This is a genomic window from Campylobacter concisus (assembly GCF_002913225.1).
Lineage (GTDB): Bacteria > Campylobacterota > Campylobacteria > Campylobacterales > Campylobacteraceae > Campylobacter_A > Campylobacter_A concisus_J.
This window is the reverse complement of the sequence record NZ_PPAW01000011.1, coordinates 57,672-111,633: the sequence shown is the minus strand read 5'-3', so window position 1 is coordinate 111,633 and position 53,962 is coordinate 57,672. Positions and strand designations below refer to the sequence as shown.

The following is a 53,962-nucleotide window of genomic DNA, read 5'->3' as shown; positions in this document are numbered from 1 at the left end:
AGCTATTTGGGGCATTTGGTGGATCATCGATGCATTTTTGGTTGGCGCTTATGTCGAGAAAAATTTACAAAAGGCCGAGCTAAAAGAGAGAGTAAAACTAAAAGATAAAGAAGAGGACTTAAAAAGGCTTTACGAGCTTTTTGAGAGTGGTGCGATCAGCAAGGCTGAATTTGAAGCTAGAAAAGAGATACTTTTTAGATAAGGAGACGTTATGGCAGAATATTATCTTTACTTAAAATACCTCCACTATTTGTTTTTCATCTCGTGGATGGCAGTGCTGTTTTATCAGCCAAGGCTCTACGTTTATCACGTAGAAAACATGGACAAACCAGACTTTGTAAAAGTGGTCGAAGTGATGGAGTATAAGATGTATCACTATATCGGCTGGGTCGCACTAATCGGCTCATTTGTCACTGGTATATTGATACTTATCGCGATGCCTGATCTTATAAAAACTGGTCACATCCACGTCAAAATTTTAGTTGTCATCTTAATGGCCATCTATCACCTAGACCTTGGACGCTACATGAAGCAGCTCAAAGAGAAACGCTGTAACAAAAGTGGCATCTTCTTTAGAGCTTACAACGAAGTGCCAACTATCGCGATGCTCATCATCATCTGGGTCATGATAGTAAATCCATTTTAAAGGAATTTGATGAAGAAATTTTTAGCATTTATCGCTTTGCCAGCGCTCTTGCTCGCGGCTACTCAGTATTTTGAGCCGATGCAGATAAAATTTGACAACAGACTCTACTCGCTAGCAGGCTCAGCCAAGCCTGTGCCAAATTTATTCACGCAGGAGTACTTGCTCCCTGGTGAGAAACTAGATAGTTTTAGCTACATGCTCTCGCTAAATACCCTTAAATTTGACGCTACGCCAGAGCAAGCAGTCGAGCAAAAGATAAATGATCTAAAAGAGCTAAAGGCAAAAGGGCTAAAAGTAGCTTATAAAAAGGGCTCGCTAGCAAATGAAATTTATCTTGATATCACGATATTTTCAAATTTAAATGGCACTCCAACAGCCGAGCACTCGATATATCGCTACACCAAACAGGGCGGAAATTTAGTCCTTTTTACCATCCAAAGGCGTGCTTATAAAAAAGAGGGCATTCAAAGATTTGCTACAAATTTTACGATCGAGTCGCAAGACTTTAGCAAAAAGGCCCTAGCCACACCTTTCCCACAAATCATCAGCAAATAAAGAAATTTGAGTGTAAATTTAGCCTTTGCACTCAAATTTTAAAACCAGACTTAACAAATTTATCTAAAAATAAAACGAATAGTTATATGATAAGAAAAACTCAAAAAGGATAGCCTATGATACATAAAATTCTTATCGCAAATCGTGGTGAGATCGCAGTTAGGATAGTCAGAGCTTGTAGGGATTTACACATCCAAAGCGTAGGAATTTACACAGCGCCAGACAGCGAGTGCTTGCATGTAAGGATCGCTGATGAGGCCTATCAAGTGGGCGAAGATCCGATCAAAGGCTATCTTGACGCCAAAGCTATCGTAAAGCTTGCTAAAGAGTGTGGGGCTGACGCGATACACCCAGGATACGGCTTTTTAAGCGAAAACTACGAATTTGCAAAGGCAGTTGAGGACGCTGGGCTCATCTTCATCGGTCCAAAGGCTGAAGTCATCAAAAAAATGGGCGATAAAAACATCGCTAGATATCTAATGAAGAAAAACGGCATACCGATAGTGCCAGGTACCGAAAAGCTAAATGATGAGAGCATGGATGCCATAAAAGAGCACGCTAGACGCATCGGCTACCCAGTCATCTTAAAAGCAAGTGGTGGTGGTGGTGGCCGTGGCATTAGAGAGGTTTGGCAAGAAGAAGATATGCAAGATGCCTTTGAGTCGTGCACCAGAGAGGCAAAAGCATACTTTAACAACGACGAAGTTTTTATGGAGAAGCTTGTCGTCAATCCTCGCCACATCGAGTTTCAAATTTTAGGCGATAACTACGGCAACATCATCCACCTTTGCGAGCGTGACTGCTCTATCCAAAGGCGCCACCAAAAGATCATCGAGATTGCACCTTGCCCTTCGATTAGTGAAAATTTAAGAAAGATCATGGGCGTGACTGCGGTCGCTGCTGCAAAGGCTGTGGGCTACTCAAACGTAGGAACGATCGAGTTTTTGCTAGATGACTACAACAACTTTTACTTCATGGAGATGAATACTCGTATCCAAGTGGAGCACGGCATCACCGAAGAGATCACAGGACATGATCTTGTCGTTAGGCAGATAAGGATCGCTGCGGGCGAGATATTAGAGATCGAGCAAAGCGACATCAAGCCGCGCGGCTACGCGATAGAGGCTAGGATCACGGCTGAGAATGTCTGGGAGAATTTCATCCCAGCGCCAGGCACGATCGAGGGCTACTACCCAGCTCTTGGCCCATCTGTACGCGTCGATAGCCACGTCTATAAAGACTACACCATACCGCCATTTTACGACTCACTTATCGCAAAATTGATCGTCAAGGCGACTGACTACGATCTCGCGGTAAATAAGCTTGAAAGAGCACTTGAAGAATTTACTATCGAGGGCGTGCGAACGATCATCCCATTTTTGCTAACGATCAGCAAAAGCAAGGAGTTTAGAAGAGGATTTTTCGATACTAGCTACGTCGAGAAAAACTTAAAAACTATCCTTGAAAACACCTACGATGATATGAACAAAGAGCCAAATGACGACCTAGAAGAGGTCATCGTAGAGGCGATAAAAAGATATAAGAAGAAGAGATAAAATTTATCTCATTGCGGCTTTGGCGATAAATTTCGCCAAGGCTAAATTTCCGCGCAAACTGCGTAAATTTTAGCTCCGTCATTTGCCACAGCGTAGAGCCTGCCACCGCTTACTAGCATGATCTGATCTGCGCTAAGGCTAAATTTCTCAAACTCTATCTCTTTTAATAGCAAGCCATCTTTAGCGCTTATCAAAACTGGCTTATTTTTGCGGTTTGCGAGTAAAATTTGATCCTTGACCCAAACAAAATGCTCCGTGCCGCTGGTTTTAAACTTAAACACCACTTCGCCACTTTTTGCATCCACGGCATATAGATCTCCGCCCTTGCCAGCGGTGCCAAAGTAAAGCACCCCATCATTCAGGCAAACTGGCGTGTAGAGATATGCGCCAATCTTTAGCCGCCAGATGGTCTTGCCTATCCTTGCGCCCTGCTCTTTACGTGGCACACTCGCGTTTAAATTTTCATCTTTTGCTTCGCTTTTGAACTCTGCGCTGTCCAAAATTTCTTTGCACTCCATCATAAATGGCGAACTCATTCGCACGCAAAAGCTATCAAATTCATACGTTTTAGCGTCGTTATATATCTCTTTTACAGGCTCATTAGCAACGCCGAGCTCGCTCATCAGCCCGTTATCTATCTTTATAAGCTTTGCTGGGGAGTTTATGTAGCCCTTGTAGTATCTAGTATTTAGCACGAAGTAGCCATTTTCTTGGTAGCAAAGTGCGTCGCTGGCTATGAAAATTTCGCTTTGTTTATAGGTAAGCGTTGATCTTTTATGCTCGCTAAAGTCGCGTGAAAATGTATCTAGTAGCACGTAGTTTGGCGTTAGCTTTTGAGCTATCTCTAGCTCGCTAGGCACCCCAAAAGCAAAATGCACAAATGCAATGCGCTCACCCATCTCATAAATGCCAGTTACACCGTGCCCGCGAAACTCCACGCCAGGCATATCAAGAGGATATGATCTAACCACGCTAGCTCCTTAAATTTATGGCGATTATAACCCAAATTTCAAAGCACACTAGGCTAAATTTGATAAAATTTGCCAAAATTTATCAAATTTAAGGACCGATATGTTTTTAAAATTAGATGAGATCGCTAGGAAGCTAGATCAAATTTTCTTGCCGCTAGAGCAAGAGGGTATGAGCGGCATGAGGCTTTTGCCGCAAAAGGATGCTTCGGCGTTTATGCAAGCGCAAAAGAGCCTTGGCGTAAATTTTCCAGCTAAATTTACAAAGCTTTTAAGCAAATTTGACCTTGGCAATTTTGAAATTTGCAATGTCAGTTTTGGCAGTAGAGGCGACTACGCGAGCGAGCTAGTGCGCCTAAACAGCGTAGATGAGTTTGGTGGAAAATGGTGGCAGGGTGAAGCTCGCCCAGCAAATTTGATAGTTTTTGCCGTGGGTGATCCTTGGATATTTTTGCTTGATTGCACGAGTGGTGCGGTCTATGCGTGGCTACTTGGAGATGAGGAGCTTTGCAGCAGGCGCGTTGCGAGCGACTTTGAAAAATTTTTTATAGCACTGGCTAGCATAGGCATAGCAAGGCTAAATGATGAGCCTTTGCCACCAACCGAGCAAATTCTAAAATTTGTCCAAGCAGACGACGCGGCACTTGATTTTTGGCAAGAGATGGCGCAAATTTAGTAAATTTAGGCTCCACTCAGCCTAAATTCTCTTTTATAAATTTATCCCAACAAATGATGCAAAAACCACTTTTTATAAATTTAGTTTCGATATGTAACACTCATTGCCCAAAATAAAAATATTAAAATATCTTTAAATAAAAATTTTTTCTAGCCGAGTTAATATTTAACTACAAAAAAAGGAAAAAGGAGCAAAAATGAGCGAGTACATCGAACAAACGATGGAGTGGATAAAGAAGACCAACCCAGGTCAAGGCGTCTTTGTCCAAGCTGCGACTGAGGTTTTAAACAGCCTAGAGCCGCTTATCAAAAGAGAGAGCAAGTACCAAAAACACGCGATCCTAGAGCGCATCGTCATCCCTGAGCGCACGGTGATCTTTCGCGTGACATACACAGGCGATGATGGCAGACCAAAGGTAAATAACGGCTACCGCGTGCAGTTTAACTCGGCCGTTGGCCCATACAAGGGCGGTCTAAGGCTCCACCCAAGCGTCGATCTTGGCGTGCTAAAATTTCTTGGATTTGAGCAAATTTTCAAAAACTCGCTCACTGGCGTAAATATCGGCGGCGCAAAAGGCGGTAGCACCTTTGATCCAAAGGGCAAGAGCGAGGGCGAGATAATGCGCTTTTGCCAAGCATTTATGAGTGAGCTTTACCGCCATATCGGCAACACCGTGGATGTGCCAGCAGGTGACATCGGCGTGGGCGCTAGAGAGATCGGCTATATGTTTGGTCAGTATAAAAAGCTAACTGGCAGATTTGATGGCATCCTAACTGGCAAGGGGCTAAACTGGGGCGGCAGTCTAGCGCGCACAGAGGCTACTGGATACGGACTAGTATATTTCACTCAAAACATGCTAAAAAAAGCTGGACTTGACTTGGAGGGCAAAAAATGCAGCGTCAGCGGTAGCGGAAACGTCGCCATCTACACGGTCGAAAAGCTCTATCAAGCAGGCGCACTGCCTATCACCGTCTCTGACTCAAACGGATATGTCTATGACGCTGAGGGCATCGATCTAGCGGTGCTTAAAGAGCTAAAAGAAGTAAAACGCGCTCGCCTTAGTGAATACACCAAATTTAGACCAAACGCAAAATATGTAAGCGTGAGCGAGTATAAAGAGGGCAGAAACGGCGTCTGGGACGTACCATGCGACGGGGCCTTCCCATGTGCGACACAAAACGAGCTTCACCTAGCTGACATAAAAGTGCTTTACGCAAATGGCTGCCGCTTCGTGGCTGAGGGCGCGAACATGCCAAGCACGCTTGATGCGATAAATTTCATGCTTGCGCAAAAAGACTTTCACTTTGCTCCAGCAAAAGCAGCAAACGCTGGTGGCGTGGGCACGAGCGGACTTGAGATGATGCAAAATGCCGGCATGACCTCATGGAGCTTCGAGGAGGTCGATCGCAGACTTCATGGCATCATGAATCACATCTTTGAACTAAGCTACGAAACAAGTAAAGAGTTTGGCGATGAGGGCAACTTGGTGCTTGGCTCAAATATCGCTGGCTTTAGAAAAGTGGCTGATGCGATGATAGATCAAGGATATGTGTAGGCCAATTTGGCTCTGTAAATTTACGTCCAAGCTAAATTTGGACGTAAATCAATATGAGGCTGGCTTGTTTTAGCTAAAAGAGAGTTTGGTTTTCGCACGGCAAATTTTACTAGTAAGCTATCAAATTTACGCTAGTTTGAAGTATTTTATGCGGTATTCGTTTTGACAAAATTTTGCTGGCGTGGCGGATGTGGACCTGAAGCTTGGTTAAATTTCACTAGGGCAGCGAGCATACCACTTTTTTAGAGCTTTTTATAGAAATTTTGCTAAAAGAGCCGACATGACGGCAAATGGTGGAGTGGCGAGGTTTGAGCAGTAAAATTGAAATTTTTTGCCGTTGATGTTTTTTGCTTGATTGCACAAGTAGTGCGTTCTATGCATGGCTACTTGAGAATGAAGGGCTTTGCAGCAGGTGTGTCGCAAACGAGAAATTTTCATAGCGCTTGCAACTTCGACATAGTAAAGCTAAATGATGAAATCCTACCAGAAAGCGAGCAAAACTTAAGATTTCTCAAGCAGATAAAAAGCACTTTTTGCAAGAAACGGCTTATGAAATTTAGGCTCGCTCCGTACTAAAATCTCTTTTATAAATTTAAACTATAAACAAGCGAATTTCTTACAAAATTTAGTCTAAAATACTCGCACACGCACCATAAATTTATAAACTCACAATATGGTTATCAAATTCACTCCAACAAGGTAGCTTTACCTTGTCAAATTTCAGCAAAGCACTCACGTAAGAGGCAGTAAAAAAGGTGGGATAAATTTTGGTAAGCGAAAATTGAAATTTACTGCATTTAACCCATAAATAAGCAAATTTCTCATCAAATTTAGTCACAACATAAAAAGTATTATTAAAACAATATTTCTCTTGCCAAATTTAGCCTCAAATACTCATGCAAGCATATAAAAAACGAAATTTAAAACCCACAAGAAGTTTTTATGCAAAGCACTTTTGTGAGTGACAGCAAGATAATCAAATTTGGATAAGAAAATTTAAATTTTGCTAAATTTAAGCTACAAATAATCAAGTTTCTTGCCAAATTTAGCCTGCGATTAGACAAAATTTGATTTCAAACACCCACGCAAACACTAAAAATTTACAAACTCGCAAGCCACATAAACCGCAAACGCCCTTGCGTAAATTTAGCAAATATAAAAATGATAGATTTTTTGAGAAATAGTTATTTGTGAGTTTTTGTATTAAAAATTTAATGAAAAAGAGCAAGCCCTAGCCTGCTCTTTGTGAGAATTTAACCCTTTTTTGGAGTTACAAGCATATTTACATAACGACCTTCTATTATAGGCTCTTTGTCGCGGTCAGCTTCATCTTTGATCATCTCCCATACCTTCTCAAGCATGGCTACGCCAGCCTCTGGGGTGCTCATCTCGCGACCCTTTAAAAATACACGAAATTTAACGTGTTTGCCATCTTGCAAAAACTCGCTTGCGTGTTTAACCTTGTAGTTTATATCGTTTTGGGCGATCTTGACAGAGAGTTTTATCTCTTTTATCTCGATGGTTTTTTGCTTTTTCTTGGCCTCTTTTTGCTTTTTCTCTTGCTGATAGCGGAATTTACCGTAGTCCATTATCTTGCAAACTGGCGGCTTCGCGTCTGGCGCTATAAGCACTAGATCAAGCCCAAGCTTATTTGAGATCTCTAAAGCCTCATCTCTTGAGATGACACCGTATGCCGTGCCATCATCCCCTACACATCTTACCTCTCTCGCCCTTATGTCCTCATTGAGCAATACTTCATTTTCCTTACTCAAAAATGTACCTCACTAAGTTTCTCCTTCGTTAAATTTATAAATTCCGCCAAGCTCATATCGCTCTGCGTCCTAGCCTGTCTGTCGCGCAACGCAACGCTCTTGTTTGCTACTTCGTTGTCTCCTAGCACGACTATCATAGGCACCCTTTGTTTTTCTGCCGTTCTTATTCTCTTATTTAAACTCTCATTTTTACTTGCGATCTCGCTATCGACGTTGATCTTTCTTAGCTCGCGTGAAATTTCTTTTGCGTAGTCTAAATGCGCGTCGCTAATAGGCACGATGACGACTTGCGTAGGAGCTATGAAAAATGGTAGCTCACCAGCAGTGTGCTCAAGTAAAATTCCTATAAATCTCTCAAAACTGCCAAGCAAGGCTCTGTGAAGCATTACAGGACGCTGTCTTTCGTTATTTGCGTCGATGTAGCCTAGATCAAAGCGCTCTGGCAAGTTAAAATCAACTTGGATCGTGCCACACTGCCACTTTCGTTTTAGCGCGTCGGTGATTTTGATGTCGATCTTTGGACCGTAGAATGCGCCGCCACCCTCGTCGATGCCGTATTTAAAGCCATTTTCATCAAGAGCTTCTTTTAATGCTTTTGTAGCTGTATCCCAAATTTCATCGCCACCGATCGCTTTGGCTGGCTTGGTTGATATCTCCATCTCATAATGAAAGCCAAAATTTTCCATTATCGTGCCAGCAAATTTTAAAATTTCTAAGATATTTTCTTTGATCTGGCTTGGCATACAAAAGATATGTGAGTCATCTTGCGCAAATTCGCGGACTCTGAAAAGTCCGTGAAGCACGCCACTTTTCTCATGGCGGTGTACGACGCCGTATTCAAAAAATTTAAGCGGTAAGTCGCGGTAAGAGCGGATGTCACTTTGATAGACTTTGATGTGACCAACGCAGTTCATCGGCTTGATGCCATACTCTGTCTCATCGATCGTTGTAAAGTACATATTTTCTTTGTAATTTGCGTAGTGGCCGCTTCTTCTCCACACGTCAGCCTTTAAAAGCTCAGGACCTCGCACTGGCTCATAGCCACGGTCGCGGTGGGCTTTGTATAGAAGTTGCTCTAGTTTTGATCTTAAGCGTCCGCCATTTGGTAGCCAGATAGGCAAACCGCCACCCACTTCTTCATCAAATGTAAATAGCTTCATCTCGACGCCAAGCTTTCTATGATCGCGCTTTTTAGCCTCTTCGATGATGCGGATGTGCTCTTTTAGACTCTCTTTGTCTGCGTAAGCTGTGCCGTAAATTCTAGTTAGCATCTCACGGCTCTCATCACCGCCAAGATATGCCCCAGCCACGCGTGTAAGCTTGAAGAATTTTAAAAATTTAGTATTTGGCACATGTGGTCCGCGGCAAAGGTCTTCAAAATCGCCTTGTGCATAGCTGCTCACTTCGCCATCTGGAATTCTTTTTAAAACCTCTTGTTTTAGATCGTCGTTTTTAAATTTCTCACTCATATTAGCTTTAGTTGAGCAGGTTTTAACTATGTCAAATTTCTTCTCAGCAAGCTCTTTCATCTTATCTTCGATCGCTGCTAGATCGCTCTCGCCTAGCTTCGTGCCCTCATCATCAACTCTAAAATCATAATAAAATCCATCTTCTACGTTTGGTCCGACAAAGAATTTCGCCTTTGGATAGAGTGACTTGATAGCTTGTGCCATGAGGTGTGCACAGGAGTGTCTGATAACGTGTAGTGCCTCTTTTGAGTTGTCAAAATAGATAGGCTCAGCACTACTCTCACGCCCTGCGATACTTTGAGTATCGACTATTTCGCCATTTAGTTTGTATGCGATGATATCGCTCATTGTTTTTCCTTATATCAAATTGTCTTTTTTACGATAAAAGAACAATTAAGGATTTTATCGAAATGGGCTTTAAGCTAAACTTAATAATTGCTAAGCAAATTTTTATAAATTCTTTTTAAATTTAATGAAATTTGAGCCAAAATTTTTGGATTTTAAAATATATTTTTTTATATATAAATATAAATATCCCTAAAATATGCATATTTTTATCAATATAATTTATTATACTTTAAGATTATCCTTGATAATATTTGCCATTGAAATGAATTTAGCAATTTCTCGTCTTTGCATTACTTAAATTCATTTTTCTCCCGACAAATTTAGTGCTAGGAAGTGGTTAGCCTAGCACTTTTTCTTTTGCAAATTTAACAAATACCGGCTTTACTATCCTGGCGTAGTCTTTTGCGTTTAAGATGAGCGATCTATCAAGAAGCCCCGCATTAAAGGCGATCTCCTCGTTTCGCTCTAGCAAACTCTCATCCACGACAAGGTGCAAATTTTTATGAAAGCTAAATGGCGGAACCGAGCCAAAAACGCAATCAGCAAGCGCTGTAACCTCCTCTGGACTAGCAAGGCTTGCTCTTTTACCGTCAAATTTTTGCGTAAGCGCGTCAAGATCAGCCTGCTCGTCAGCTGGCAAGACCGCGAGCAAGTAAATTTTACCAGCCTTCATCGCTGGCTTTTCGTCATCTAGCAAGTAGCCATCTAGCACATTTTCATCTTTAAAAATTTCTCTAAATTTAGCTTCATCAACGCCCTTTATAGAGCATACCAGCGCCTTTGCGCCCTGACTCATCTTCGTGCCCCTTATCTTCGCAACCTCCTCTGAAGTCCTCGCGCTCTCATGCTCTATCACTCTAAATTTAGCCCCATTTTTACTAAGAAGCTCATGGATTTTATTAAAAATTTGCTCTGACACAGCTCTTTCCTTTGGATAAATTTAGTTAAAATTATACCGCTAAAACCAAAAAAGGGCAGGAAAATGCAGATAAATTTAGATGACGTAAAGATCGAGCCAAGCTGGAAAGAGGTGCTAAAAGATGAGTTTTTGAGCGAAAATTTCGCACGCATCAAAGAGAATTTCTTAAAAGCAAAGAGCGCTGGCGTCGTCTATCCACCAAGCGGGCTTATATTTAACGCATTTAATTTAACGCCATTTCACGCCGTAAAGGTCGTCATCCTAGGCCAAGACCCATATCACGGCGCAAATCAAGCCATGGGGCTAAGCTTTTCAGTGCCTAGTGGTGTGAGAGTGCCGCCAAGTCTTGTGAATATCTATAAAGAAATTTACGCCGATCTTGGCATAAAAGAGCCAAATAGCGGCGATCTTACAAAGTGGGCAAAGCAAGGCGTGTTGCTTTTAAACTCGACTTTAAGCGTAAGTGCTGGGCTTGCAAATTCTCACGCTAGCTTTGGCTGGCAGGGCTTTACAGACGCCGTCATAAGAAAGATAAGTGAAAATTTACAAAACGTAGTTTTTATGCTCTGGGGCAACCCAGCAAAGGCAAAAGCACCACTAATAGATGCCAGCAAGCACCTCATCTTAGAAGCAGCCCATCCAAGTCCGCTAGCTCGTGGGGCGTTTTTTGGTTGCAGACACTTTTCAAAGGCAAATATCTACCTAGCAAACCACGGCAAAACGCCCATAGAGTGGGACCTAAACGCTCAAATTTGAGCTATTTTTTAAGCTCACTAAGAAGTTTATTTACCTTTTCTAGCTCGCTTTTGCAAAATTTCTCATCGTTATTTTGCATTATCATCGCCTCTTGGCCGCTTTGTCTTTGCTTAAACTCATCAAATTTAAGCTCAAAAAGCCTTAGCGCCTTCTCATCACCTGCAAGCTTCTTGCTCTCTTTGGCGTAAAGCTCGTCAAGATAGAGCCTACTTTGTTTGACATACTCCTTGCAAACCTCGCTTGCACCAAATAAATTTACGCCCAGAAAAAGGGCAAAAATGGCAATTTTTTTCATATTTTTCCTTGAAATTTTTGCGTTATACTAGCCTTTAAGCACTTAAATTTTAAAATATTTTGCAAAAAAAGGATGAAAAATGAGGCGAAAAGATAGAGAGCTTAGTCGTGAAGAGGCGCTTGAGATCATCGATAACTGCGAATACGGCGTGATCTCATGCGTGGATGATGAGGGAGAAATTTTTAGCGTGCCGATCTCGCCTGTTAGAGTTGGTGAGAGCATTTTTATCCACGGAGCTACCGCTGGCTGTAAGGCAAAACTGCTTCAAAATGGGCGAAAAGTGGAGTTTGTCTGCGTGAGCTTTAACAAAGTCCCACACCTAAATGATAGCGAGCTAGAGGCGATAAAGGACGACGGCAAGGCGCTTGGCGGCAAGGTCTTTACGACTGAGTATAAAAGCGCCATCGCAAAAACAAGAGCCTACGAAGTGAAAGATGAAGCCAAAAGATATAAAATTTTAAAAATTCTCAGCCAAAAATACACCGCCTACGCAATGAGCACTTTTGACGTGGCGGCCGAGTATGGGCTAAAGATCATGAAAATTTATGAGCTAAAGATAGAGAGTCTTAGCGCAAAAGCCAAAATTTTACCAAAAGCGGCAAAGGAGTAAATTTGAGCTCACTTGCACTGATGTTTAGACCAAAAAACTTGGATGAAATTTGCGGTCAAAAGGCGGTTAAAGCAGCCTTTTTAAAATTTATAGCCACAAGCAAGATACCGCACTCCATATTTTATGGTCCAGCAGGCTGTGGCAAGACGAGCTTTGCAAGGGCAGTGGCAAGCGGGGCAAACTACGACTTTTACGAGTTTGACGGCGGAAATTTAAAGATAGATGACTTTCGCAAAATTTTAAAAAACTACGAAAACGCCCTAAACAAGCCACTCTTTTTCATAGACGAGATCCACAGGCTTAGCAAAACCCAGCAAGAAGCGCTACTCATCCCCATGGAAAACTACAAAGCCCTAGTCATCGGCGCTAGCACGGAAAATCCCTTTTTCACGCTAAGCTCAGGCATAAGAAGCCGCTCGATGCTCTTTGAGTTTAGACCGCTTAGCAGTGGCGATTTTGAGGAGCTTCTTGGCAAGATAAGAGAGCAAATTTCATTTAGCATTGACGAGGAGGCAAAGGAGTATCTCTTTAAAAGTAGCGGCGGTGACGCAAGAGCTATGCTAAATTTACTCGAATTTGCCGTTACACTTGATGAAAATGTGAGCTTAGAAAATTTAAAAACACTTCGCCAAAACGCCCTAAAAGAAGGGGCAAAAGAGGACGACACGCACTACGAGCTAGCAAGTGCTTTTATAAAAAGCCTGCGTGGAAGCGACGAAAACGCCGTCATTTACTACCTTGCAAGGCTCATAGACTCAGGCGAGAGCGCGGACTTCATCGCAAGACGCATGGCGATATTTGCCAGCGAAGACATCGGCAACGCAAACCCAAATGCGCTAAATTTAGCCGCCAGCACGCTAAGCATCGTAAAAGAGATAGGCTTCCCAGAGGCTAGGATCATACTGGCTCAGTGCGCCGTCTATCTAACCAGCTCACCAAAGTCAAATTCTAGCTACAACGCGATAAATGCCGCCCTAAGATACGTGCAAAGCGAAGAAATTTTAAAGATCCCGCCATATCTAAAAAATCACACAAAAGAGAGCAAAGACTACCTTTATCCGCATGATTTTGGCGGCTGGGTCGAGCAAAAATACCTAGAAAAACCGCTCGTTTTTTACAAAAGCAAGGGCATAGGCTTTGAAAAAACGCTAAATGAGTGGCTAGAAAAGATAAGGTCAAAGGGCTAAATTTAGGCTTTACTCTTTTTGAAATTTTAAAAGGTAAGCGCATGAACGAGCAAAATTTAGAATATATCGCAAATTTAAAGATAAAAGATGTGCCGTGGGAGAGGCTAAGCTGTAGTTACGGCACGGCGGAGCTTTTTGTGCAAATTTTAAACACACTTGCAAAGGCTGTAAAAAAGAGCAAATTTGATGAAAATGAGCTTGGCGAGCTACTTGATGAAATCTTTGGTGAGTGTGAATATCAAGAGACATTTTGGCACGCAACGCCATTTGCGCTAGTCTTTTTAGTGCGAATTTATAAAAGTGCGCTAGACGAAAAAGGCGAGGCAGCTAAATTTATCTCACGTAAGCTTGAAGTCTTTTTTAAATTTATGCTTGAAATTTGCGAGAAAGTAGAGCAGATGGAGCATGCAAAGCCGCTTGCAAAGATGAAGCAAATGCTAGAGCCAAAGTATCTTGATATCATCGAACAAGATGAACTAAACTATGACGATAGGCTATTTTACAGCTTTTACTACTATTCAAGCATGGTTTTGCAGGGCGCTTTTGTAAAAATTTAGCTTGGCCATGATTTTTTAGTAGTTAATTTAAATTTTATATTTTTTCAAATATACTTCTCAAATACAAATCAATCACGAGAGTTAAAAAATGCCTACAAATTTTGCTGAAATTTTAAATAACTGCGTTGAAAGTATAAATTCATTTCTTTGGGGTCCATACTTCCTTATCGCCCTACTTTGCGGCACTGGACTATTTTTCACCATTAGACTTGGCTTTGTTCAAATTTTTAAATTTAAGATGGGTTTAGGCGAACTTTTTGGGAATTTCTCGCTTCACGGCGAGGCTGCTGGCAAGGCTGGTATGAGCTCATTTCAAGCAGTCGCAACGGCGATCGCAGCGCAAGTTGGCACTGGCAACCTAGTAGGTGCGACGACTGCGCTTATCATGGGCGGTCCTGGAGCCATATTTTGGATGTGGTGCGCAGCCTTTTTAGGCATGGCTACAAATTTTGCTGAAATTTGCCTCGCTCAAATTTACCGCACTAAAGACGACAGCGGCCACACAATAGGCGGCCCAGCGTTTTATATAAGCCGCGGATTAAAGGGCAAATGGGCGAAATTTCTAGCTGGATTTTTCGCTATCGCTATCATCATCGCACTTGGCTTTATCGGCAACATGGTTCAAGCAAACTCCATATCAGACGGCTTTAGCGGCGCTTTTGGCATACCGCAGTGGCTAACAGGGGCATTTTTGGCTCTCATTTGCGCGCTAATTTTCATAGGTGGCGTAAAAGCGATCGCAAGGGTCGCTGAAAAGATCGTGCCGCTAATGGCGCTACTTTACATCATCGTTGGCGTGGTTATCATCGCCTTAAATTTTCACCAAATCCCAGAGGCGATCTCACTAATCTTTAGAGCTGCATTTGATCCTTCGGCTGCTTGGGGCGGCGCAACTGGCGCTAGCATCGCAGCTGCTATGAGATACGGCATCGCAAGGGGACTTTTTAGCAACGAAGCTGGCATGGGCTCTACTCCGCACGCACACGCTGCTGCAAACGTCAAACACCCAGTCGATCAAGCTGTCCTTGGCATAATGAGCGTCTTTATAGACACCTTTGTCATCCTAAATATAACCGTTTTTGTGGTGCTAACCGCAAACGTTATCAGCTTTGAAAACGGCAAGGCAGTCTTTACTGGCATCACCTTGGTGCAAGAGGCGTTTTCATCGCATATATTTGGCAAAACTGGCGGCTATAGCTTCGTGGCGATCTGCCTATTTTTCTTCGCATTTACGACGATCATTGGCTGGTACTACTTCGCCGAGATCAACGTGCGCTACCTTTTTGGCGCAAAGGCGGTTAAAATTTTTAAAATTTTAGTTGTCGTTTTTGTCTTTTTGGGCAGCTTGCAAAAGGTCGATTTTGTCTGGAGTTTAGCTGATATGTTTAACGGCCTTATGGTCGTGCCAAATTTGATCGCCATTATCCTTCTAAGCCCAGTCGTGGCTAAACTTTTAAAAGATCACGATGCTGGCAAAGAGTACGACGCAAAAGAGTATTTGAAGTAAATTTATCTCTCTAAAAGAGCCATCTTTTGTTTTACGCTAGTAAGAAATTTCAATAGTACTTTGTCTTTTTTAGTTTAAACACAAGATAGGAAAAAAGAATCAAAGTTAAATTTACACAAATTCCAAAAGCACTTTGAGTAATTAGCACTAAACCTATCATTTCAGGAAAAAAACTCATTACAGCCATAGCCACTACAAATAATAAATTTACATCCAGTGATTGATTTATAGAGATTTTTAGGCTATCTATTATTTTTTTATCTACGCAAGTAATAAACTCATACATTCTTAACATTTTTATCCCAAAATGAAGACCCAGACGATATGAAAACAACATTATTAAGAGAAATATAAAAACGTTTGGTACGTTTAATGCCAATGGCAAAAACGCTAATGTCAAATAGGTGCAATATGTTTTTAGTGAGTATTTTGGCTCAAAGTGGGTTAAATACTGCAAATTTAGCTCCTTGCTAAAACTAATAATACATCTTGTATCGTTGTTTTGCTGCAAAATTATTATATGAATTGTTTTTAAATGCTTACAGAAACTGAAAATGATTGAAAATAAATGGTGGCCCCGAATGATACCAAAAAAACCTTTATATAGCCCTATAAATAAATACTTTAGATTTTTTAGTTATACATTTTTTTATACATTTTTGGTTTTAAACACGCTTTTTATTTTACAAAAAATTATCTTCGTCCGTTTTTGTTGGCTTGTCTTTCTCTACTTCTTGCACTTCTACCCCCAGCTCTACTATTTGAGCTTGAAGAGCTAGAGCCGTGTTTTTCTCTTTGCCTTTCTCGGCTAGCAGCACTACGCCCACCTGCTTGTTTTTTATTTCCACCCCAAGAGCTATGTCCGCCATTAAAGGCTTTTCCTGCGGCAGCGCTAAGCCCAGCTCCACTTAAATTACCAAAACCTCCATTATAGTGAGAATGTGTATCTGAAAAGCCGCCCCAACCCCCATCAAAACCACTATAACCACCTCTGCCATTGCCGTCACTTCCTCTATTTTTGCTAGCGGCAGCTTCTGCTGCTTTTTGTTTTTCGATAGCCGTTTTTGCGGCAGCAAGGGCAGCCGCTACTTTTGAAGCAAGCCCATAGTCTATTTTAGCCCCACCAAAGCCAACCAAACCCATTGCCTCTACCATATTGCCTGCTGGAGTATTTGAAAAACTAAAATTTCCGTTTTTATCAACCGACACTCCAAGCCCATTGCCGCCATTTCTCATTATTGATGCAAGTTTTGTGGCAGTTTTTGCCCACTCATTTGAGCCAGTATATGTGTTTTCCCTAGCTGTTGTGCTAGCGTTAGCGTGATCACTTTCTGACGCTCCAGCTGGTGCGATATTAAAAGCATTCAAATCAAAAGCTACTACTTTATCAAGCAATGATTTTGTTATCTGCTGTGTCGCACTAAATGCCACATCTGATAATGTTGTGTTAAACCCTGCATTTTGTAGTGATGTGCGAGTGTTTATCTCATAGTTTAGTCTGCCTAGGCTATCCATACGCATATTTGTCATTAGTGAGCTTTGCGACCTTATGCTGTCTAGTTTATTGCGTGCGAAATTTTGCATTGCTGCTCTTGCTGGATCAAGGCTAGTTAGCGTTTTTGTACCAGGTCTGCCATGTAGTGCATCATCAAAGTTTTGCTCCATTTTGTATCCGTATAATTGTTTGCCAACCCTTACGCCAGTTACGTTGCCGTTGTAGTCAGTTTGTCCTATCACTGTATCAGGTATGCCAAACCACCCGCTAAACGTATCTTGCATAAACTCGCCAAAACTCATAGGGCGATCATAAAACGCTGTGTTGCCTACTACTGCGTTTAGATCGCCACCAAAACCAAAACTATTATCAAGCCCTACCGCCATTTCAAAGACTTCAGTTACAAGGGCGTTAATCAGCCCAGCTATCGGAGCTACACCAAGTGGAGATATAGTTGTGCCAAGTGCTGAAAGTGTGTTTTGGATAGCAACTGAGGTTAGCGTGCTTTTCATATTTTGATACATCGCCTCGGCTACGTTCATCGCGTTAAAGCGTCCATTTACGATGCCATCATATAGCATACCAGCCAAAGCTTGACCTACTACGCCACCATACATTCTGCCGACGTCCTCGGCTAGATTTTCAGCATAGCTGTCGTTTCTTAGCTCACTTACAAACTCTTTTAGGCTTGTGTAGTCTCCTCTTTGCAAACTAGCAAAGCCGTTGCCGTCTATTCTGCCAAAGCGATTATCTCTGTTTGAGTTTTTAGGAGTAGAGAATTTTATTTTAGATACTACTTCTACGCCGTCCAAGAGCAAATTTATACTCGTATCATAGTCAGGTTGATTTATGGCGATTACCATCGGCATTAGCACGTATTCGGCAAAGTCTTCATTTAACCCAACTATTGCGCCGCTTAAGTTGCCAGCTTGTGCGATAAAAAAGCTCCTTAAATCAGGCGAAGGTGTGTTAAAAGCAGAGTAGCCAAGACTACCTGCTTGGTAAAAATCAAACTGGCCACCAGCCATAAACTCATAGTCGTCGCCAGTGTCCGAGTTTGTTAAATTTAGTATATCACTTAAGCCGATCATTTCTTTGTCATTGTGAAGTTTTTGATTTTATCGACCGTTATATCACCTGCAATAAAAGCATGTATCAAATCAAATAGGTATCTTATCATGTCAGACGGTACTAATAACCCGCCATTTTGGTTTTCTGGGATAAAGTTTCCAATCACTGACATTGATTTGATTATCCTATTGTCGATTACTTGCCTATCTACTGCACGTTGTTGGCTCTCTGCTAGCGCTTGCTCTTTTGCAAGTTTTGTTATCTGCGCTCTTAAAAGGTTATTTTGCTCTTTTAGGTTTTCTAGTTTGCCAGCTGCTTGAACCTCTAGCTCATCATTTTTTAGTTTGGTGTTTCTTGTTTGCTCTTTTATGCCCTCAATGTTTGCATCCATTGCAGCTGCTTGCTTTTCAAGGTTTTTAAGTGATAGTTCAAAGCTCAAATCCTGCTGTGTTAGCTCCAGCCCAGTTTGCATCGCTGTGATAGTAAATTGTGTTGTAATAAGGGGGAGCATTTGAGAAAGCACGTTTATTCTGTGCTGGTTTGGTATCTCGTATTTCTCAAAACAATCATCAAGATATTTTAGGGTTTCTTGGTATGGTGTATCAGCACCAATGCTTAATTTTAACAGTTCTCTCGTTCTTTCTAAATATGCGTTTTTAAAGTCCATTGTCTTTTCTCTCCAGTCTAGTTACTTTCATTCTCTGTAAATTTAGGTCTGTTTTTATGTCACCTATGGCCGTTTTTAGCCCATTTGTTTCTATTGCACCAACTCTTGAACTAAGCGAGTTAATGGCGTTGTTTAAATCGCCTGCTAAGCTTCTTAGCGCCCTATCTTCACTTTCAAGGCTACTGATCTTATTTATAATTGTTTGTAGTTGTATTTTGATTTCGTCGATCTCGTCGCCAAAATTTCTTTCAGCCATTACACACTCCTCGCTCTATTCTCCCAACCTCGCTCATATACGCCAAGGCGTGGGTTTTTTCTTATTAAATTTCGATAATAGGCGATCTCTGCCCTATCAAAATCACTATCAAATGCCACCGTATCATAAGCATTTAGCGCTTTTAGTGTATTTGCCCCCATTATGCCGTCGATTGTAAGCCCTAGCATATTTTGAAGCACACGCACGGCACTTTTTACTCCTACATTGACTGCAAAACAAAAAAGCTCATTTGCTTTTAGCTGGCTATTGGCATCATCTAGGCATAGAGCGTCCCAGTATGTTTTCTTGTAAAAACTTGCCACTAAATTTACAAGTGCATCGTCGTTGTATAGAGCTACGCTAGCCTTTTTAAGATCACCGTATGCGTTGATTGCCGCCCTAACTTGTCCCCAGCCTTTCCAGCTTGGGTTTGCCACTTCATAGATACCCATAAAAGTTAGTCCATTTTCTGTTGGATTTTTATGTAGGGCATTTTCAGGGCGACTAAATTCTAAGTTCATTAAAATGTTAAAAGCTTGTGTATAGTTCATTTTTCATCTCCTATATCGTAGTCACGAGGGGGTCTTGGTGTATAGTCATAGTTGTTGTTGCTGAAGTTGTCTATCTTTTTGTCTATTGCTTTGTCGATCACTGCACTAACCCAAGCTGTGCCTCTCCACGCAAAAAAGCCGCCAACTGCGAGGCTAAAGCTACCTTTCCCAGTGAAATAAAAAGCAGTCTCATAGGCTACCCAGCATATAAAATTCGAGCTAATAGTCCCAACAAAAAAATTTATGATAGCCTTACTATCGCTTGCTACCTTGGCGTTACCCCCTGCAATGCTTAACACACCACCCACAAAGCCAACTATTATCACCCAAAAATAAAAGCCTAGCCTATCCATTAAGTCATCCATTATCCACCCCTTTTTTTAAAATTTATAGGTAAAAACATACATTATTAGGACGGATAATATTATTTCTACTACAACCATCTTATTTAGCCAAAAGGCTTTAGTTTTCTTTATTATTCGTTCCATTTACACACCCTTTTAAAAGTTCTTCACACGTCAAAAAATAGCCCATTAGATCCTTTGCACTTTCTAAATTTTCAGGGCTAAATTTTGGCTTTGTTGGCATCTCTTTTATGCACGCAATAGGTACATATACATCTTGATATTGTGTTTTAACAATTACTTCAGGCTTTGAGCTGCACCCAGCCATAAAAAACGCCATCAATAGGCTACTTATTATTAGCTTCATTTAGTAGCCTTTCGTAAAAGTTTAGTTTTTCCTCGCAGGCGGCATCTTTGATAGGCACTGCCACACGCTCAACCCTTGTTACAACACGCTCTTTTATCTTAGCCTCGTCTTGTTTTGGCACGCTTAGAGCTTTTAGGCTTACATTTATAAGCTCTATCTTTGCTTTGCAAGTATCAAGATCGGCTTTCATTACTGCGTTATTTGACTCTTTTTGTGCTATCTTTCTGGTTAGCTCGTCGATTTTCCCCGCTGCGTTGTTATTTAGCCAATAAAGCACGCCAACTACAAAACTCAAAAATAAGATAGCCCCTATATAAAATTTATCGCTCATTTTGTACCCTTTTAAATGGGTTTATACACCACACCGTTTTTAAAAAAGCCTTATCGTCTGGCTGCATAAATGTATCTTTGTTGTGTTCGTTCATCTCTGCCACGTCCATAAGCTTCCAGCCTATGTAAATACGACAATAAAAGCCACTTAAAAAGCCCTTATAGCGGATAGTTTTATAAAGTCCAAAACGTGAGCGTCCGTCTTTCAGCTTTAGCGTTACTTTGCAAAAGTCGCTTATTGCTCCGCCGTTGCTCGTGACTTTGATATTGCCTTGCACTCTTACGCTTGATGGTTCTATCTCGCTCACTTTTACGCCATTTACACGGCTTGAAAAGTAGCCTATGCGGTTTCTATATAGCCACCTAAGACGTGCAAAATACGTCCTATTTTTGCCATTTGGATAGTGTTCTTTTCTCCAGCCACTATCGCCGTTTATGGCTGAATTTATGCCGTCGTAGTAGTCGCTTGCGTCCTCAAAGTATCGCGCCCACTTTGGTAAGCGCTCGCTTTGCTTGTTGCAAAACGCTAGAGCGATCGGCACTACTATATAGCCAAGTATCTCGAGCGGTAGCTCAATAGCTATAATGCAAAAGAGTTGCAAAAGCTCTTTAAATTTAATCACCCCTCATCCTTGTTGTCTTTTGGTTTTTCTTGATCTTTTTCTTTATATTTAGGGCTTTTAGGGCATCCGTCCCAAGTGCAGTTACCTTCTTTGTCAAGTTTTGACGCACAAATTTTGCACCTTTTAATTTTTGCTCTCATTTGTTCTCCTTTGGTCTAGTTTTGACTATGTCAGTAAATTCATCACCGCCCAGATACCAAAACGGCTTTTGTCCGTCTGGGTATTGCATTTTGGCGAAGTCATCTGGATGTGTCGCCAAATGGCTAAACACTCTTAAAATGTTCGTCATATTTGAGTTATCCCACTGGTCGCATTTTCTAGCACGTAAAAAGATCACGATAGGACACAATAAAATCCCAACTATTAGTGACAATACACAGATGATTACATAACTCATTTTAGCTCCTCTCTTTGAGCGATTAGCTCTTTATATTCGCTTCTTAGATTTTCAAGCACTTTATCGTTGCCTATGATTAGAGCGTGGCGGATATAGTCCTCACACTCTTTTATATCACGCTCAAGCTCTGCTAGCTCCTCGGCTTGCTCGTTTGCTTCAGCGTGCAAAATCTCATTTAGCTGGGCTTTATCTATGGGCGTCAAGCCATCTTGCAAAGGTTTTTCGTTGCCCTCATAGGCATAAACTTCTTTATTTTCATCTATGTAGTATTTCATTTTTTGTCCTTTCTATCTGAGTTCTGCCCATAGTTTGTAGTTAGGGTTAAAAACATCACTAAAACTTCGCCTAGAACTGCCACCATTGCCATAATATGCTTCAGCTCTATATGTTGCCTTTGGTGGCACTATAAAGCTTATGGATGTTTCAGCTGAGACATCAAGCTCTTGCATGTATATCCTTGCACCATTTACGAAAATGAATAGATCCCCCTCTATACGTGGCTCTCCTGAAATCATTACCATTATGGGCTTATCGCTTGTATTTGTATATGTGATGTTTGTATCTCTTGAGGATGTCACATCACTCCAAGATTGAGCTACGCCAAGAGCTGGCGGTGTATGGCTTTGCACGAAATCTACCAGTGCTTTTTCGGTTACTGTTGCGTCCTCTGCTTTGGATGTTACGCTGTTTTTAAGCTTTGTGATGCCTGCCTTTGTTTCGGTGGCAAGTTCTGGCAAATCGTCTTTTAAGGCAAATTTCTCATCACTTTCCTCTTTGGTGTATGCGTCGATTTTTGGCAGTTGTTCGATAGGGATTTTGCCTAAGTTATTAAGCGTAGCTACTCCATTAGCAACCCCTTTTAGGTTAGAGCTTATCTTAGTTCCCAAACTATTTGAGAGACTATTTAGCCCTTGATTTAAAGAGCCTTTTACTCGCTCTACATTTTGATTTAGGGTGTCAAACTTGATTTGGCTATCCCTTTTTAGCTCAAAGACATCAGCCTTCTTACCATTAAGTGTGGTAGCATCTATATCAGGAAGGATTTCGGCCTTTATCTTGCCATTTTCTAGTGAAACATATTTGTTTTTCTCACTAGCATCTAATTTTTCTACAAGCAAGTTATTAATTTTTGTACTTGAATAGGTTGCTGTGGTACTTGCACTATTATCATTTATCAACCCAGTCGTGCTTATATTTTCAAGTGATCTTTTTAACTCAAGTAGTTTTGCTTTTAGAGCATCTAGCTCATCAAATTTAGCTTGTGAGTTTGCGATCGTATTAAGTGCCGCTTGCGTTCTTTGCTCTATTGGTTTAATAGTTTCTAGGACATTTTTTGCTTCAGCTAAAAGCGCACTTACGCTATTTATTTTTTCTACATTACTGGCGATAAATGCAAAGTTGTTTAGCGCAGTATTATTCTTACTATCAAAATCTGCCTTTTTCTCGTCAAAGTCTGCCTTATCGTTTCTAAAAGCATTCATATTGGTATCAAAATTTTGTTTTTTCTCGTCAAAATCTGATTTTTTTAGGCTTAAATCAGAGTTTATTGTTTCAACCGCATTTTTAACATCTTGCAAAGTCGCTATTTGCTCTTTTGTTAGAGTGTTCGCGTCTTTTATTTCGCTTATATTTATTTGGCTTATTGCTGTTTCTAGCTCAGTTATTTGAGAGAGCAAGAATTTTAATGCTTCTAGTGTTCTATTGCCGAGTTTTAGTTCTTCTATCGTTACCATTTTTTAGCCTTTATAGTTTCTTTAGCTTTTTTTAGTTTTTCAGCTAGTTCTGTAAAAAAACGCAAAAGGTCTATCTTGCTTAAATCCCTTGCGTTTTCTAAAACTCTTATTAGTTCATAGTCTGTCATAGTCGCTCATTTCGTTTGCGTTATAGTCCGCAATTATTTCAAGTGCTAGTGTGCGATAGTAGGTGTCTTTGTTAATTAAAAAAGCTACATAGTTAATCACTGCATAACTCAAAGCTTCATCTATTTGTAAATGCTCTTTTGGATCACTAAAATTTGGCACGTCTGGCACGCAAATGAAAGTTTGTTTATCAATATTTCTATAAGGCCTTTCTTCACTCCCAAAATGCCTTAGTAAAATAGTAGGTACGCACTTATCGCAGCAAAAAAGCATAGCCTCTAAGAATAACGAGCCAAGCATATCATCAGCAGGGAGCTTAACCCCTGCTGTCGTTTTAAAGCTCAAATGTTTTTTGGCTTCAGTGCAAAGCATTACTAAGCCTTTAAGCCAACGCCTATTGCAAATGCGTCTGCGTTTCTCACTTCTAGGCAGCTTTCAGTGTAGTATCTCTTTTGAATAGCTGTTTTTGAAGTAGTCACGTCTTTTAGTTCAGTTGGCACTAATAGACCATTTTTCATGTAGTCAAAATCTCCTGCAATGATACAATCACCCAAGCCGTATTTAGGGCTTAAGAAGCGGTGAAGTCTAAAATTTACCCTGCCAAAGTCAGTGTCTAGACTAACAACGCTAGAGTTGATATTTTTCTCGTTGCCGAATTGTCTAGTAGCTATTTTATTAATAGCTGGTTTTAACTCCGCGCCAATGAATACATCTTTTGGAGTTGTACCTGCATCCCAAATATTTTGAAGTAGTTGAGATAGCACGGTTTCAGTTAGTGCTGCTGGAGTGCCTTTCCAATCGCCTGAGCTATCAAATGCTACAACGTTACCACGCTTGCCACTTGCAAATGCTGCTGAGCCTTTAGCCAAGAAGTAAAATAAGCCTGCCATTTCGCCAGCTGTTGCGTCAGTTCTTACAGTTGGCGCTTTAAACACGCTCTTTTTAACATCAGCATCACGACCAAGACCAAAGATGGCGTACTCCATATCTAGCTTATGCTCTTTTGCTCTTTTAGCTGTCTCACGCTCTAACTCTTTACCGCCGTAAGTAGCCACTGCTTGCATACTTCTTGAAACGCTAACGTTTGAAGTGAAAATTTGCACTGCATTTGAAGTCTTTTGCACGCTTGATTTGATCTGATCGTCAAAGTCAGAAATTTCTAGCTGTGCGTTTTTCTTTGGGGCAGCTAAGCTGTCAGTTAGCCAAGAGTGCTCTATACCTTTAACACTTGAAGTGCCAATAAGTTTAAGTATAGGCGTCTCGTCAGCACCTATTAAGATTATGTTTTCATAGACTGAGGGCTTTAAGCCTTCACGTTTTGTAGCTGGGGCTTGAAACCCAGTTGTAGTTATTGCCATTTCTTTGCTCCTTTTATGCAATTTAATGGCAATTTATCATTAATGACTGTGCCAAATCTACCCAATTTTGGCAAAAAAGAATAAATTTTATTTAATTATAAAAAAGAGAGTAAGCCCTAAAAACAGGGCTTTTAATTATTTTTAGAGTTTTTAGTAGATATATAGCTAGTTTTTGCACCTTGACTAATTTTATTTTTAGTTAGTCTATTTACTGCTTTGGCTTTTACTCCGTCGCTTATATCTTTGTTTAATAACACTTTCTTAACTAAGCCTACCTTGTCGCTACTTGCGTCTATTGCATCAAGTAGTTTAAGCTTTGGGTTTTCAAACTTCATAGGCTCTTTTAAGTTTCTATCAGAATAAAAGGTTATAATGTTGTCAAGGCTGCCACTTGGGCTTAATCCCTTTTTCGTGGCTGGGCGAAGGTCATTAGTAATTGAGGACACGTCTTGGCTTTTGCCAAGCGGTAACCCTCTCCCTTCGCCATTTTTGTTACTAACTACTAGCTTAAACCTGACACCTTTGTCATCTTCCCACTCATAAATACGAGCATTTTTCTTATTTACAAATGGCTCTTTGTGTTCTTTAATAAAATTACGCACATTTTCACCCAAATTTAGCAATTCCTCTTTCGTAACAAAGCCAGCCTTATTTTCATCGTCTAAGTGCCTGATACTTATATGCTTAGCTCCTTTACCAATATTGCCTCGTTCGTATTTGATAGCATCATTTATGTTGTCTAAGTCTTGCTTTATTTGTGTAGAGTTCTTGCCATTATATGTGACATTATAAATGCCTCTTTTTTCTTTTAGCTCAGGTGGTTTTTTACTAAAATTTACTCCGTCTTCTCTACTTACAAATGTATCATTTGGATTTACATCAAAAGTCTCATGCGGATAAACTCTATCTTTTTTATTTAGGTTGAGCCTATTTTGTACGTTCCTTGCTTCAGCTTCACCATGAGAGAGGGCATATTTTTTATCATTTGTGTTGCTTCCTTTTGCAAACCCTTCAATATCTTGTATGGCGTGTTGGATTTCGTGCATTAAGGTTGATTTATCTGCTATTTCTCTAAGACCAATTTCTTTTTTAGCTGGGTCGTAATAGCCTTTATTGCCTGATGCATAAATATCATTTTCTTTATTAAAATTTCCATTGTTTTTCACATGTTTTATTTGGTTTGGGTTAAATGCAACTATTACGTTATCGTCTAATATGATGCTATCATATCCTGCATTTTGCAATTTATCTTTAAACGCTCTTGCCTTTGTATCATATTGTTTTAGGTTGGTATTTTTTATATACTCATAAAGACTTTTCCCAACACCATTTTTTATGTCATCTCTTTTTGCTAAATTCCCAAGCAATGCTTGATATTTTTTAACAGTATCATTTGTAATTTCTTCCCTTAAGTCAAAAGGCTTTTTGGCATTTATATATACCTCCATAACTCCGCTATTTGGTTCTTTTAGTCCATATCGCCCCTTTGAATATTCCTCGCTCAACCCTTTATCAGTTGTAAAGAAAAACCCCCACTTACTTTTATCAAACTTTTGGTCAAACTCGCTTATATTTGATTTTTTAGTCCCATGATAAAAAATTTTTGGGGTTCCATCTATGTTTTTAGTTAGTGGGGAGCTCTCTTTGTGCCAATCCTTTAAGTTTTTATTGTAAAGTTCATCTTTTATTTTTACTACGTTTATATCCTTTAACTCAGGATACGCTTTAAATAGCTCTTTATGCTCTAGCAAGTCGCCTAATTTATCTGCGTTTTGATTTTTGATTTTAGCTGGGCTATCATCTATCTCAAACTTCCAAGCGCCATCTTTATCTTTATACCAACCAGTGCTTTGCCAAATTTTAACTTCATCTTCGCCTTTTTCTAGCATAGCTTTAGCTTTTGAGAGTTTATTAGCACTAGCATTAAATGCCTTTTCTCCTGCAAAAGAATTTATACTATTGCTCTTTGCTGATCCATAAATTTTAGTTAATAATTTTGGATTATCTTTTGCCATTTGTGGCATCTTTTTGCCAAGTCCAAGAATAGAATTGTAAAGCTCTGGGCTTATGCGTTTAACTGCTGAAGCACTAAACTTTGACCCAAACAATGCATATATAAAACCTTTTGCAAACTCTTCAGGGCTTACGTTGCCATTTTCGTCAGCACCATTTGCTGTGCCACCAAGTAAGCCACTTGCTATATGTGGGCTTGCGTTTATTGTCTTAGTATTTTTGTCTTTTTGTGGTATAATGCTTTCATCAGAGCTAGAGAATGTGCTTTTTGCACCAGCCGTCGGTCCAACCTGATTAACATCAGCACGTTGGAGTGTAGGATATGGCGTCCCTACCTTTAGCTCTTTCTCATTAACTTTTCTTAGTCTATCCATCTCATTTTTATTTGTGCTTTTTGATAAGTGTCCTACAAGCCCACTTCCTTTTACTATGCCAAGCTTCCCTACACTCCCGTCTTCTAAGACCTTAGCTATTAAAGCTATATCTGGACGGTTGTTTTTAAAAAAGTGAGTTGGGTTATTTTTTATCTCTTTTAGCAGCCTATACACATCGCTTGGCTTTTTAAAAAGTTCAGGGTGCTTATTTTGTAAAATAAATAAATTTGCACTAAGCTCGTTATTATTTATTTCTGATAGTTCCCTCACCCAGTCATCCACGCTAATTTTTACATTTAAATCACTCTTTGGCGCTGGACTTTCTTTTGTGATGAAATTATCCCCTTTTATTTCTCCAGTTTGAGCCTCTTCTCTTAATGCCTTTACCTCGTTTTTAAAAGCTTTTAATAGTTTAGTTGAGTTCTCTGGTGCATCTTTTATCTCTATCTTTTCAAGATTATTAATGACGCTTTTTAGATCGCCTGCATTATTAATTGCATTTCTTATATGATTTTTTAAAGATGCGTCATTGCCTAATACTGGGAGTAGTGATTTTAACCTTTCAATGGCTAAATTTCTCTTCATTGTCATAAGTGCTCCAGTTACTGAATGCCCTATGCCTTGTTGTAGCTCTTTAGCCTTTGGATTAATCGCTGTTAGCTTTTCAAGCAGCGATGACGTGTTATTTAGTATAGGAGCTTTTTTGTTTAGCTCCCCCATTATCTCCACCGCTCTTTTACTCTCAAACGGAGCATTTTTTAAAGTATCACTCACTTTAGAAAAGTCAGTTATTCCATCTTTGGTAAATTTTTCTATTACACCACGGATTAGATTGGTTTCTAGCGCTTCTTGTTCACTACTGCTTAATCTAGCTGTAAGAGCTTTTAAATCTAAGCCATTTTCTGCATTAAGAGCTTTTAAGAGTGAGTTTGTTATATCGCCACTACTCTTTAGCTCACCCATTACATCATGGTAAATTTTAGAGTTTTGAAGTTCTTTAAAAAGAGCGTATTCGCTTCTTGCTTGTTTTAAAACATCTTTTGCTTTTTGGCTAAGCGCTGGGTTGCTAAAAGCTTGCTCGGCGACATTGTCTATTGCATTATCTACTGCTTCTATCATCTTGCCAAGTGTTTTTTTGGTACCTGCTGTGATAGCATCAGGAGCAGTTAGCCTTGCCATATCAGCACTTAGCACATTTCTTACTTCGTTAAGTCCTTTAAAACCTTTGGTGTTCCCTAATAACTCTAATGTACTATCTCTATATCCTGCTGGCAATCTTAATGCCTGAGTGCCAAGTTCATGCTTAGCTTGCAGTAAATTTGCGCTTGCTTCTTTGCCTACAAAAGCATCATCAAGAGCATTTATCACCTCGCCAAAATTATCTTTTGTGCGTTTTTCGTATCCGCTTAAAATATCTGCTGTCTTTTTCTTTTCTATCATATTAAGAAAAGCATTTTTTGCGTCTGCGTTTAAGTCGCTTGACATTTTATAAATTTTTGAAAAGCTTTTTGGGTCTCTTGCAACTGCATCGGCAATTATATCTGCTCCCTTAGCGTCGTTACCAAGAGCAGTTAAAAACAGATCCATTTCTCGCTCTCTTGTTCCCTCGCCCTTTATCATATCTCTTGTTATTTTTTGGGCTGGAGCTAAGATATTATCATTTACGTAGTTAATGCCTTTTTGTATCTTTTCATTGCCAACTTTTGGCAAAGTATAAGCTTGATCGTCGTTTAATAAAGTCTTATAAAGGTCATCGCCAAGTGCATTTTTAGATAAATTTTGAGCTGCTGCTGCGTTAGCCTCTCCGCCTAATTTATCCATTATTGCTTTTTCAGCCCCACCAATATTGTCATTTATTACATATCTTGCAAGAGGTTTTACAAGTGATAGATCAGAAGCTGTTTTTGCCCCTTTTTTTAACGCTTCTTTAACTGCTGGTGATGCCATTGCTGCTAGTGGAGCCGAGACTAAAGCATCATCGCTTGCGCCACGCAAAGCGTGTTTTAAATAATCATCAGTGGTTATGCTATCATCGCCTAAAATTCTTTTATCGGTAAAAACGTCCATTGCAGCACCAATGCCAGATGCTCCAGCTGTACCAAGAGCAGTAGTTATCGCCTTTTGTGCTGCACTTAGTTTTTTATTTGGCAAAAGATTAGACGCTAGAGTTATTGCCCCCATAGGCACGCCCATTTCGTTTAAATAGGTTGAGACGCTATCGCCGATACCTGGCTCATCTACTGGGATAAAATTATCTCCTTTTTGTAAATAATACTTGCCATTAGCCTCTCTTACGTCATCATAATTATTCTTTTTAGCCCAGTTGTAGAGCAAATTTTCAGTTCTTTCTTTCACCGCCTGATCTTTGCTCTCGTCACCTGTAAGCTGTGAGATAATGTTCCTATCATCGCTTGCGTGTTTTGCTCTTGCTAGTGCTTCAGTAGCCTTTTTTGCTTCTAATTCTTTGCCAGTAGCTCCGTCATAATGAGAATATTCAAGCATTCCACCTAACTCTTTACCTACCCCTTTTATGACATTTATTGGAGAGATTTTATCCGCAAACTCACCAACTTTGTCATACCATGTCTTTTCTTTTGGTGTAGCATCTACTGCTTTACTCATATCAGGAGCAGGCGGCGCATAAGTTGGCGCGCTATTTGCTGTTGGTTGCGTGCCTAATAAATTATCAGGTATCTCGACCTCTTTCATGCCGCTAGGTATTTTTACCCAGTTGCCACCTATCTGCATTTCAGTTTTGTTTTCAGGTATTTTTATCCAAGCCATTTTTTTGTTTCCTATCTAAAATTTATGCCAAGTGTTTTTGCATCTATATAATTTTTTTGTGAGTTGTTTTGGTTTGCCCCAATACTTCGTCCTTCTTGAGGTGAGATTTTTTGTTTTTCAGGCTCACCTCTTGGGTTGTAATAAAGCCCGTTAATCTGCGACTGTATCTCTGGGAGCATCCCTTCAAACTCTCTCATATCAACGCCCCCATTTTGCATTTGTTCAACTGTATTTTTATAATATGACCCCAACGCGTCAAGAGTGGCGTCATAATTTGAAATAAAAGCCTTATCGCTCGCTTCATCCCCAGTTGGGAAACTATTTATGAGTTGCTGATATTGCAAATTTGACATCTTACCGTCACCAAACACGCCTTTTGCAAAAAGCATTGCGTTGTTTAGAGCAGATCTAAAATCGTTCATTTGCTTGCCGTCAAAACCCAAATATTTTGCCCCACTATGCAATGTAGTATCAAGCCATCCAGTGTTTGTAGAGCTATATTTTTCTTTCGCCCTTTTTAGGCTATCGAGCAGTGTTTTTAGGTCGCTTAAGTTTTGCACTGATTTTTGTGCTAGTTGTTTTCTATCCACAAGAGACCCACTTGCCCCATTTAAAGCTTTATTTGTCTCTACGTTTATAACTGCTTTTTTGTAAGCTTGCACTTCTTGCGGAGACATATTTTCTGCCCAATCAGGCAACTTTGCCCCTAGCTTCTCAAATGCCAAATCGGTTTCTAAACTATCACTATTTACCCCATTATTATATCTTTGCACGTCAAAATTAAGTCTATTTGCATTTGTTTTTGCGTTTAGCATACCAATATTCGCCATTAATTGATTGTGGTAGGCGTCATTTTGATATTTGTTCGCTTTTAGGTTTAACTCTTGCCCCTTTATCCCAAGCTCGTCACGCTTAAGCCCTTGATTTATGGCATTGTTATTCGCTGTTTCAGTTTCGGTTGAAATATTGTGACGTATGTTTTCGTTTAGCCTATCTATATTATTTTGCTCGTTTGCTAAATTTGATCTATTCTCCTCTGCTAGCCTTTGTTTTGTGAAGTTGTTCTTTACACTGTCTTGATAAATGTCCCATAACGCTCTACCAGTTGCACCTACTGCGTCTATTGTGTTGGTGTTGTAGTTAAAGTCTACTTTATTTGGGTTAAAATACGGCATTTTCGCTCCTTTTTGTGAGGCTTAGATTAATAAGCCTCGTCCTCTTGTTGTTTGTGAAAGTTTGATGCGTTCCAAGCATTGACTAAATTTTGATTTGCTTGATTTTCTCTTTGTAGCTGTCTTTGTGAAAGCATCTTGTTAAAATCATAAGCATCTTTATTGAGCTTAAAAGCTTGTTTTGCTGCCTTGTTTTGGTTATAAGCACTCCATAATGCGCCACCAGTTCCCAAGGCTGTAAGCCAGTTAGGTGTGCCACCTGCATCACCACCGCCAAGCCAACTTAAAAAGCCACCGCCATTTTTGCCAGCCCCTTGTGCTATATTGCTTCCACCCCAGTCAAAAAATCCTGCCATTTTTTACTCCTTATAATCCTGCTAATTTCAAAAGCTCTGCGCCATATTCCACATCGCTCACGTTCTCGCCTTTTTTGGCTCTATCAAACGCCGATAGCTCACTGCTTGCATTTGAGCCGCTTAAAATTTCGTCTGGCTTCTCTTTGCTTTTTGCTACATTGATCATTCCCATTGCTACTGCTTTCCAGCCTACGTAGTTTTCGCCTAGTAGATCACTCATGCCGTGAGCTTTTGCAAACTCTGCTAGATCATCAGGGCGTATTGTTGGATAGTCCTTTTTAAACTCTGCTAGATTTTTGTCAAAGACTGCTTGGCGTCTAGCTTCCTCTGCTTGCGCTGCTTGTGCTTGTGTGATTTGATCCATTTGAGCTTTTAGTGCATCAAGATTTCCAAGACCTAAGCTATCAAGCAAGGCTTGTTTTTCAGGTTCAAGTTGTGGTTTTGCCCCTTGTGCTGATTGCTCTTTTGCTGCTAGCGCCTCAGTTAGTGCTTGCTTAATAGCATCTATATTTAGCTCCTCTTTCTTTGGCTCATCTGACACTGTCGCTGGCTCAGTCTTTGCTTCCTCTGCTGGCTGTTCTGCCACTTCGTTTGTTTCAGGCTCTGCCTGCTCGTTCCCATTTACGATACCTACTAATTCGTTTAGTGCTTCTTGCTCTGTCATTTATTACTCCTCTTTGTAATTTTCAAAAAAACTTAAAAGGCTTTCGAGAGTTTTAATGTTCTCAATCGCCCTTAACCTCATTTCATCGCTGTTTTTGTCATTTTGGCTAGCGGTAACACTTGCCGCATAAAGCCCTAATAGATACTCTAAAAAATCCCTAAACGCTTGGCATTGCGTCAACTGGTAAAGCTCCTGCTTCTGCGATAGGCTCTGCCACGCTTGGCAAAATAGCCTGTGGCTTAAGTTGTTTAGCAAGCTCACTCTCCTTTCCAATAAAATTCTCTGGGTCTTTTATTCCATATAGCGGTAGAAGCTCAAGTAAGATTTTCTCGTTTGCCTCTTTCATTCTATTTGCACCCTCGCCGTCTTGAAGTTGCAAGCACATACCAAATTGAGCTGCTATTACTTGGCTTGCATCCATTAGACTTTTCTTTTGCACCTCTTTGTTTAGTGCGCCTATGCCAGTGTTTAGATTGATGTTAAAGCTCGGTATTTCACCACGATTAAACCCTGCAAAAAATAGCGGATCACCATATTTCCAAACAAGAAATGCAAGGCGTTCAAATATAGGCTCAAAAAAGGTCTCATTGTAGGTTCTTATATACCCTTGAAGTCTTACGCTACCTTCATTTGCCATAATTGACGCCATTGTCGCTGTTTCTTGCCTAGTTGTTGGTGCTCCATTCTGCTGTGGGCTCACTCCGCTTACTTCGCTCATCTCTTGTTCGATCACTTGAAGTGTAGCCATTGAAGCGTTGATGTCGCCAGGCGGCACGATCTTGATGTCTGCTGGGCTATCGGTAAAAATCGCACCACTTGGGCGCTCTAAATCAGCTCTTGATATACTTGCACTTCGGTTAAAAATGATCTTTGGCGTTGCTTGATTTCTTGTTACGTCTGTAATTGAGTTTCTGATCGCATTTAGTTCATCTTGCAAAGGCAAAAGCGAGGCAAGAGCTGGCTCACCATAAGCACAAACAAATGTTTGATCAGTATTGCGTTTTGTTTGTGGCAACATATAGCCAAAAATAAATGGCTGTCCGTCTTTTAGTTCTACTTTATCTCTTAGTAGTTCGCTATTGTAAAGCGTGCTAACGCTCCATTTATCGTCGTTTAGCTCATATATCTCATTTAGACAAATTCTCTCATAAGGTCTATTCTCACTTAGATCAATTTGCTTAAATGTTTTATTTTTGATTAGCTTTTTGATGTCGTTTGTTGTAAGGTAAATTCTGTGCACGATATAGCGGATGTCGTCTGTATTTTTGGCATCAGGATCAAAATAGATGTCATTTATATCTACTTCCTCTATCTTTGCTTCATCTTTACCCCAAAACACTTTTACTACCGAGCTTGCCGAAAAAGCAGCTTTTAAAAAGATAGGCGAAAAAATCTTATATAAATTTATTTTGTCGCAGTAGAAATTTAGCGCCTCTTGCCACTTGTCGATCACATCATGCGTTGAGTTTATGTATGGCTCTAGCTTGGCAAATGTGTCATTGTTGAAATATGTTTCGGTTAGGCCGTCATATATCCTTTTTGCTTTTGAGTTGAGCTTTGGTATGTAGTTTTTGCTCTTGTTTCTCTCTTTTAGGCTGTTATATTGCTCGCTTTCTAACACAAGCAAATACGCATCATTTAGCTTGTCAAAAAACGGCTTATACTCCGCATAGCCGTTGTATGCTGTTTGCACTAGCTCCTCAAGGTAGCTTATTCTCTCATCGTTCGTCATTTTCGTGTCCTAATCTGTAAATTGTTCTTGTGCTGACATTTGCTAGCTCGCTCACTCTTTTTTTGCTAAGCCCTTTTTGTTTTAGAGCCGTTGCAAGTTTTACCCTTGCTTGCTTTGTAGGGATAAATTTTGCCCCTTTTAGCCACTCGCAAATCATCACACAAAAACAAAGACGCAAAGCCTCATCATCAAGCGTTGCCACTTTTCTAATTAGCTCTACATCAATACGCTCAAAAATATACTCGATTTGTTTTGCCAAATCTACCCAATTTTGGCACTCTTTCACCAAACGCCTCCGTCATCGTAGTTGATTGTGTTTATTTTTGCTGGCAATGGGTCAAAAAACGTAAGAGCAAGCGCATCCGCCAAGTCAGGGCTAAAGCCAAACTCTTTTTTGATATTCTCTTTTGGCAAGAGCAAATAACGCTCTTTCTTGTCATAGTAAAAACTAATGGTGCTAAGCTGTTTTTTTAGCTTATCATTTGGCACGATACTAAGTAATCTAAATTTCTCTTTGAGTGTAAAATATGCTTCCGCTCTCTTGTTGGCATAAAGTTTCTCATTTGTTGCCTTGTATGAAAATTTTGCCTCTCTGACTATACCACGCAAGCCAAAATCCACTAGAGTATCAAACACACCAGCCCCAACGCCCACGCTGTCGATAAAAATAGCGTCTGGCTTCTCTTCACTTCTCTCATAAATGCCAAAAATCTCTCTTGCTAAAGCCGTCACGCTATCAAGCCTAAATGTGTAAAAGTTTGTAACACCATATCCTTGTCTAATACAAAGCACGCTTTCATCGTCACCCTCACGTGCCACGTCTAGCCCCCAAACAATGCTGACTTTTTCATTTGGCATCTGCGTGCTAAATGCGTTTTCAATTAGGGCAAGATTAAAAAGCACGTTTGAGGTAGTATCTAAAAACTCGCCGTATATCTCTTGGCGTACTACGTCGCTATCTATACCGCCAAGCTCCGCCACCATTTCATCTATCTGCTCTTTTTTTAGTAGCGGATTATTAAAACTTGATATTTGAAAATTTACCCAGTCTTTCTCGCCACTCATTCCACGTTTGGCAAGGTCATAAAAGCGGTTTTTGCCTTTTGGCACACCGCCTATAAACGCTCTTGATTTTGGGTTATCTAGCAGCATTGCCCTTATGGCGTTGTCCCAAAGGTATGCATCTTTTAAGATAATGCCAGCTTCGTTTAGAATTACTATATCGTAGCCAAAACCCTCGATATTTTCTGGGCGTTCCGCACTTCTCATATCAAGGTAGCCCTCGCCAATACTTAGCTTTTTATCTTGTGCGTGAAATTTATATAGCTCTTTTGGTAGAGCTTTTAATTCAGGCAAAAAATAGCGTTCATAATATCTTTGTAGGTTTGATGTGATAGTATCTACCCAAAGCACTTTTTTACCCTCTAAAAGCCACTCAATAGTAGCATTTGCTACCCCCTTGGTAAATCCTACACGGCGCCCTTTCTCTATTGTTGTAAAGCGTGCGGTATTTTCAAAAAAGACTTCTTTTTGCCACGGCGTATAGGTTAGGCAAAGCGCAGTTTCACTCATCGCCTTTTAGTTCCTTTCGCTCAATGATTATCTTTTGCTCGCTTTGTATGTTTGCATTATTGATCACAGTATCGGCCTCACGCCCTAGCACAGTCTCTTTGTTTCTAGCCGTGATCCTGCTATGGGCTTCAACGTCTGCTATCCTATCGCTCATCTCTAGCATCTCATCCGCTTTCTTTTGATTTCTAAGCGCTGCGTTTTGAAAATAGATCAGGTGTTTAGTCTTTTCATCTACTATTTCGTGAAACGCTTTCACTTTTGTTTCATTTTCGTTGGCTAAAGCCGTATTTATCGCCACTTGTTGTTTCACTAATTCAGCATCTGCCTGGCTTATGCCGTTGCAAATTTTAAAAACTGCACCTATACTTACGTCATATTTAAAGGCTAAACTTTTCTTGCTAGCCCCTAATTGATACTCGGCTATGATCGCTTCTTTTGTCTTGTCGCTTATCTTTGCCATCAATAAATCCTAAACTCGCCCTCTATCACTCCAAGGGCTATTTTTCTCTCTAGTAGTTTTCGTTTTATTTTAAAAACGTCCGTTTGCATACCTTTCACGTCCTCTATTATCCGCTTGCCATTTTTAAGGCGATAGGTAAAATCTGCTATGTATCTGATCTCGCGCACAGTTCTAAAGCCTTGTCTTGTCGTTTCGTCTGCTATGGTGTAGCTAGGCATAAGCACAAACGACACTTGGCGGTTTAGCTCGCTTATCTCGCCAGCACGTTGCAAGGTCTCCAATTCTTGATTTCTACGCCACTCCTTTGCACTATCAAAGCCCTTGGTTTTTTTATTGTGATATTTGCTCCTAGCAATCACCAAAACGTTGCCAATTCTCATCTGCTACCTCCTCGTATTTTTCTATACTCTCGTGTTTGTGCGCGTGACACCATTGATGACACTCTCTACAAACGGCTATTTGCTTGCTGTCGTCCTTATCTGCTCCAAATCTGCCATAGCGGACGTGGTGGCACTCCATGCTTTGTTGCTTCTCGCATATTTGACAAAGTGGATACGCTTCAAGTAGCCTTAGTTGGTAGGCTTTATTTTTGCTTCTAGTTAGTCGCATTAATGCTCCCCTATATAGCTCTGAGCCGTCTGAATAATCTGTCTTGGAAACTCTTCAAAGTTTATCCCCTCAAAGTCACATACCAGCTTTGAAAAGCCAAGCTCTTTTTTCATATTTGCGATAAAGTCCGCCCTTGCTTGTAGCTCAGTAGCTACTGCATCAAATGGCGGTTTTACTTTCTCTTCATAAACATACTGGCTTACACTAAGATTAAAGTCGTTTTTTGCAACCTCTTCAACGCTCACGCTTTTGCTTAAATTTAGCTCTTTGTCTGTAAAAATTATGCTTGTATCTTGCTTGTTTTTCTTATACACGATGATGCATGTAGCCACGCTCGTATCATCAAAATATCCGCCAGGGATTAAGATAGCTTCGTTTATGAGGTTCTTTTCAACTAGAGCTTTTCTTATCTTACCCTCGCTATTGCCACGATATAAAACGCCAGGGAAATTTATAACCGCCGCACATCCATCATCTGAGAGGTAGTGGAGTATATGCAAGTTAAAAGCGTAGTCGGCTTTGCTCTTTGGTGCTAATGCGTAACCTGCAAATCTCTCATCAAAAAAGACGCCCTCGCTATCCCAAGGGATGCTAAAAGGTGGATTTGCTACGATGGCTTTAAACTTTTTGTCTAAAAATGCTGGCTCTTTTAAAGTATCTCCGATAACGCCATTAAAATTTACTAAGCTATTTTTAGCGACTTCAACCTCGCTGGCGTTTATATCTTGACCATATTTAGCCACATCGTCGCCAAAGACGCTAAGCAATGCACCACGACCACAAGTTGGATCATAGACCTCTTTTATATCGCTTACTTCTTTTTCGACTATCTCTTTAAGCATCTTGCTAAGCTCTGGCGGAGTGTAGAATATGCCATTTGCTTTAAAATGCTCTCTTATGGCTTTAACGCTATATTCGTTTGTCAAAATAGCCCCCTTGTTTCTTCGTCCTTGTGCTTCTCGTTCCACTTTCTCATTACTTCAAGCACTCCGTTTGCGTCCTTACGACTTACCTCGAAGCTATCAAGTATCTTTTTGTTCTCGTCTGCTACTTTTGCGATTATGCTCGCTCCGCTTTCGGTTATCGTGATATATACGGCTTTCATTTGCTCTCCAAGTAACGTTCAAATATCTTTTTGCCTATCTCGTAATCAACTTCATTCCTTATAGCCTGGCGTTTATTTGTTATATTAAACTCGCTCAAGTCGAGGTCTTTAAAGTCGCCTATTTTAACTTTCTCTATGATCCTGAATTTATCATTGCTTAAAAAAAATAGATCAAAATTAGCCCAAAAATAGTGCCTACCTATCTCGGCAGTTGGTTTTATGAGGGGCTCATAATATGGCACTACATTCTCAATCACAAAAGCCGTTTTGCAAAACGTCTTAAGATATGATATAAGTTCATAAAGCCTAAAATCAGGCAATTTTCTAGTATGCTCCCAACGTAAATTGTTGCCAGTATTTAGTCTGCTATGAGTTTGACAAGGTGGAGACGCCCATATAAAATCAAAATCTAAATAATTTTTAGCGGCATAGTCCCAAGCGTCACCTACTATTACGTTGTCATTTGGATAGCGTTTTGCATAAGCCTTTGCTATTTCAGGGTCAAACTCAACAGCGGTCACTTCTATGCTTATGCCTTTTTCTTTTGCTACGTCGTTCCAAAACTTACGATTACCGCCAAGCCCTGCGAAAAGATTTAAAATTTTCATCTCACGCTCTCTTTGCTATATTCGCCGCAATGGCAGATAGCCCAAGTCTTAGCCTTGTTCTTGCTTCATCGCTCATTTCTATCGGTGTGTCTGGGTCAGTTGGGAGCAAATTTACGTTATTCGCCACCTCTATTTTTGCCTGCTCTTTCTCTTTTACTTCTCTTTCGCTTACGTATTTGATCACGCCGATACGTTTTTGGTTTTCAAAGAGCCACGCATAAACTTCTGCCTCGCTATCGCTGCTTAGCTGTACTGGCTTGCCTGCTTGGTTGATCTGATAGTGGTTGATTAAGTTGCCGTATTCATCTACGCCAATAATTACAAAATCTTTATATACTGTGCCATAGCAAAGCCTCTCATTGCGAAAAAATGTTTTTACAAACTCTACTAGCTGCTCGATATTTTTAAAGCTAAATTTGCCATCTCTGATCGCCTCTAGCGCCCTTTGTTTTCTAAAAGCTGCTACGGCGTTTTTTGTGATTAGCTCACTTGATTGCTTTGGTTGGATAAAGCTTGTCCTATATGCGAAAAATGGGATAATATCCTCATCTTTTAGTGGCTTAAGTAGCTCTGCTGTAATTAGTGCTTGTGTTTCATTTACGCCAAGCGCTTCTTTGATCGTTTGTATGCGGTTCATTAAAACGGCTCCTTGTTTTCGATATTTGCCACGTTTTGATTTGCTATGGCGTTCGTTTCTCTTGTGCTTTCGATGTAGTAGCTCACATCGCCACCAAAGCGTCTTACGTCCTCTACGCTTAGGCTTAGCCCATTTTGTGCTTTGTAGGTTGGCTTTGGCTTAAACACCCCCTGCCACTCATTACATATTGCTTCTCGTATGCAAGCATTGACGTCTATGCCCTCACTCGCCCATTTAGCCCACTCGCTAAATTTCATCTCGATACCATTAGAGCTTAATTTCTCTCGTCGTTCTTTTTTGTAGGCTAGATATTTTTGCCATAGGTTTGGATCAATGAAATCAGGTAGCAAAATGTCCTTAGGGGGTAGGGGGTTAATTGACGGTTCTTTGGTGGTTCTACTGACGGTTCTATTGGTGGTTATATTAATAGGGGTGACACCCTTGTCACTATGCAATGACACATTTGTCACCACCATAGTGTCATCAGTGTCACTATGTGATGTCATAGATGTCACTGCCTCTTTTCCGTTTGTCATCATAGGGGGCGTCTGTGTCACCCTCTCATTTTCACTCACTATTTTGTATAAATTTGTCCTGCTTGTTCCGTCGTTTAGTTCTCTTTTTTCTTTTTGCAAAAATCCAAGCTCAGTTAGCTTTTCAACTGCCCTTATTGCCGTTCTTTTAGATTTTGATATTTTTTTAGCCAAAACTTCATAGCTAGGGTAGCAATAGCCCTCATCATCTGAAAAGTCAGCTAAAGCCATAAGTGTTAGCTTTGTGGTGCTATCTTCGATCTCCATATCCCAAACTTGGCTCATTATTCTTATGCTCATCTAAACCCCCTCCAAGTTTCATAGACTGTTGCAAGTATCAGCCCTGCGCAGAGTATATAGCCTATATACATTTGGCTCATTACGCTATCCTTTCAGTGGGTTTTAGTATTGACGTGCTGCACCCACTTATCACGTCTTTTTTTGATCCGATTTCAACTAAAAAGCCACGCGCTATTAGCTCATTAACACGTCCGCAGACGCTGTTTATTGCTACGTTATACCAGCGTGAAATTTCTTGCCTAGTTGCACCCTCTTTGTGCTGGCAAAACATTTCATATACGGCTCTACGTTTGCCGCTTAGCTCTGATTTTAATTTGTTATATGCCTCTACGCTGTTATTTGCTACCATTTTTATTTTTCTCCTGCTTTTCTGCCTCTAAAATATATGCATTTAGCTTGTCGCCCCAAGCATAAAAGGGGTGTCCCAACTCTTGCAAAGCTGCGTATCTCACATCTCCATTAGGTTTTTTGTTGTTTGATCCACACGCGTATGTATTGCAAGTCCCAGCCGACTTGTAAAATTTACCAAGCCATTTTCTAATCTTTTTTCTATATTCTGTCTGTTTCATAACCTTATATTACTATCTGTTATATAAAATATAACTTAAGGTTATTTGATTTTTAATGATTTTAGTTATAAAATATTACGCAAAGTTATATCTTTCGAAGGGGTAGAAAATGAAAGAATTTAAAGATAAATTGTCAGATTTACTAAAAGAAAAAGGTATAAATACTATACAATTTGCCGATATTTTAGGCATTTCACAGCCTTTAGTTAGCCAGTGGTTAGCTGGAGAAAAGAGGACAAAAAAACATTTATTGCCACTGGCTAAATTTTCAGGCTATCCGATCGCTTATTGGTTAGACGATACCATAGAAAAGCCGACAGAAGCCCATAAATATACAGATAATATCTCTTCTAACAGTACCAAAACTGTATATATCCCTTTTTATAAAGACGGGGTAGTTTCTGCAGGTCGTGGCGCCGAAAACGACGACTTTGGCGAACCTGAATTGTTGCCTTTTAATCCAAACGATTTAAAAATTATGTTTAACGTTAGCCCACACGCGAAGTTAGGCATTGTCCCTTGCTTTGGCAACTCAATGGAGCCAACTATTAAAGAAAGCGACTTGGTTGTTTTTTGTGATGATATAAACCAAATAGAGGGCGCTATTTATGTTTGCAAATATGAAAACGAAATTTTTATAAAAAGAATAAAAAAACGTCCTACATTGGCGTTAATAAGTGACAATAAGGACTACGAGCCAATAATTATCGAGGAAGAGTTAAACGTCGAAATTTTAGGGCGTGTTGTTGGTTGCTATGCCATAAATTCTAAAAGGATATAGTAGGGGGGGGATAAACTATGACAAACCAAGAAGCTAATGAGTTGATAGCAGTTTTTAAAAGAGCCAAAGAGGTAAATTTCGTTTTAGATAAAATAAATTTTCATGTTAAAACCATTGAGTTAGAGGCAGAGGATGAGAGGCTAAAAGATATTTCTTTATTGTTCGATATTAGCACATCAAAAAAGCAGTCCAAAAGAAAGACTTTACAGCTAAGAGCTAATAAAAACACTCATCTTTTAAGAAATGACTTTTACAGCGTTCATACAAACCCACCATTTAATGAAAATATTGCTCCAGATGATGAAACTTTAAGATTACTTATGCAAAAATATTCCGATGCAAGATTAAAACTCGGCGCACATTTGCACGTTTATATTGATGGCTATGATGACAAATGGGCGTTTCCCATAAGTGAGTTTAAACTTAGCGAATGTGATGATAACTTTTTGGCTCAGATAGAGCAGTTTTGCACTTATGGCAGGATAAAAATAAAAATAGAAAGGGCGTTATTTTAAAATGCTTGATATTAATAGACTTTTAGGGTCTTATTATGAGTATTTAAATGGTGGTTTTGAACTTAATACCATCAGCAAAGATAGCTATGAGGTTATAACGCCATTTTTAAATAGACATAATGACAATATTTCGGTCTATATTGATTTTTTAGATGATCGCTCTATTAAGATTAGTGATGGTGGCGAGACTATTCAAGATTTAAATTTATCAGGCTTTGAGTTTAACTCTCAAAAAAGAACTAGACAGCTTGAAATAGCATTAAATGGCTTTGGCATTTTTAAAAACAAAGATAACGAACTTTTTGTATCTGCTACGGCATTAGATTTTGCAAGAAAACAACACAATGTCATACAAGCATTAATAAGCGTAAATGATATGTTTGTCCCAAGCAAGGGCAACAATAGCTTTTTTTACGATGAAGTGGAGAATTTTTTTAACAATATTGATGCTCGCTACACTACAAATATATCAGTAGAAGGAAAATCTCACTTATCACATAAATTCGAGTTTTTGATAAGTCGCTCAAAGCAAGAACAAGAAAGGCTTATCAAATTATTAAATAACCCAAAAAAAGAAAATTTAAAAGCTACCCTTTTTACTTTTACCGACTTAGCCGCAGATAGAAGCTCCAGCGATAAGATCATTATTCTTAATGATGATGCCTCAGATGATCAAGAGATAAGATTAGCCACACAAGAGTTAAATATCAAGCTCTTTAAGTGGAGTAGCATAAAAAATTATACTAACTATTTAGCTGCGTAATATCCGATTTGTTTCCTATCGTCTGCTTTTTTCTTTTGCCGCTATCTCTTTTTGCTTTCCCTGCAAAAGTCATAAAAATATCTGACGGCGACACGATCATGATACTTCAAGACAAACAGCAAATCAAGGTTAGGCTTTTCGGCATCGACGCACCAGAGAAAAAGCAAGACTACGGACAACGATCAAAACAATTTTTGGCTAGCCTGATCGCAGGGCAAGTTGTAGAAGTAGAGCCAAAAGGCAAAGATAGATATAAACGCACACTAGGCATTATCCACTATAAAGGGCAAGATATAAACGCTCAAATGGCATTAAGCGGCTATGCTTGGGCTTATGTTAAATATTCAAGAATATATGTAGATCAAGAAAAAACGGCTCGTGAGAAAAAGCTAGGGCTTTGGCAGAGTAGCGATCCTACTCCGCCGTGGGAGTGGAGAAAGCGTTAATAATATAAAGCCTTGTATTTAGAACATCCGTCTTGGTTACCATAATCGCAAGCAAGCCCAAAATATTCTTTTGCTTGTAGTACATTGGCTCTAACCCCTAGCCCCTCTTTATATGTTGCTCCGACAAAAAGGCAAGCTCCTCCATCTTTATATTTTTTGCACAAAATTTCACCGAGTTTTGCAGCTGTCAAATAATCCTCGTCTTTTATTAGCAATGGCAACTTTAAAAGACATAAGCAAGCATCGCTTATTTTATCATTTGGCAAAAAAGGCTGTGTCTTGCTCGGATCATATTTGTTAGGGCAAGCGGCAAAAGTAGAAATTGTCAATACAGCATCATCAATGTCGCTTATTTTCTTATATTGCTCCTTTGTAAGATACCCACCATCATGTAAAGCCTTGGCGGCTGTTTTTTCATCATGCACTAATGCGGCTATTTTATAATTTATAAAATTTGCTTCGCTATCTTTTTGTTTCTCCGACACATAAAAGCCCATAATCTTATCCAATACGGTAAAAAGGTTAATTTTAGCTACATTTTTGTTATCAAAATTTTGTTTTAAGACATTTTTATAAAGGTATATACATGCTGGGATCGCCGTTGGACCATTTTTTTCACACTCTTTGGCTGCAGTATTCCACAGTTCATCGTCCGTAGAATTTTTATGGGCTGTTTTAAACATTAATATTTGTCCGGTCTCATATTCTTGGAGCCTATATTGATAATCATCACAAACTTTAGCATAAGAAAAAACAACACCAAAACATAAAACCAACAAAACTCTAAATATTCGCATTACAACTCCTTATATTTTAACAATTATATAACAATTAATTTAAAAAGCATATAACTTTAAGTAATATTTTAAATAACTTTAAGTTATCTTTTATATAACCTTTGGTAATATTCTCTCATCAAAACGGAAAACGTTTTGTAGGCTTCAAGCGAAAGCTGACAGAGTGAGCCTCCTGCGAGTTTGCAGGTTAATCACGTTTCAATCTGAAGCGGATATAGCGAGCCGAAACGTCGCTATTCGGTATTAGCCCTGGTTTAGGATAGTTTTCGCAGGGTTATTAATAAAACGAAAAACACCACTTTTTCTAATAAAAGCCTTGCTTGCTTGGAGTAGGCGAAAGCCTGCTAACACTTTTCATATAAAAAATTTTCCTTTAAAGTTGCTTTTGCAAGCTAAATTAATTTTTAGCATCTTTCAGTCGGCGGTGGCGAGCAAGGTTTCTATTAGAAAAAGGAGCAGTCATGCAAAACATTAATGACCTAGAGCAAGCTTTAGAGAGCCTAAAAGCGCTTATAAAAGCTAAAAAAGACTACGAGAAATTAAGCACTAAATACGCCAACGTAAGTTTTAAAGACGTCACTCGCTCACAAAGAGCAAGGATAAATGAGCGTTTAGGTGACGCTGCGTTTGACGTGAAAGTCAAAACTGACAATCTTCACGCTGACTTAGTAGATGCTTATTTGTGCGATATGAAAGAGCGTTACGAGCAAAGAGAGTTAGGGCAAAGTGCAGGCTTAGGGCATATATACCACGCTGCGTATTTGCCAAAAGTGCCAAAGAGATACAAGGAACTACAAAAATGAAAAAGCTAGTTAAATTTTTTAGGGTGCTTTTCAGCAATGGTGGCGAGATAAAAAATATCGCCTATCTAAATATCAAAAGGGGCTAAAAATGAGTTTGAGCTACGACTTAACACGTGCCGAAAGCGACGTGGCACACATAAATTTAGACAAAGAATACGACGAGCTAATAACTGACATTGAAGCTGTATATAGCCGTCATCACTATACCTTTAAAAACTCCCTTGGCGAAAACAGCGGCGAAATAGTTGATCTTTTAATCGAGCATTGCAAAAAAGACTTTTTCGCCTACGCCGCACTTGTCTATGTGCTATGCGTTGAGGCTGAAATGAGCAACGAAGCGGTCTTAAGCTATACAACGACCTACAAACAAACACTTAAAAAACTACGAGAGGAGGCAGAGAAAGATGCACTCTTATATTCTGATGAGGCTTGTTGAGTTTTATTATGAGCCAGGTATGACTGTCGGCGAGTTTTTAGAAATTGTTAAAAAATTGAGAAAATTTTAACATAAATGATAAATACGTTAAAAAAGGATAAAAAAATGGAATTAATTGTAACTTATGAGGCACAAACAGCGGATAGTCAAAAATTGACTACTAATTTTGAGGAACTAAAAGCTGAAGCTAGCAGGCAGGTAGAGAAATATTCTATCAATGTAACCGAGGAAAATATCCCTGAAGCCAAAAAGGTGATGGCAAATTTTAATAAGGTTAAAACAGAGATTGGTGAGCGATATAAATTTTATATTGATAAAATTTCAGCCCCAGTAAATCAACTAAAAGCCGAGAAAAAAGAGATCGAGGCTATCATCACAGATGGTCGTCAAAAGATAGCAGACGGCGTGGCAAATTTTGAAAACGCTAAGCTTGAGATAATTGCGGCAAGGATAGCAGAATACACAAAAAGCCTCTGCGATGAAAAGGGGCTAAATTTTGAAAGAATAAACACATCCGATCTAATTAAACTAAGCGCAGTAACGCCTGCTGGAACTCTAGCAAAAGCCACAAAAGACGCGATAGAGGTCAAAATACAAGCCCTTGAAAACGAAATCCTACAAGCCAAGATCGCAGAGCAAGAAAAAGCGGCTAGAGATGCCGAAATAGCAGCTCAAGCAAGACGAGAAGCAGAGGAGCGAGCAGCTAGAGAAAAAGCGGAGCTAGAAGCAAAAGCCGCACAAAGAGAGGCTGAATTATTAGCAAGAGCTGAAAGAGAAAAACAAGAGGCTATCGAGCGCGCAAAAGCCGAGCAAGCAAGCCCAACCCCACAAGCTTTTTATGACGCACAACGTGAAATTTTGCAAAAACCACGCGAAGCCGAAAACGGCAAGGCTATCTACACTATCCGCGCTGAGTTTGAGGTTAAAGCTCCAGTAAACGCTCCGCACGACAAGCTAACAGACAAGATCAAGGAGATGTTAGCCGCGGCTGGTATAACCAATCTAAGTAAAATTGAGGTGTTAAATGTTTGAAATTAGTTTTGATGAAGCATCAGAAGACAACAAAAATATAAGTAATAAAGAATACCACGCACGCCCTGAAATATCAAAGAGCGACCTCGACCTACTAGCGCGTAGCCCATTGCACTTAAAAATGAAAAACGAGCTTAGGAGCGAGCCTACAAAAGCTTTGCTACTAGGCTCTGCGGTGCATAAGCTAGTGTTAGAGCCAAAAGATTTTTCAAATGAGTTTTGCGTAGAGCCTGACGTTGATAAACGCACCAAAGAGGGCAAAGCGATCTACAACGATTTTTTAGAAAATTTAGGCGATAAAACCTCGCTTGATCTTGATACTTTTGGCTCAGCTGTAGAGATAGCAAACTCGGTTAATTCTATGCGTGAAACAGCTATATTTTTAAAAGACGGACTGGCTGAACAAAGCTATTTTAGTGAGATAGAGGGTGTAGCGGTTAAATGTCGCCCTGATTTTTATAATGAGAAAATGGGTGCAGTGATCGATCTAAAAACAACTTCTGACGCTTCGGCTACTGGCTTTGCTAGATCGGTAGCTAGTTTTAACTATCACATACAAGCAGCGTTCTACAGCGATATTTTAAGAAGCTTAGGCAAAGAAGTAAATTATTTCTTATTTATCGCCGTTGAAACAAAAGCCCCTTATTTTGTAGGGTTTTATGAGCTTGACGCCGCAGCGATAGAGCAAGGACGGAAAACATATCTTGAATTACTAGAGCTTTACAAATATTGCAAAGAACATGACGAGTGGTGGGGCTATGCAAAAAAAGATGGCGATAAGATAAATGCGGTGCAAACTTTGAGCCTGCCGACGTGGAAATTTTACGAACAAATAGCATAAAATTTGAAAGGATAAAAAAATGAAAGTAAAAGCAAGTTTTAGAGGCACTGAGATAGAAACAGACGTTGAGCCCGTGAATGATGGCTACTTTAATTTAGATTTTGACGGCGCATATTTAATGGAGATTTTTTACGACGGTAAAGAGTTTTACCCCACGGGGCGAATTATGGACGGCTGGCGGAACGACGACGTGCCTTTTGAAAATAGCGAAGTAAAAATTGAAAGGATAGACAAATGAACCAATTGCAACCAAGAGAGCAACAAGCGAGAGCTTTAGTTGGCTCAAAAATGAACCAAATTTCAACCATAGTAGGCAATGACAAGGCAAAAGCTAGCGTATTTGCCAGCGCTATCGCAAATATGGCAAACGACTATGGGCTAAGAAATTGTAGCGTTGAAAGTATAGTAAATACAGCTATGCAGATAGTCCAAATCGGACTAAACCCAAATAAACTTTTCGGTCAAGCTTACGTAGTGCCATTTAAGCTAAAAAATGGTGGCGAAACCGCACAACTTCAAATAGGCTACAAAGGGCTTATTAGTTTAGGTATGAAAAACGGCTGGAAATTTAGAGCAGTAGCAGTCTATGATTGTGATGATTTTAGCCTAGAGTTTAACGGACTTGATGACAAGATACACTTTGCACCAAATTATGACGAACGAAGCGACGATGACGGCGACTGGGTATTTAGCCATTTGGTGGGTGTGATCGTATATGCCAAAGATAGTAGCGATAATGTCTTTAGTGAGTTTGTGAGCAAGAAAAAGCTTGAAAAGCTACGCTTAAAAAGCCAAAACCAAAGCAAAAAAGACAAATTAGAATACATTTGGCTAGACTGGGCGGAGGAAATGTATAAAGCTAAAGCCCTTAAATACGTTGCTTCACGCTTGCCTATAAATGATCGCTTAGCCGAAGCCGTGAGCGCAGAGGACGAGCCTATCACAAAACAAGAAACTACTCAAGCACCAAAAGCTGGACTAAACGAGCTTTTAAGTAGCTCGGAAAAACCAAACAGCTCAGTTGGTGCAAAAAATTCACAAACTGAATACATCGAAGCTGCGCCCCTTGAAGTTGAAATCGCAACTGTAAAAGAAAATTTGACAGTTGAGCCAATGCCTCACGACCTACTACAAAGCGAGCTAGTGAAACGAGGCGCAAGTGAAACAGAGGCTGAAAAATTAGTTGAGAGGCTAAGCATTGAAGAGGCTGAAGCATACTTAAGTGATCCGAGTAGCATAGATGCCCTATTAGAAAAAGTCGAGGGGTAAAAAAATGAATAAAGTAATTATGATAGGCCACCTAGCTCGTGATATAGAGCTAAGATACACACAAAGCCAAATGGCGATCGGCAAAACTGCCATTGCTGTAACTAGAAAATACACGTTAAACGGCGAAAAAAGAGAGGAAACGTGTTTTATTGATCTCACGTTTTTTGGCAAGCAAGCAGAGATAGCAAACCAATATCTCAACAAGGGATCAAAGCTGCTTATCGAAGGAAGACTTAAATTTGATCAGTGGACCGACAATAACGGACAAAATCGCTCAAAACACTCTATCGCCGTTGAGAGTATGGAAATGCTAGGCGACGCAAAACAAAACAATCAAGGCTATCAGCAAGGAGCGCCTAAGAAACCGCATCAGCAAAAACAGCCTCAACGCCAGCAATATAGCGAGCCACAATATCCTGAATATCCAGATGTAGATAGCGACGAGATAGACGGCACAAACGAAATACCATTTTAAGGGGCGATCGGATAAAATCGCCCTAAAAAAGGATAGACAATGACAGCAGATGAAGTAAAAGCGTTTTGTAAAGAGTATGACTTCACGTATGGCGAGCTAGCCGAAAAGATAGGATGGGGCGATGCAAGCTTTAGGGCGACTATTGGTAGCGGCAAAATAAGCGATCAAACAGCGGCTGCAATAGAGCTACTGCGTGAAAATATTGCCCTAAAAGCAGAGCTTGAAGAATGGCATATAATCAAGACCACCCTAAAAAAAGCCCTATCTTAATATATTTTTTGTAAAAAAGTTAAAAATCTTTATAAAAATACAAAAAATAATTAATTATCTTTATATTTTTAAGCTTACTTTAATAAGATAATTACTATAATTCTCTCATAAAGGTTAAGATAATTAACCTTTAAATAAAAAAGAAAAAGGATGAGAGATGAAAAAGTTCTACGATGACGGAATATCAGAAATCAAGTTGCAAAATGACGAAATAGTAAATCTAGGAAATAACCCATCAGGGATTTTTGTGTATAATGAAAACGGCGAAATTGTAGGCTTTCAAAGTTATGATAATTGCTTATTTTACGGCGTAAATGAAGTAAAAGCAGTAAATTTTACAGACGATGATAAGTTTTACTCTGTTGGCGAGTTTGCCGATGAAGTATTTTTTAACTATGAAAATGAGTTTATAAATTAAATAGGGGGGGTCGCCCCCCTATTATTAAGGGGTAGAAAATTATGAAAGATTTTAAGAAACTTTGGGATCAAGCAAAAGTGCAAGCAAAAACTAGCAATGGTGATGTGTTTGAAATATATGCCCAGCTATCTGGAGCGCAAATAGTTTCAAAATATAAAGATGAAATAGCAAAAAAATTAAAAAAAGCTGGGTATAAATTTCATCTTGACGACAAATTTTTATACTTGACTACCCTTAGTGGTAAAAATAAAATGATCCCTATTTACACCCCAGGATATAGGCATATTTTTTCAGAAGCAGAGATAATTATAGAGAATAAAAACGGCTTTTGGGAAGAATTTATTTATGAAAATTTTAAAAATGATGAAAACCTGCCAGCAGTAAAAAAACAATTTGATCACTGCGAAAGAGCAGATAAAATCAAACAAGAGCTAAAAGACTATTTTGGGATTATTAATATTTTTGAGAATGAAGATATTAAAAAAATTGAGAAAGAAATCATCGCAAAAAATATCTCAAAACTAAACCCTAATGGCGATAGCGTCCCTTTTGGCGACAAGTATATCATTGCATCTGAAATTTGGGATGGCGAAAATCTTGACGAGGCAGTATATATCACAAACAAGCCTATCTCTCGTGATGAAATACAAACTTATGAGCGCCTCTATTTTTCTATATATGATTTTGCTGGACTTGAAGATGGTGTAATTGAAGAAGAATATACTACTTGTTCGAATATCTTTGAGAAACTTACAAAATTTAGCGAAAAAAAATAAGAAAGGTGGAGAATTCTCCCCACTAAAACCCTAAAAGGGTAAAATAATAACACTGCCTTAAGTAAAATATAAATTTAAAATCCTACAAGGAAACACTTAAAATACTTAAAACAATGTTTTTTCAAACTCCAACGGAGTAAATTCAAGGTTTGTTTTTATTCTCAAATTATGCATCCTACAAACTTAAAACACAATAAAGAAAGGAATAAATAATGACTTATGGCGAAAAGATAGTAAGAGAAAAAGAAAAAATGCAAATGAAAAACGGCGTTTTTGTGATATGTGGGCGACTGCCACCTCGCATGGATTTTGATAAAGCCGTGAAATACTACGGCGAAAAACTAGACCGCTACTGGCTTAGTAAAATTGAGCTAAGTCCAGCCTCTAAATTTTCAAAGCAAGAGGTGTTACAAATACTAAAAGGCAAAAATCTAAACGGAGCTAGCGATGACAACGGCTGAACTAAAAGATGCAGCCATTTTTGTTATGGCGTATAGCTTTTTGCAAATGGATAGCACTGAGAAGCTAGGGCTATTCATAAACAAAAAAGCGAGCAAATTTATCAACGAGTTGATCGAGGCGATGACACCGATAGTCGGACACTATCACGCCTTTAAAAGGCGAATAGAAACCCAAATAAACGCTTTGGATAACAAGGCAAGCATTGCCAAAAAGAGCTTTAGCACGACAGCTCCACAACTAGCTTGTGATCTGCTTTACTTGAGGTTAGCACCAAATGAGCGCAAAGGGCAAAGACTGGCACCGATACTGGCAGATTTTTATGCGTGCAATAAAGAGAAAATCGCCTACATATCGAACAAGAGTTGCGATACAAAATACCGCAAAGAGGCAGAGGATAGCCAAACACTGGCTTATTTTTATATTGAGAACATTTAAAAAGGCAAAAACAATGAGAGAAACTAAATTTAGGGCATTTTTATGCTCCGACAAAAGATTACCAAACGGGATAACACTAGGATACGAAAAATATCCGAGGGGAATATATGAAGTGATGGATCTAAATTTTGCGAGCGAAATAGTTACGCTTTGGAGTGAAAAAGAGCAAACAAGCTTCGAGGTCTCTCTTCGCAAGGTCGAACTACTTCAATATACGGGGTATAAAGACAAAAACGGCAAAGAAATTTATGGGGGGCATATTGTGTCGGTAAAATACTTATATGATAAAAGAAGTACAGATAGAGCCCAAGTGGTCTGGCGAGAGGATAAGGCTAGCTTTGGGCTGAAAAGTCTAAAAGGCCTCACAAATGAGGTGTATGAGCTTTACCAGGTGACAGCCGAGCATAATTTAGAAGTTATCGGCAATATTTATGAAAATGAGGGGTTACTGAATGAGACCATTGAAATATAGAGCTTATATTAAAGAGTATGACAAGATAATTGATGTTGATAGACTAGGTCTTAACTGGGATGGGTCAGTTCAGGAAATCATAGTATCAGAAAAAGAGTTAGAAGGTAAAGACGAATGGACTGATTTTCAGGCAGGACAATTCGTGCTAATGGAGCTTACTAATTACCTAGACGATAACGAAAACGAAATATACTCAGGGCAGATAATAGAGTGTGGTGTAAAGGATAATGTTAAAGTCTTTCAAGGCTTTAAAGCAGTAGTAGTCTGGGGTAATACATATAAAACATATGGCATAGAGCATCCTACAGAAGGTTTCTGCCCACTATGGCATCTTTGTGGATTTAAGATTATAGGTAGTATTTATCAAGATAAGGAGTTACTCAATGGCTAACTTTAAACAAGAAACACTAGACCTCATAGGCAACCACAAGGTAGATGAATACTACCTAAGATACATAAGAGACTGGAGTGTACCCGAAAACCCTGTGTATAGTGGTAAAGGCAACATAGATTGGGATGTCATATCCGTCGTCGCCAACATAGATTATAACGAAGTTTATGGCTTGCGGTGTTGGAACGGTTGGATAACTTTTACGGACACAGAGGATTGGTTAGAGCGAGATAGCTATGGCGGACTGGAGTGGTGGGCTTGGAAGCGTAAGCCTAGTTTAGAAAAAGAGGGGATAGAGAACAAATGAGTAGCCCAGAAAGAGAAAAACACTTAGCAACCCTTGCAAGCCTAGAGGCGTTTTGTGAGGCACACAATAAAAAAACAAAGCTAGTCGAGCAAATACAAGCTCTTTTATTTAAATGCGACGTACGCTATTTACGGCACGTTTTGCGAGATTTGAAAGATTATATAAAGGATAAGAAATGGACCAAAGGCTATTAAACCAAAAAGAGGCTACGGAGTTTTTGGGTTATTCTAAAAACAGCAACATTTTAGCCCTTATGCGTATGCCAAAAAACAAAAATAAGTATGAATTTGTCCCCAGATACATCGAGATGAACGGCGTTATCCGCTATCCGCTTGATTGGTTAGAGGCTGATTTGGCAAAATTTAAAACCGCAAAGCTCAAATAAAAAATTATCCCACCATTGTAAAACACGAAGTTGCTCACTCGTGTTAAAATCCCTAAAATAAGCCTTATCCACGTCACTGCCTACCGTGTGAAGCAATATCTCATCTATCACTCTTTTTTCAAACATCGCTTTGTTACCCTCATTTGCGCGGATCGCAAAGGTAGCAAAAGTAGCGCGAAAGCCGTGTGCGTGAAGGTCGTTTATGCCGATACTTTTTAGCGTTTTTAAAAGCACAGCATCGCAAAAGGCTTGACCGCTAACACGTGAGTTAAAAGGGGATTTAAAGACTGCCTTGCCGTTATCATTAATAGCACGCTGAAAATTTAAAATTTCTATCGCTTGCTTTGATAGCGGCAATCTCACATTTAGCCCAGTCTTGTTTTGCTCTTCGTAAAAGTAGATAAGCCCTTTTTGCAAATCTACCCTATCCCACGTAAGCTCTCTTATTTGGTGGGGGCGCTGTGCGGTTAAAAGGTTAAAGAAAAACATATTTTTAACCACTTGGTTTATCCTTGCTTCATGGACGCAGGTGATTATCTCTTTTAACCTAAGCTCGCTTGTTATACCCTTTCTATGCTCAACCTTTTTATTTACAAAAATATCTCTTTTGTCCTCTATTATTTCAAGCAAAAAGCTAATATCCTTTACAAAACCATTTCCCCTAGCAAATTTAAAAACATATCTTAGCGTTGTTAAAATTTTCTTTGCACTCTCTAAGCTCACACCCTTAGTTGCATCCAAAATATCCTGCTTTGTTATCTCACTAATATTTTTGCTACCAAGTGGCTTTAAAATGTGCTTATTTACCCTATTTATCTGCTTACGACGTTTCTGTCTTGTCTTTTCGTCATCAATGTGTGGTATCTTTATATCTAGCCACTCATAAAAGCACTCGCCAAGGGCTTTGCTCTTTACTGCTAAGCCAAGCTTTTCTTTTCGCATGCTCTTTGCCATATCCCTTGCTTCTGCTAAACTTATATCCTCATACCGCCCTATCGTTATATAGCCACTTTTTGTGCGCATCTTATAAATTTTAGTGCCATTGTCAAAACAAGCAAGGTAAAGTGAGCAAGTGCTATCAATGGAGTGATTTTTAAGCTTTTTGTCATCGTGGGTTAGTTTTTTTACCTGCGAGATGTTTAAAATTTTAGGCATGTTTATTCCTTAGTTATACATTTTGTTATACACTTTGATTGTAAATAAGTATAAATATTTATAAATTAATATAAATTAAAAAATGCTTTTTAGAAGCTAAATTTAGGACTTCTATAAATAAAAATAAATGAGTATAAATTGATATAAAAAGTAGGAATGGTGGCCCCGAATGGACTCGAACCATCGACCACTACCATGTCAAGGTAGTGCTCTACCAACTGAGCTACGGGACCAAAGATTTGGGATTATATTTTATTTTCCATTTTATTTAGCTTAATTGTCATTTTCTTTGAAATTCAACTTCATAAAACTGGTCTATATTTTAATATTATTAATGCAGATTTAATCAAGCGAAGACTATAATTTCATAAAAGTAAGTTTAAGCAAAAATATTAGTTTTCCGTTGAAATTTGATGTTTATAAAATCTTAAAAGAAAGGAAAAGGGTATGAATAAGCTTAAATTCATCGCTATTTTTGCCTGTTTATTTTCGCTTCATCTCTTTGGTGCTGATATGCCAAAGGGCGATCTAAACGTCACAAAAATAGCAGT

73 protein-coding genes and 1 tRNA gene (2 of these 74 only partly in view) are annotated in these 53,962 nt (G+C 39.5%); 33 read left to right on the top strand and 41 right to left on the bottom strand.

From position 1 onward, the window contains the following. From CYP26_RS01560 to CYP26_RS01545, 4 genes are all read left to right on the top strand, one after another. Positions 1-202 carry the 3' portion of an NINE protein gene (locus CYP26_RS01560; protein ID WP_103630112.1) on the top strand. Its footprint begins 161 nt before the window's first position, so 202 of the gene's 363 nt are visible here — the last part of the coding sequence; its start codon lies beyond the left edge, outside the window; the stop codon is at positions 200-202. A gap of 9 nt (positions 203-211) precedes the next feature. Beyond that, complete coding sequence (locus tag CYP26_RS01555; protein ID WP_004317437.1) at positions 212-646, top strand: CopD family protein; 435 nt, start codon at positions 212-214, stop codon at positions 644-646. 9 nt (positions 647-655) lie between these two features. Next, positions 656-1,201: a hypothetical protein gene (locus CYP26_RS01550; RefSeq protein ID WP_103570564.1), complete on the top strand. Its 546-nt coding sequence runs from the start codon at positions 656-658 to the stop codon at positions 1,199-1,201. A 116-nt stretch (positions 1,202-1,317) separates the two neighbouring features. Next, a complete protein-coding gene (locus CYP26_RS01545; RefSeq protein WP_004317286.1) occupies positions 1,318-2,757 on the top strand; it encodes an acetyl-CoA carboxylase subunit A in 1,440 nt (479 codons plus the stop codon). 41 nt (positions 2,758-2,798) lie between these two features. On the opposite strand, the gene CYP26_RS01540 is transcribed toward CYP26_RS01545, so the two are convergent. After that, positions 2,799-3,728, bottom strand: coding sequence for a PQQ-binding-like beta-propeller repeat protein (locus CYP26_RS01540; protein WP_103630111.1), 930 nt, complete (start codon positions 3,726-3,728; stop codon positions 2,799-2,801). A gap of 100 nt (positions 3,729-3,828) precedes the next feature. On the opposite strand from CYP26_RS01540, the gene CYP26_RS01535 reads away from it, so the two are divergent. From CYP26_RS01535 to CYP26_RS01525, 3 genes are all read left to right on the top strand, one after another. Continuing rightward, entirely contained in the window at positions 3,829-4,401 is a 573-nt protein-coding gene (locus CYP26_RS01535) for an SMI1/KNR4 family protein (protein WP_103630110.1), read from the top strand. 196 nt (positions 4,402-4,597) lie between these two features. Continuing rightward, positions 4,598-5,956: an NADP-specific glutamate dehydrogenase gene (gdhA, locus tag CYP26_RS01530; RefSeq protein ID WP_021084055.1), complete on the top strand. Its 1,359-nt coding sequence runs from the start codon at positions 4,598-4,600 to the stop codon at positions 5,954-5,956. A gap of 321 nt (positions 5,957-6,277) precedes the next feature. Continuing rightward, complete coding sequence (locus tag CYP26_RS01525) at positions 6,278-6,532, top strand: hypothetical protein (RefSeq protein WP_141090074.1); 255 nt, start codon at positions 6,278-6,280, stop codon at positions 6,530-6,532. A 677-nt stretch (positions 6,533-7,209) separates the two neighbouring features. On the opposite strand, the gene infC is transcribed toward CYP26_RS01525, so the two are convergent. The 3 genes from infC to CYP26_RS01505 all read right to left on the bottom strand — a co-directional run bounded on the left by infC (position 7,210) and on the right by CYP26_RS01505 (position 10,464). Then, positions 7,210-7,728, bottom strand: a complete 519-nt coding sequence (gene infC / locus CYP26_RS01520; RefSeq protein ID WP_009295104.1) for a translation initiation factor IF-3 — start codon at positions 7,726-7,728, stop codon at positions 7,210-7,212. Beyond that, complete coding sequence (gene thrS, locus CYP26_RS01515; protein WP_103568693.1) at positions 7,725-9,545, bottom strand: threonine--tRNA ligase; 1,821 nt, start codon at positions 9,543-9,545, stop codon at positions 7,725-7,727. Before thrS ends, infC begins: the two co-directional genes overlap by 4 nt. Positions 9,546-9,882: 337 nt before the next feature. Further along, positions 9,883-10,464 (bottom strand): YbaK/EbsC family protein, encoded by a 582-nt coding sequence (locus tag CYP26_RS01505; protein ID WP_103630108.1) that lies wholly within the window; start codon positions 10,462-10,464, stop codon positions 9,883-9,885. A 63-nt stretch (positions 10,465-10,527) separates the two neighbouring features. Between CYP26_RS01505 and ung the strand changes: the two genes are divergently transcribed. Then, the gene (gene ung, locus CYP26_RS01500) at positions 10,528-11,220 is read left to right on the top strand and encodes a uracil-DNA glycosylase (RefSeq protein ID WP_103630107.1); all 693 of its coding nucleotides are present in this window, start codon (positions 10,528-10,530) and stop codon (positions 11,218-11,220) included. A gap of 1 nt (position 11,221) precedes the next feature. Here the strand turns inward: ung and CYP26_RS01495 are convergent, their stop codons facing one another. Beyond that, positions 11,222-11,515 (bottom strand): hypothetical protein, encoded by a 294-nt coding sequence (locus CYP26_RS01495; RefSeq protein WP_103630106.1) that lies wholly within the window; start codon positions 11,513-11,515, stop codon positions 11,222-11,224. A gap of 79 nt (positions 11,516-11,594) precedes the next feature. Between CYP26_RS01495 and CYP26_RS01490 the strand changes: the two genes are divergently transcribed. The 4 genes from CYP26_RS01490 (at position 11,595) to CYP26_RS01475 (ending at position 15,376) form a co-directional block, all read left to right on the top strand. After that, positions 11,595-12,125: a pyridoxamine 5'-phosphate oxidase family protein gene (locus CYP26_RS01490; RefSeq protein WP_103630105.1), complete on the top strand. Its 531-nt coding sequence runs from the start codon at positions 11,595-11,597 to the stop codon at positions 12,123-12,125. 20 nt (positions 12,126-12,145) lie between these two features. Then, positions 12,146-13,312 (top strand): replication-associated recombination protein A, encoded by a 1,167-nt coding sequence (locus CYP26_RS01485; protein WP_258031364.1) that lies wholly within the window; start codon positions 12,146-12,148, stop codon positions 13,310-13,312. Next, positions 13,282-13,869, top strand: coding sequence for a hypothetical protein (locus tag CYP26_RS01480; protein WP_181000838.1), 588 nt, complete (start codon positions 13,282-13,284; stop codon positions 13,867-13,869). The genes CYP26_RS01485 and CYP26_RS01480 overlap by 31 nt, the downstream gene beginning before the upstream one ends. A gap of 88 nt (positions 13,870-13,957) precedes the next feature. Next, positions 13,958-15,376, top strand: coding sequence for an alanine/glycine:cation symporter family protein (locus CYP26_RS01475; RefSeq protein ID WP_103630103.1), 1,419 nt, complete (start codon positions 13,958-13,960; stop codon positions 15,374-15,376). Positions 15,377-15,425: 49 nt separating this feature from the next. On the opposite strand, the gene CYP26_RS01470 is transcribed toward CYP26_RS01475, so the two are convergent. The 33 genes from CYP26_RS01470 to CYP26_RS01320 all read right to left on the bottom strand — a co-directional run bounded on the left by CYP26_RS01470 (position 15,426) and on the right by CYP26_RS01320 (position 40,182). Continuing rightward, positions 15,426-15,833, bottom strand: coding sequence for a hypothetical protein (locus CYP26_RS01470; protein ID WP_103630102.1), 408 nt, complete (start codon positions 15,831-15,833; stop codon positions 15,426-15,428). 236 nt (positions 15,834-16,069) lie between these two features. Then, positions 16,070-17,962, bottom strand: coding sequence for a hypothetical protein (locus CYP26_RS01465; RefSeq protein WP_103630101.1), 1,893 nt, complete (start codon positions 17,960-17,962; stop codon positions 16,070-16,072). Then, complete coding sequence (locus CYP26_RS01460; protein WP_103630100.1) at positions 17,959-18,609, bottom strand: hypothetical protein; 651 nt, start codon at positions 18,607-18,609, stop codon at positions 17,959-17,961. Before CYP26_RS01460 ends, CYP26_RS01465 begins: the two co-directional genes overlap by 4 nt. Further along, complete coding sequence (locus tag CYP26_RS01455; RefSeq protein WP_103630099.1) at positions 18,599-18,865, bottom strand: hypothetical protein; 267 nt, start codon at positions 18,863-18,865, stop codon at positions 18,599-18,601. Before CYP26_RS01455 ends, CYP26_RS01460 begins: the two co-directional genes overlap by 11 nt. Continuing rightward, entirely contained in the window at positions 18,865-19,416 is a 552-nt protein-coding gene (locus tag CYP26_RS01450; protein ID WP_103630098.1) for a putative peptidoglycan-binding domain-containing protein, read from the bottom strand. Before CYP26_RS01450 ends, CYP26_RS01455 begins: the two co-directional genes overlap by 1 nt. After that, positions 19,413-19,781: a hypothetical protein gene (locus tag CYP26_RS01445; RefSeq protein ID WP_103630097.1), complete on the bottom strand. Its 369-nt coding sequence runs from the start codon at positions 19,779-19,781 to the stop codon at positions 19,413-19,415. The genes CYP26_RS01450 and CYP26_RS01445 overlap by 4 nt, the downstream gene beginning before the upstream one ends. A gap of 97 nt (positions 19,782-19,878) precedes the next feature. Next, complete coding sequence (locus CYP26_RS01440) at positions 19,879-20,127, bottom strand: hypothetical protein (protein WP_103630096.1); 249 nt, start codon at positions 20,125-20,127, stop codon at positions 19,879-19,881. Next, complete coding sequence (locus CYP26_RS01435; RefSeq protein WP_103630095.1) at positions 20,108-20,458, bottom strand: hypothetical protein; 351 nt, start codon at positions 20,456-20,458, stop codon at positions 20,108-20,110. The genes CYP26_RS01440 and CYP26_RS01435 overlap by 20 nt, the downstream gene beginning before the upstream one ends. Beyond that, positions 20,448-21,080: a DUF7338 family protein gene (locus CYP26_RS01430; RefSeq protein ID WP_103630094.1), complete on the bottom strand. Its 633-nt coding sequence runs from the start codon at positions 21,078-21,080 to the stop codon at positions 20,448-20,450. The genes CYP26_RS01435 and CYP26_RS01430 overlap by 11 nt, the downstream gene beginning before the upstream one ends. Continuing rightward, a complete protein-coding gene (locus CYP26_RS10220; protein ID WP_181000837.1) occupies positions 21,077-21,220 on the bottom strand; it encodes a hypothetical protein in 144 nt (47 codons plus the stop codon). The genes CYP26_RS01430 and CYP26_RS10220 overlap by 4 nt, the downstream gene beginning before the upstream one ends. Next, the gene (locus CYP26_RS01425; RefSeq protein ID WP_103630093.1) at positions 21,217-21,477 is read right to left on the bottom strand and encodes a hypothetical protein; all 261 of its coding nucleotides are present in this window, start codon (positions 21,475-21,477) and stop codon (positions 21,217-21,219) included. Before CYP26_RS01425 ends, CYP26_RS10220 begins: the two co-directional genes overlap by 4 nt. Continuing rightward, positions 21,474-21,752 (bottom strand): hypothetical protein, encoded by a 279-nt coding sequence (locus tag CYP26_RS01420; RefSeq protein ID WP_103630092.1) that lies wholly within the window; start codon positions 21,750-21,752, stop codon positions 21,474-21,476. The genes CYP26_RS01425 and CYP26_RS01420 overlap by 4 nt, the downstream gene beginning before the upstream one ends. A 12-nt stretch (positions 21,753-21,764) precedes the next feature. Beyond that, positions 21,765-23,210 (bottom strand): hypothetical protein, encoded by a 1,446-nt coding sequence (locus CYP26_RS01415; protein ID WP_103630091.1) that lies wholly within the window; start codon positions 23,208-23,210, stop codon positions 21,765-21,767. Then, positions 23,204-23,338, bottom strand: a complete 135-nt coding sequence (locus CYP26_RS10400; protein ID WP_258031362.1) for a hypothetical protein — start codon at positions 23,336-23,338, stop codon at positions 23,204-23,206. The genes CYP26_RS01415 and CYP26_RS10400 overlap by 7 nt, the downstream gene beginning before the upstream one ends. Further along, a complete protein-coding gene (locus CYP26_RS01410; RefSeq protein WP_103630090.1) occupies positions 23,325-23,708 on the bottom strand; it encodes a hypothetical protein in 384 nt (127 codons plus the stop codon). Before CYP26_RS01410 ends, CYP26_RS10400 begins: the two co-directional genes overlap by 14 nt. A 2-nt stretch (positions 23,709-23,710) precedes the next feature. Further along, positions 23,711-24,694 carry an SU10 major capsid protein gene (locus CYP26_RS01405; RefSeq protein ID WP_103630089.1) on the bottom strand — a complete coding sequence of 328 codons (984 nt, stop codon included), beginning with the start codon at positions 24,692-24,694 and terminating at the stop codon, positions 23,711-23,713. A 131-nt stretch (positions 24,695-24,825) separates the two neighbouring features. Then, on the bottom strand, positions 24,826-29,865 hold the full coding sequence (locus tag CYP26_RS10215; protein ID WP_181000836.1) for an LPD23 domain-containing protein: 5,040 nt from the start codon (positions 29,863-29,865) through the stop codon (positions 24,826-24,828). Positions 29,866-29,876: 11 nt separating this feature from the next. Next, positions 29,877-31,040: a hypothetical protein gene (locus CYP26_RS01395; protein ID WP_103630088.1), complete on the bottom strand. Its 1,164-nt coding sequence runs from the start codon at positions 31,038-31,040 to the stop codon at positions 29,877-29,879. Between the two features lie 26 nt (positions 31,041-31,066). After that, entirely contained in the window at positions 31,067-31,393 is a 327-nt protein-coding gene (locus CYP26_RS01390; RefSeq protein WP_181000835.1) for a hypothetical protein, read from the bottom strand. Between the two features lie 10 nt (positions 31,394-31,403). Then, positions 31,404-32,057, bottom strand: a complete 654-nt coding sequence (locus tag CYP26_RS01385) for an HIT family hydrolase (RefSeq protein WP_103630087.1) — start codon at positions 32,055-32,057, stop codon at positions 31,404-31,406. A gap of 157 nt (positions 32,058-32,214) precedes the next feature. Next, positions 32,215-33,789 (bottom strand): portal protein, encoded by a 1,575-nt coding sequence (locus tag CYP26_RS01380; RefSeq protein WP_181000834.1) that lies wholly within the window; start codon positions 33,787-33,789, stop codon positions 32,215-32,217. Then, the gene (locus tag CYP26_RS01375; RefSeq protein WP_141089617.1) at positions 33,776-34,048 is read right to left on the bottom strand and encodes a hypothetical protein; all 273 of its coding nucleotides are present in this window, start codon (positions 34,046-34,048) and stop codon (positions 33,776-33,778) included. The genes CYP26_RS01380 and CYP26_RS01375 overlap by 14 nt, the downstream gene beginning before the upstream one ends. Before the next feature lie 23 nt (positions 34,049-34,071). Beyond that, positions 34,072-35,361, bottom strand: coding sequence for a phosphatase (locus CYP26_RS01370; protein ID WP_103630086.1), 1,290 nt, complete (start codon positions 35,359-35,361; stop codon positions 34,072-34,074). Then, on the bottom strand, positions 35,354-35,821 hold the full coding sequence (locus CYP26_RS01365; protein WP_103630085.1) for a glutamyl-tRNA amidotransferase: 468 nt from the start codon (positions 35,819-35,821) through the stop codon (positions 35,354-35,356). Before CYP26_RS01365 ends, CYP26_RS01370 begins: the two co-directional genes overlap by 8 nt. Next, entirely contained in the window at positions 35,821-36,201 is a 381-nt protein-coding gene (locus tag CYP26_RS01360) for a DUF1064 domain-containing protein (protein ID WP_103630084.1), read from the bottom strand. Before CYP26_RS01360 ends, CYP26_RS01365 begins: the two co-directional genes overlap by 1 nt. Further along, complete coding sequence (locus CYP26_RS01355; RefSeq protein ID WP_103630083.1) at positions 36,170-36,430, bottom strand: hypothetical protein; 261 nt, start codon at positions 36,428-36,430, stop codon at positions 36,170-36,172. The genes CYP26_RS01360 and CYP26_RS01355 overlap by 32 nt, the downstream gene beginning before the upstream one ends. Further along, a complete protein-coding gene (locus CYP26_RS01350) occupies positions 36,430-37,356 on the bottom strand; it encodes an N-6 DNA methylase (RefSeq protein ID WP_181000833.1) in 927 nt (308 codons plus the stop codon). The genes CYP26_RS01355 and CYP26_RS01350 overlap by 1 nt, the downstream gene beginning before the upstream one ends. Next, positions 37,353-37,535, bottom strand: a complete 183-nt coding sequence (locus tag CYP26_RS01345; protein WP_103630081.1) for a hypothetical protein — start codon at positions 37,533-37,535, stop codon at positions 37,353-37,355. The genes CYP26_RS01350 and CYP26_RS01345 overlap by 4 nt, the downstream gene beginning before the upstream one ends. Next, a complete protein-coding gene (locus tag CYP26_RS01340) occupies positions 37,532-38,143 on the bottom strand; it encodes a DNA cytosine methyltransferase (protein WP_103630080.1) in 612 nt (203 codons plus the stop codon). The genes CYP26_RS01345 and CYP26_RS01340 overlap by 4 nt, the downstream gene beginning before the upstream one ends. Before the next feature lies 1 nt (position 38,144). Then, positions 38,145-38,780, bottom strand: a complete 636-nt coding sequence (locus CYP26_RS01335; protein ID WP_103630079.1) for a hypothetical protein — start codon at positions 38,778-38,780, stop codon at positions 38,145-38,147. Then, a complete protein-coding gene (locus CYP26_RS01330) occupies positions 38,780-39,613 on the bottom strand; it encodes a helix-turn-helix domain-containing protein (RefSeq protein WP_103630078.1) in 834 nt (277 codons plus the stop codon). The genes CYP26_RS01335 and CYP26_RS01330 overlap by 1 nt, the downstream gene beginning before the upstream one ends. Before the next feature lie 79 nt (positions 39,614-39,692). Beyond that, positions 39,693-39,962: a hypothetical protein gene (locus CYP26_RS01325; RefSeq protein ID WP_103630077.1), complete on the bottom strand. Its 270-nt coding sequence runs from the start codon at positions 39,960-39,962 to the stop codon at positions 39,693-39,695. Continuing rightward, positions 39,949-40,182: a hypothetical protein gene (locus tag CYP26_RS01320; RefSeq protein ID WP_103621351.1), complete on the bottom strand. Its 234-nt coding sequence runs from the start codon at positions 40,180-40,182 to the stop codon at positions 39,949-39,951. Before CYP26_RS01320 ends, CYP26_RS01325 begins: the two co-directional genes overlap by 14 nt. Positions 40,183-40,291: 109 nt before the next feature. Here CYP26_RS01320 and CYP26_RS01315 point away from each other — a divergent pair, with 109 nt between their 5' ends. From CYP26_RS01315 to CYP26_RS01300, 4 genes are all read left to right on the top strand, one after another. Next, a complete protein-coding gene (locus CYP26_RS01315) occupies positions 40,292-40,963 on the top strand; it encodes an XRE family transcriptional regulator (RefSeq protein WP_085658537.1) in 672 nt (223 codons plus the stop codon). Between the two features lie 17 nt (positions 40,964-40,980). After that, positions 40,981-41,478 (top strand): DUF6978 family protein, encoded by a 498-nt coding sequence (locus CYP26_RS01310; RefSeq protein WP_103630076.1) that lies wholly within the window; start codon positions 40,981-40,983, stop codon positions 41,476-41,478. A 1-nt stretch (position 41,479) separates the two neighbouring features. Beyond that, entirely contained in the window at positions 41,480-42,241 is a 762-nt protein-coding gene (locus tag CYP26_RS01305) for a DUF1828 domain-containing protein (protein ID WP_103630075.1), read from the top strand. Between the two features lie 98 nt (positions 42,242-42,339). Continuing rightward, positions 42,340-42,687: a thermonuclease family protein gene (locus tag CYP26_RS01300; protein ID WP_103630117.1), complete on the top strand. Its 348-nt coding sequence runs from the start codon at positions 42,340-42,342 to the stop codon at positions 42,685-42,687. On the opposite strand, the gene CYP26_RS01295 is transcribed toward CYP26_RS01300, so the two are convergent. Then, on the bottom strand, positions 42,684-43,484 hold the full coding sequence (locus CYP26_RS01295; RefSeq protein ID WP_103630074.1) for a sel1 repeat family protein: 801 nt from the start codon (positions 43,482-43,484) through the stop codon (positions 42,684-42,686). The two genes, CYP26_RS01300 and CYP26_RS01295, sit on opposite strands and share 4 nt — an antisense overlap. 461 nt (positions 43,485-43,945) lie before the next feature. Between CYP26_RS01295 and CYP26_RS01290 the strand changes: the two genes are divergently transcribed. From CYP26_RS01290 to CYP26_RS01210, 16 genes are all read left to right on the top strand, one after another. Then, entirely contained in the window at positions 43,946-44,287 is a 342-nt protein-coding gene (locus tag CYP26_RS01290; RefSeq protein WP_103630073.1) for a hypothetical protein, read from the top strand. Positions 44,288-44,375: 88 nt separating this feature from the next. Then, positions 44,376-44,723, top strand: a complete 348-nt coding sequence (locus tag CYP26_RS01285; protein WP_103630072.1) for a hypothetical protein — start codon at positions 44,376-44,378, stop codon at positions 44,721-44,723. A 105-nt stretch (positions 44,724-44,828) separates the two neighbouring features. After that, complete coding sequence (locus tag CYP26_RS01280; protein WP_103630071.1) at positions 44,829-45,755, top strand: DUF1351 domain-containing protein; 927 nt, start codon at positions 44,829-44,831, stop codon at positions 45,753-45,755. Continuing rightward, the gene (locus CYP26_RS01275) at positions 45,748-46,596 is read left to right on the top strand and encodes a PD-(D/E)XK nuclease-like domain-containing protein (RefSeq protein ID WP_103630070.1); all 849 of its coding nucleotides are present in this window, start codon (positions 45,748-45,750) and stop codon (positions 46,594-46,596) included. The genes CYP26_RS01280 and CYP26_RS01275 overlap by 8 nt, the downstream gene beginning before the upstream one ends. 19 nt (positions 46,597-46,615) lie before the next feature. Then, positions 46,616-46,834 carry a hypothetical protein gene (locus tag CYP26_RS01270; protein ID WP_103630069.1) on the top strand — a complete coding sequence of 73 codons (219 nt, stop codon included), beginning with the start codon at positions 46,616-46,618 and terminating at the stop codon, positions 46,832-46,834. Then, entirely contained in the window at positions 46,831-47,865 is a 1,035-nt protein-coding gene (locus CYP26_RS01265; protein WP_103630068.1) for a recombinase RecT, read from the top strand. Before CYP26_RS01270 ends, CYP26_RS01265 begins: the two co-directional genes overlap by 4 nt. A gap of 4 nt (positions 47,866-47,869) precedes the next feature. Next, positions 47,870-48,340: a single-stranded DNA-binding protein gene (gene ssb, locus CYP26_RS01260; RefSeq protein ID WP_103630067.1), complete on the top strand. Its 471-nt coding sequence runs from the start codon at positions 47,870-47,872 to the stop codon at positions 48,338-48,340. 39 nt (positions 48,341-48,379) lie between these two features. After that, positions 48,380-48,610 carry a transcriptional regulator gene (locus CYP26_RS01255; RefSeq protein ID WP_103630066.1) on the top strand — a complete coding sequence of 77 codons (231 nt, stop codon included), beginning with the start codon at positions 48,380-48,382 and terminating at the stop codon, positions 48,608-48,610. A 247-nt stretch (positions 48,611-48,857) separates the two neighbouring features. Then, complete coding sequence (locus CYP26_RS01250) at positions 48,858-49,028, top strand: hypothetical protein (RefSeq protein WP_219809000.1); 171 nt, start codon at positions 48,858-48,860, stop codon at positions 49,026-49,028. Positions 49,029-49,069: 41 nt separating this feature from the next. Further along, a complete protein-coding gene (locus CYP26_RS01245) occupies positions 49,070-49,804 on the top strand; it encodes a hypothetical protein (protein WP_103630064.1) in 735 nt (244 codons plus the stop codon). A 212-nt stretch (positions 49,805-50,016) separates the two neighbouring features. After that, a complete protein-coding gene (locus CYP26_RS01240) occupies positions 50,017-50,265 on the top strand; it encodes a hypothetical protein (protein ID WP_103607415.1) in 249 nt (82 codons plus the stop codon). Continuing rightward, positions 50,252-50,701: a hypothetical protein gene (locus tag CYP26_RS01235; protein ID WP_103615278.1), complete on the top strand. Its 450-nt coding sequence runs from the start codon at positions 50,252-50,254 to the stop codon at positions 50,699-50,701. Before CYP26_RS01240 ends, CYP26_RS01235 begins: the two co-directional genes overlap by 14 nt. A 13-nt stretch (positions 50,702-50,714) precedes the next feature. Next, positions 50,715-51,173, top strand: a complete 459-nt coding sequence (locus CYP26_RS10160) for a YopX family protein (protein ID WP_180995827.1) — start codon at positions 50,715-50,717, stop codon at positions 51,171-51,173. Further along, positions 51,154-51,564 (top strand): YopX family protein, encoded by a 411-nt coding sequence (locus tag CYP26_RS01225; RefSeq protein ID WP_103615277.1) that lies wholly within the window; start codon positions 51,154-51,156, stop codon positions 51,562-51,564. Before CYP26_RS10160 ends, CYP26_RS01225 begins: the two co-directional genes overlap by 20 nt. Continuing rightward, the gene (locus tag CYP26_RS01220; protein WP_103615276.1) at positions 51,557-51,871 is read left to right on the top strand and encodes a hypothetical protein; all 315 of its coding nucleotides are present in this window, start codon (positions 51,557-51,559) and stop codon (positions 51,869-51,871) included. The genes CYP26_RS01225 and CYP26_RS01220 overlap by 8 nt, the downstream gene beginning before the upstream one ends. Positions 51,872-52,046: 175 nt before the next feature. Next, positions 52,047-52,256: a hypothetical protein gene (locus CYP26_RS01210; RefSeq protein WP_103630062.1), complete on the top strand. Its 210-nt coding sequence runs from the start codon at positions 52,047-52,049 to the stop codon at positions 52,254-52,256. Here CYP26_RS01210 and CYP26_RS01205 read toward each other — a convergent pair. Together CYP26_RS01205 and CYP26_RS01200 are read right to left on the bottom strand one after the other, a co-directional pair. Next, positions 52,212-53,411 carry a tyrosine-type recombinase/integrase gene (locus tag CYP26_RS01205; RefSeq protein ID WP_103630061.1) on the bottom strand — a complete coding sequence of 400 codons (1,200 nt, stop codon included), beginning with the start codon at positions 53,409-53,411 and terminating at the stop codon, positions 52,212-52,214. The genes CYP26_RS01210 and CYP26_RS01205 overlap by 45 nt on opposite strands. 157 nt (positions 53,412-53,568) lie before the next feature. Further along, a tRNA-Val gene (locus CYP26_RS01200) sits at positions 53,569-53,644 on the bottom strand. Positions 53,645-53,858: 214 nt separating this feature from the next. Between CYP26_RS01200 and CYP26_RS01195 the strand changes: the two genes are divergently transcribed. Continuing rightward, a protein-coding gene (locus tag CYP26_RS01195; RefSeq protein ID WP_103630060.1) for a cytochrome c3 family protein crosses the window boundary here: on the top strand, positions 53,859-53,962 show its 5' end (the start). It continues 331 nt past the right edge of the window; 104 of the gene's 435 nt are visible here — the first part of the coding sequence; its start codon is at positions 53,859-53,861; the stop codon falls past the right edge of the window.

Bases quoted from the DNA above. Each gene is read 5' to 3' on its own strand.
- CYP26_RS01460 (WP_103630100.1), bottom strand. From the start codon at position 18,609: ATGGACTTTAAAAACGCATATTTAGAAAGAACGAGAGAACTGTTAAAA.
- CYP26_RS01450 (WP_103630098.1), bottom strand. From the start codon at position 19,416: ATGAACTATACACAAGCTTTTAACATTTTAATGAACTTAGAATTTAGT.
- CYP26_RS01555 (WP_004317437.1), top strand. From the start codon at position 212: ATGGCAGAATATTATCTTTACTTAAAATACCTCCACTATTTGTTTTTC.
- CYP26_RS01205 (WP_103630061.1), bottom strand. From the start codon at position 53,411: ATGCCTAAAATTTTAAACATCTCGCAGGTAAAAAAACTAACCCACGAT.
- CYP26_RS10220 (WP_181000837.1), bottom strand. From the start codon at position 21,220: ATGAGAGCAAAAATTAAAAGGTGCAAAATTTGTGCGTCAAAACTTGAC.
- CYP26_RS01380 (WP_181000834.1), bottom strand. From the start codon at position 33,789: ATGACGAACGATGAGAGAATAAGCTACCTTGAGGAGCTAGTGCAAACA.
- CYP26_RS01445 (WP_103630097.1), bottom strand. From the start codon at position 19,781: ATGGATGACTTAATGGATAGGCTAGGCTTTTATTTTTGGGTGATAATA.
- CYP26_RS01285 (WP_103630072.1), top strand. From the start codon at position 44,376: ATGAGTTTGAGCTACGACTTAACACGTGCCGAAAGCGACGTGGCACAC.
- CYP26_RS01305 (WP_103630075.1), top strand. From the start codon at position 41,480: ATGCTTGATATTAATAGACTTTTAGGGTCTTATTATGAGTATTTAAAT.
- CYP26_RS01425 (WP_103630093.1), bottom strand. From the start codon at position 21,477: ATGAGTTATGTAATCATCTGTGTATTGTCACTAATAGTTGGGATTTTA.
- CYP26_RS01495 (WP_103630106.1), bottom strand. From the start codon at position 11,515: ATGAAAAAAATTGCCATTTTTGCCCTTTTTCTGGGCGTAAATTTATTT.
- CYP26_RS01455 (WP_103630099.1), bottom strand. From the start codon at position 18,865: ATGGCTGAAAGAAATTTTGGCGACGAGATCGACGAAATCAAAATACAA.
- CYP26_RS01340 (WP_103630080.1), bottom strand. From the start codon at position 38,143: ATGAAAATTTTAAATCTTTTCGCAGGGCTTGGCGGTAATCGTAAGTTT.
- CYP26_RS01535 (WP_103630110.1), top strand. From the start codon at position 3,829: ATGTTTTTAAAATTAGATGAGATCGCTAGGAAGCTAGATCAAATTTTC.
- CYP26_RS01240 (WP_103607415.1), top strand. From the start codon at position 50,017: ATGACTTATGGCGAAAAGATAGTAAGAGAAAAAGAAAAAATGCAAATG.
- CYP26_RS01365 (WP_103630085.1), bottom strand. From the start codon at position 35,821: ATGGCAAAGATAAGCGACAAGACAAAAGAAGCGATCATAGCCGAGTAT.
- CYP26_RS01490 (WP_103630105.1), top strand. From the start codon at position 11,595: ATGAGGCGAAAAGATAGAGAGCTTAGTCGTGAAGAGGCGCTTGAGATC.
- CYP26_RS01265 (WP_103630068.1), top strand. From the start codon at position 46,831: ATGAACCAATTGCAACCAAGAGAGCAACAAGCGAGAGCTTTAGTTGGC.
- CYP26_RS01370 (WP_103630086.1), bottom strand. From the start codon at position 35,361: ATGAGTGAAACTGCGCTTTGCCTAACCTATACGCCGTGGCAAAAAGAA.
- CYP26_RS01320 (WP_103621351.1), bottom strand. From the start codon at position 40,182: ATGAAACAGACAGAATATAGAAAAAAGATTAGAAAATGGCTTGGTAAA.
- CYP26_RS01465 (WP_103630101.1), bottom strand. From the start codon at position 17,962: ATGATCGGCTTAAGTGATATACTAAATTTAACAAACTCGGACACTGGC.
- ung (WP_103630107.1), top strand. From the start codon at position 10,528: ATGCAGATAAATTTAGATGACGTAAAGATCGAGCCAAGCTGGAAAGAG.
- CYP26_RS01475 (WP_103630103.1), top strand. From the start codon at position 13,958: ATGCCTACAAATTTTGCTGAAATTTTAAATAACTGCGTTGAAAGTATA.
- thrS (WP_103568693.1), bottom strand. From the start codon at position 9,545: ATGAGCGATATCATCGCATACAAACTAAATGGCGAAATAGTCGATACT.
- CYP26_RS01545 (WP_004317286.1), top strand. From the start codon at position 1,318: ATGATACATAAAATTCTTATCGCAAATCGTGGTGAGATCGCAGTTAGG.
- CYP26_RS01300 (WP_103630117.1), top strand. From the start codon at position 42,340: ATGATACTTCAAGACAAACAGCAAATCAAGGTTAGGCTTTTCGGCATC.
- CYP26_RS01220 (WP_103615276.1), top strand. From the start codon at position 51,557: ATGGCTAACTTTAAACAAGAAACACTAGACCTCATAGGCAACCACAAG.
- ssb (WP_103630067.1), top strand. From the start codon at position 47,870: ATGAATAAAGTAATTATGATAGGCCACCTAGCTCGTGATATAGAGCTA.
- CYP26_RS01420 (WP_103630092.1), bottom strand. From the start codon at position 21,752: ATGAAATACTACATAGATGAAAATAAAGAAGTTTATGCCTATGAGGGC.
- CYP26_RS01270 (WP_103630069.1), top strand. From the start codon at position 46,616: ATGAAAGTAAAAGCAAGTTTTAGAGGCACTGAGATAGAAACAGACGTT.
- CYP26_RS01225 (WP_103615277.1), top strand. From the start codon at position 51,154: ATGAGACCATTGAAATATAGAGCTTATATTAAAGAGTATGACAAGATA.
- CYP26_RS01415 (WP_103630091.1), bottom strand. From the start codon at position 23,210: ATGGTAACGATAGAAGAACTAAAACTCGGCAATAGAACACTAGAAGCA.
- CYP26_RS01345 (WP_103630081.1), bottom strand. From the start codon at position 37,535: ATGAAAGCCGTATATATCACGATAACCGAAAGCGGAGCGAGCATAATC.
- CYP26_RS01355 (WP_103630083.1), bottom strand. From the start codon at position 36,430: ATGCGACTAACTAGAAGCAAAAATAAAGCCTACCAACTAAGGCTACTT.
- CYP26_RS01245 (WP_103630064.1), top strand. From the start codon at position 49,070: ATGAAAGATTTTAAGAAACTTTGGGATCAAGCAAAAGTGCAAGCAAAA.
- CYP26_RS01210 (WP_103630062.1), top strand. From the start codon at position 52,047: ATGGACCAAAGGCTATTAAACCAAAAAGAGGCTACGGAGTTTTTGGGT.
- CYP26_RS01315 (WP_085658537.1), top strand. From the start codon at position 40,292: ATGAAAGAATTTAAAGATAAATTGTCAGATTTACTAAAAGAAAAAGGT.
- CYP26_RS01295 (WP_103630074.1), bottom strand. From the start codon at position 43,484: ATGCGAATATTTAGAGTTTTGTTGGTTTTATGTTTTGGTGTTGTTTTT.
- CYP26_RS01335 (WP_103630079.1), bottom strand. From the start codon at position 38,780: ATGAACCGCATACAAACGATCAAAGAAGCGCTTGGCGTAAATGAAACA.
- CYP26_RS01395 (WP_103630088.1), bottom strand. From the start codon at position 31,040: ATGCCGTATTTTAACCCAAATAAAGTAGACTTTAACTACAACACCAAC.
- CYP26_RS01360 (WP_103630084.1), bottom strand. From the start codon at position 36,201: ATGAGAATTGGCAACGTTTTGGTGATTGCTAGGAGCAAATATCACAAT.
- CYP26_RS10400 (WP_258031362.1), bottom strand. From the start codon at position 23,338: ATGACAGACTATGAACTAATAAGAGTTTTAGAAAACGCAAGGGATTTA.
- CYP26_RS01440 (WP_103630096.1), bottom strand. From the start codon at position 20,127: ATGAAGCTAATAATAAGTAGCCTATTGATGGCGTTTTTTATGGCTGGG.
- CYP26_RS01235 (WP_103615278.1), top strand. From the start codon at position 50,252: ATGACAACGGCTGAACTAAAAGATGCAGCCATTTTTGTTATGGCGTAT.
- CYP26_RS01485 (WP_258031364.1), top strand. From the start codon at position 12,146: ATGTTTAGACCAAAAAACTTGGATGAAATTTGCGGTCAAAAGGCGGTT.
- CYP26_RS01280 (WP_103630071.1), top strand. From the start codon at position 44,829: ATGGAATTAATTGTAACTTATGAGGCACAAACAGCGGATAGTCAAAAA.
- CYP26_RS10215 (WP_181000836.1), bottom strand. From the start codon at position 29,865: ATGGCTTGGATAAAAATACCTGAAAACAAAACTGAAATGCAGATAGGT.
- CYP26_RS01405 (WP_103630089.1), bottom strand. From the start codon at position 24,694: ATGGCAATAACTACAACTGGGTTTCAAGCCCCAGCTACAAAACGTGAA.
- CYP26_RS01390 (WP_181000835.1), bottom strand. From the start codon at position 31,393: ATGGCAGGATTTTTTGACTGGGGTGGAAGCAATATAGCACAAGGGGCT.
- CYP26_RS01435 (WP_103630095.1), bottom strand. From the start codon at position 20,458: ATGAGCGATAAATTTTATATAGGGGCTATCTTATTTTTGAGTTTTGTA.
- CYP26_RS01410 (WP_103630090.1), bottom strand. From the start codon at position 23,708: ATGCTTTGCACTGAAGCCAAAAAACATTTGAGCTTTAAAACGACAGCA.
- CYP26_RS01330 (WP_103630078.1), bottom strand. From the start codon at position 39,613: ATGAGCATAAGAATAATGAGCCAAGTTTGGGATATGGAGATCGAAGAT.
- CYP26_RS01325 (WP_103630077.1), bottom strand. From the start codon at position 39,962: ATGGTAGCAAATAACAGCGTAGAGGCATATAACAAATTAAAATCAGAG.
- CYP26_RS01275 (WP_103630070.1), top strand. From the start codon at position 45,748: ATGTTTGAAATTAGTTTTGATGAAGCATCAGAAGACAACAAAAATATA.
- CYP26_RS01310 (WP_103630076.1), top strand. From the start codon at position 40,981: ATGACAAACCAAGAAGCTAATGAGTTGATAGCAGTTTTTAAAAGAGCC.
- CYP26_RS01550 (WP_103570564.1), top strand. From the start codon at position 656: ATGAAGAAATTTTTAGCATTTATCGCTTTGCCAGCGCTCTTGCTCGCG.
- CYP26_RS01255 (WP_103630066.1), top strand. From the start codon at position 48,380: ATGACAGCAGATGAAGTAAAAGCGTTTTGTAAAGAGTATGACTTCACG.
- CYP26_RS10160 (WP_180995827.1), top strand. From the start codon at position 50,715: ATGAGAGAAACTAAATTTAGGGCATTTTTATGCTCCGACAAAAGATTA.
- CYP26_RS01290 (WP_103630073.1), top strand. From the start codon at position 43,946: ATGCAAAACATTAATGACCTAGAGCAAGCTTTAGAGAGCCTAAAAGCG.
- gdhA (WP_021084055.1), top strand. From the start codon at position 4,598: ATGAGCGAGTACATCGAACAAACGATGGAGTGGATAAAGAAGACCAAC.
- CYP26_RS01385 (WP_103630087.1), bottom strand. From the start codon at position 32,057: ATGACAGAGCAAGAAGCACTAAACGAATTAGTAGGTATCGTAAATGGG.